Source organism: Huintestinicola sp. (assembly GCF_051882455.1).
Classification (GTDB): domain Bacteria; phylum Bacillota; class Clostridia; order Oscillospirales; family Ruminococcaceae; genus Huintestinicola.
In genome coordinates this window covers 18421-59713 of sequence record NZ_JBJERV010000007.1, presented here as the reverse complement: position 1 = coordinate 59713, position 41293 = coordinate 18421, and the positions used below count along the sequence as shown (strand labels likewise).

Genomic DNA, 41293 nt, shown 5'->3' with positions numbered 1-41293 from the left:
TGTTGTGTTCTTTTGTGCAACTTTTTTCATTTAACCGCTTTATCGACAAGCTGAGGCGTTCCCCGAAAAGGAGAACGCCCCAAAAATCTTGCTTCTTGCTTCTAAAAAACCTTGCCTCTGTCGATCAGCCTGCGTTAAGACCGAAGTTTGCGCAGAGTGCTGCAAGTCCGCCCGAGAAGCCGCTGCCTATTGCGTTGAACTTCCACTCAGCGCCGTTTCTGTAGAGCTCGCCTGCGATAACTGCCGTTTCGATGGAGAAATCCTCCGAAAGGTCATAGCGGATAAGCTCGGTGCCCGATGCGTTGTCAACGATACGGATATATGCGTTGGAGACCTGTCCGAAATTCTGGTTTCTCTTGTCTGCATCATAGATGGTAACGGTGAAGTCGATCTTGTCCACGTTTGCGGGGACCTTGGAAAGGTCAACAAGTATCTGCTCGTCGTCGCCTTCGCCTGCGCCTGTGGTGTTGTCGCCCTTGGACTCAACGGAGCCGCTGGGGTGCTTCTGATTGCCGTAGAATACAAAGTCTGCATCGCTTTCTGCCTTGCCCGATGCACCCAGCAGGAATGCGGACGCGTCAAGGTCAAACTCGCTGCCGCCGTCATATTTGTTTACGTCCCAGCCGAGACCTACCATTATCTGAGTAAGACCGGGGTTTGTTTTTGTCAGGTCGATCTTCTGACCCTTCTGTAAGCTGATTGCCATTTTTTATTCCTCCTGAATTTAGATTTTGTATATCGTTTTTGATAAACTGCACAAAGGTTACTGCCCTTTTGTTAAATACATTATAGCATACGGCAAAATATGTGTCAAGACTTTTTCTAAATAATAACTCCATTTTAATGAGATTTTAATGGAGGGGCATTTTGTATGATTTAATATCATTTCTCTTGACATTAGTGACGTTTTATAGTAAAATAATTTATATATTGGCTGTAACAGCCCATAGGGCTGCAAGATATAAATGACCTGAGTTAAGTTTAATTTTAGCCGATATCTGCCGAATTATATTGGAAATATGTGCAATATCAACAGATGGACAGCTTTATTTTTGCTGCCGGTTGTGAGTTTATACAAACTCAAAATTTTTATGCAACAGTTTATGCGTTTATCTGCACTATTTATATGACAGGGCTCAGAAAGAGCGGAACATATAAATATAACTCGGTACGATGTCATATCAATCTGCCTTGCTGCAAAGGCGGGTGCGAGGTGATTCACTACTATGAGCTTGGATTTTACCGCCTCTGTAAGACGTGCACAGGCGGGAGACCCCAAAGCGTTTGCCGAACTTTATTCCCTTGTTTACAAGGACTTGTACCGCATCGCTCTTCTGAACCTGAACAATCAACACGACGCTTCCGACGTGGTTAGCGACACGGTGCTGGAAGCTTATTCCTCCATAGCAAAGCTGAGGGACGAAAAAGCCTTTAAAGCCTGGATAACGAAGATCCTTACGGTAAAGATAAAAAACAAGCGCAGGGAGTATTCACAGATAAATAATTTCAGGGAAGAGCTTGAGGACCTTGATGATGAAGTGAAAGACAATGCCGCAGAAATAGATATTGACGGCTTGAATGTTATGGAAGGCTTTAAGCAGCTCAGTGCTGAGGAGCGTATGGTGTTGTCACTAAGCGTGGTTTCAGGCTACAAAAGCGAAGAGATCGCCAAAATGTTCGGTACTAATGCGAATACCGTGCGTTCAAAGGTGGCACGAGCTAAATCAAAGCTGAAACAGCTTATAACTTAGATAATTTCTCAGAGAAAGGAGGTCGGAAGTATGAGCTTTGACAACGAGCTGAAAAAGGCTCTCGATAATATCGAAGTCCCCGAGGAGCTGCTGCCTCAGAATATTGAGGCGATGCTCAGAAAGGCAGGAAGGCAGGAGATAAAGACTGCAAACACAGCCTCTGCCGATGAGGAACGTTCCGTTAAGATAACCGCAAGCCGTACAAACCGTGCGGTCATTATGAGAACGCTGGCGGCAGCTGCTGCGTGCGTTGCTCTGGCAGCAGGTTTTACTGCTTTCCGTGAGGAAAACTCCAAGCCTGCGGAGATAGAAAGCGAGATAGAATACGAGGCTGTACAGGTACAGTCCTATGACGAGCTTTACAACATCTATACGGGCATTTACCTTAACGGTTCGGGTGACGCCGCAAGAGGTGCTGAGAACGGCGACGGCGTTGAGATCATTACCGACGAGGATACTGCAAGTCCTCAGACGGAAAGTCCTGCCGTGACCGAGACCACTCCCGCCATCACAGAAGCCGCTCCTGTTACAGAAACAGAAATAAAACAGGAAACCATAGAAGCTGTGAGATCGGATTTCTCCGATGCGGATATTGTCAAGAGCAGCGACAAGTGCATTTACTACATCTGCGGAGGCACCCTTTATGCGGTCTCCAAGGAGGATATGGCAGTTGTGGCTGAGATAACAGAGGAAGACCCTCCCTTTGAAATGTATGTGAGAGGAAATTCTCTGGTGCTCATAAGCGAGCATATTGCTTCCGATCCCGAGGACGGCTCCGAGCATTCAAGCGTATGCGTGGATATTTTTGATATATCCGAAGGGGCGCCTGTCCGCTTGAGATCATATAAGCAAAACGGCGTTTACACGTCCGCCCGTATCGATGATTCGGGTATCCTCTATCTTGTAACGGGCTATTCCGATTACCGCGCTGTTCCTCTTGATGAGAATGCGGACCTGGAAAGCTACGTTCCCGCCTATTATGTGGACGGGGAGAAGAGCTTCGTTGCCGCTGAGGATATTATCGTTCCTCCCGGTGCGAACAACACAGATTATACCGTTATTTCCGCTGTTAAGTGCAGCGACCCCGTTAATGTTACAGTGAAGGCTGTTCTGGGCAGCAGCGCTGATGCTTACTGCTCCGAAAGCTCCCTTTACGTGGCTTCTTCGGGTGTGAAGGACAATGTGACTTACACATCGGTCACTTCCTTCGACATCTCCGAAAACGGGCTTGTCTACAAGGCAAGCGGTTCTGTGGACGGCGAGCTTATCAGCCGCTACAGTATGTGCGAGTCTGAGGGCGTATTCAGGATAGCCTGCAGGGCTTACAATGAAAACGGTATGATTACCACCAACATCTACACTCTCGACAGTGCTCTTGCTGCGGTTTCCGAGACAAAGGGTCTGCTTCCGGGTGTTATTGCGGGCTCCGTTAAGTTTGACGGAACTCATGCAAGTATATTTGAAAACGGCGGCACCGAGCCTGCTCTTGTGGTTGATCTGAACCAGAGCAGTCCTATGGGCGAGGAAGCGGCGGCAGGCTTTATGGCTGCTTACGTTAACAGCTTCGGTGATGACCTTATGGTAGGTATCAGCGCTGTTCCCGAGGGAGGCTTCAGACTTGAGCTGTACAGCTCCGATGAGGGCGTCAAGCTCAGCGAGATATGCTTCGCTCAGACAGAAGGCGCTCAGTCTCCTGCTCTTACCGATAAAAAGGCTATGCTCACGGACGTTGAAAACGGGATCATCGGTATCCCTGTTTCAAGCGTGACCGAGTTCGGCGTTAAAAATCAGTATTTCGTCTTTGGCTGCAATCGGGACGGATTTACTGAGAAGGGCGTTTTCGAGTACAACGATCTTGATGACAGCTACCGCTTTGACAGGGCTGTTGTTACCGACGGCGTGCTTTACATAATCGGAAGCGGACGTATGGTTTCCGTTTCTCTTGCCGATATGACCGTTATCGAAGCCTTTGATTTTTAAATAACACTTCTGGACTGCCGCAAAGCTGCGGCAGTCTTTTTGTTGAATATGTGATTATATAAAGAAAATTATATAAAAATTTTTATAACCTATTGCACTATTGGCTGAAAAAGAGTATAATGAGGGAAGGGTCATATGATAATTGCCAGAATTATGAGAATTATGCCGCCTGCGGGAATGCGGGCAAGGCTTTTTATACGGGCGGACAGCCCTTTCCCTGCTGCTGTTCCCAGGATGATGGCTCCCATGCCGAAAATAAGGGAGCTTAAAAATATCAGTCCGGGGCTGCAGCCTGCTATGCCTGCGCTTATCCCCATGAAAACCGAGTCCGCAGACAGTGCTATACCCATTGCCGCGCCCTCGGCAGGCGATATGCTTTTGGAGTTATCACAGTCGGATATTTTCGGGTCATTCATAACTTCGGCGTAATGAAACAGGCGGCAGCCACTTCGCTTCTTCCTCGGAGGGAACCTTTTTCTGAGGCGGTCTCCGAAAATAGAATATAGACCCATTATTAACAAAATGGCTTTTGATATGTAGACTGCTATGTCCAGCGGCAGTATCCTGTCCGCCGCCGAGGACAGGAGCGCCGACAGCCACAGCACTGCGGCTCCCGAAAATGCAGACGCAAGGGCAGATCTGAGAGGAAATTTTATACCCCCTGCGCCTATCCCCAGCGCTGCCGCAAAAATATCCGCTGAGGTGGCAGCTCCTATCAGCAACGATCTCATTACATTTCTCCTTACTTAAATCAGGTCACACTTCAGGTCACACTATTCCCGGGTATCTGTATTATAGTATGAATTTACGGTGTGTCCCGTTACTTTCGCGGGGGAAATTCTCACCTATTAAAGGGAATAAATTCAACATTTTCAAAGGTAATTCATAAAGAAAACATTATAAATCCTTGACATTCTGAGGTAAATATGGTAATATCTTATTATGGGCAACTAATTTATGATAAATATAGATAAAATGTAAATGCCTGCCATGAGGAAAGGATGAGAATTATGGCATTAAAGGATAAAGTTCTTGAAATTCTTGAAGAAAACCGAGGAAGAAGCGTTTCGGGAAATAAGATCGCCGCTTCGCTGGGTATGACCAGAAGTGCGGTCTGGAAGGCTGTGAAGCAGCTCAGAGAAGAAGGCTACACTATCTCTGCCGTTACCAACAGGGGCTATTGCCTTACCTCCGATAATGACATACTGAACGAACCCTCCATAATCTCTTTCCTGGAGACTGAGGCTCTGGGCAGGAAAATGGACATCTTCAAAACGGTGGACTCTACCAACAGCTTTGCTAAAAGTCTTGCTCAGCTTGGCGCAGTTCACGGTCACTGCGTTATTGCCGAAACTCAGACTGACGGCAGAGGCAGACAGGGAAAGAAATTCCATTCTCCCAACAATCAGGGCGTTTATGTAAGCGTTATCGTTCGTCCCAGACTTTCGGTGGAATACGCTCTTACCATTACCTCCTGTGCTGCGGTGGCTGTTGCAGAGGCTATCGAAAAGGTCAGCGGGCTTGAATGCGGCATTAAGTGGGTAAACGATATCTATGCGGGCGGCAAAAAGCTCTGCGGCATTCTTACAGAGGCGGCTATCGATGTTGAGCAGGGCGGTCTTGAGTACGCTGTTATCGGCATCGGCATCAATGTTTCAAACACCATCTTCCCTAAGGAGATCGAGAATATCGCCACAAGTATCCGCGCAGAGACAGGCTCAAGCGTTAACCGAAGCCAGCTTATCGCAGAAGTGTTAAACTGTCTTGAGAGAAGGCTTAACAACATCACCTCCCAGGATTTCATTGACGAGTACCGCAGACGCTCTATCCTTATCGGCAGGACCATTGAGGTAACTCAGGGCGATGTTACCAGAACGGTCGTATGCACGGGAATTGACAGCTTCGGCAAGCTTCTTATCAAGAATGAAAAGGGCGAGGAAGAGGCTCTTTCCGGCGGAACTGTCCGCTTCCCCGGTGAAGAATAACAGCTGTACATATACATAAAAACTCAAACCTCCGCATAAAATTATCCGTAGATGATTTTATGCGGAGGTTTCTTTATGGGTACAGATATTATCGTTGCCGACAGCTCGCCCTATCCCGAGGTCAGGGTGTCGGGGGAGAACAGGCAGTTCGGTGAGCAGCTCTGCGCTGCCATAGGCGGCAGCAGCGGCGAATTCGGCACTATTTCGGAATATGTTTATCAGAGCGTTATCTTTGAGGAGAGCCACCCCGAGATATCACGTATTTTCGGGAGTCTCGCAAAGGTGGAAATGCACCACCTGCGTATGATAAGCGAGCTGGTTCACAAGCTTGGTGCTGACCCCGTTTACGGCTGGTACTCGGGTAATGAGCCTGTTTTCTGGAGCGGTTCATCGGTGAACTATGCAAAGGAGATACAGACTGCTCTTATCCACGACTTAAACGGCGAGCAGAAGGCTTATTCCGCCTATGTTTCCCTGGCAAGGCAATCCGGGGACAGGTATGTTTTTGCCGTTCTCACGAGAATTGCGCTGGACGAGATGATACATACCAGTCTGCTCAAATCCCTTATCACCCACAAGACGATGATAAACGGCGGCAAAAAATAATAATAATACTAATAACCAATTAACCTATGGACAAAATACGGCGGCTATAATACGCCAACTCTGCGTCAAACTCCCTTGCCGGGCGACAGCCCGCCTGCGGTCGTTTTCCTTGATTTGTCGTATTCTATCCACCGTCTTTATCCATAGAACAATTGGTTATTAGTATAAAAACGGTCAGCCCCGAGCGGAGCTGACCGTCTGAATATGCAGAATATATGTTATCTCTTGTTGATCATGTTGAAAAATTCGCTGTAGTCCTCGTCGATAGAAGCCTTCTTAGCGGCAGGAGCAGCATTTGATGCGGAGGGGACCTTTTCCACATTGGAAACTGCTACAGGCTCAGCGACAGGTGCGTTTAAGGACACATCGTCATTGAATGCGGAGGCGATAACGGTGATGTTGATCTCGTCCTTCATATTCTCGTCGAAGGAGGTACCGAAGATCATATTTACATCGGGGTCGGCAGCCTCGGAAATAAGTCTTGTGGCGGTGTTGATATCGCTTGCAAGAGCGTCCTCGCTCATTACGATGTTAACGAGAAGTCTTGTTGCGCCGGAAATGGATGTCTCGAGAAGAGGACTGGAAATTACCTGCTTTGCAGCCTCGGCAGCCTTATCCTTGCCCGAGCCGTGACCGATAGCCATGTGAGCATAGCCTGCGTCCTTCATGGTGGTCTTTACGTCCGCAAAGTCAAGGTTGATGTCGCCCTCGACTGTGATAAGCTCTGCGATGGACTTTACGCCTACCTTGAGGATATTATCTGCAAGAGCAAAGGACTCTCTCATGGTAAGCTCCTTTTCGGAACTCTGGAGGAGGCGCTCGTTGGGGATAACGATAAGGGAGTCAACGTGCTTTTTAAGCTCGGCGATGCCTGCCTCAGCCTGACGCATTTTCGCCTTCTGCTCAAATTCAAAGGGCTTTGTTACTACGGCAACGGTGAGTATGCCAAGCTCCTGTGCTATCTCGGCAACGATGGGAGCTGCGCCTGTACCTGTGCCGCCGCCCATACCTGCTGCGATGAATACCATATCAGAGCCGTTAAGAGCCGCCTTTATCTCGTCTCTGTTCTCCTCAGCGCTGCTTGCGCCCACCTCGGGCTTTGCGCCTGCGCCCTTGCCGTTTGTGAGCTTAACGCCTATCTGGACCTTGGTGGCAGCCTTGGACGAATTGAGGGCTCTTGCATCGGTATTGACAGTAATATACTCAACGCCCTTTATTCCCTCGTCAACCATTCGGTTAACGGCGTTTCCGCCGCCGCCGCCTACGCCGACAACCTTTATAACTTCGTCATAGGTGTTTTTTTCGGTATCAACCATGATCGCCATTTTTCTTCCTCCTGTAACATATATGTAAATGCAGATTTTTCAAACTATTATACAAATTATATTGTAGCACAAAAGCAAAATTATTTCAAGTGCTTTTCTCAAAAAAATCGTTCTTGCACAAAAAAATGATGATAAGCTCCCCATTTTGTTCACATTTCACAATTTATTTGGGAATTATTCCATAGACTGAACAGGTGCGGAGGATTCCGAAACGGTCTCGGAGGAGCTTTCGTCCGTTCCGTTTTCGGCAGCATTCCGCTCTGCCATATTCTCGTTGTATATCCTTGCGTTGTTTTCAAGGCTTTCCTTATCGAGGAAGGAGGCACCTGTGGAGTCGGAGAGAATTGTGAGGATACCCTCGGTCTTTTCGCCGATCTTAGTCCTGATTATCTCCTCGGAGAAACTCATCTTGTAGTCAATGTCGTTTATGGAGCCTAATCTGACCGTTATTCGTCCGTCATAGGTGTAGCTGAGCTCGGAGCGGTCGGTAACGTCAACGAGAGTGACGTGCTCGGAGTCATTTTCCGCAAAATATTCCATCAGCTTCTTTACCGCATTGTCCTTGTGCTCATCCTCCGACTGAAACTGGGCTCCCGGGATAAGGTCGGGCATGGGGTCTGTTCCCACGAAATTCAGAAGTCCCGCTTTCTGCTCCTGGAGCTTGTCGAGGACCTTTCCGCCGCCGCTTATGAGCAGGGTGTAGCCCTCGCAGATGAAATTCGCCGCAGGTACGCTGGCTTCCACGTTTATCACCATTGTATTGGGGAAGGCTCTTGTGACCTTTGCGTTTTCTATGTAAACAAGGCGGCTCTCTATCTGCTCGGCGCATTTGTCGGTGGAGGTGCGGACAAGATTGTCTCCCGCCTTGATGCCGCTTGCCTCGATTATCTCGTCGGCGGTGTAGTTTGACGCGCCCTCAACGGTGATATGCTCCACGTTGAAAAAAACGGTGGTGGACAGCAGCAGGAATATTGCCGCCGCAAAAATAAAGACTATTATGCCCATTGCATTGCTGCTTTTTTTCTTTTTGCGTGTATAGCTCAAGTCTTTTAACTTCCTTTCGGTCATATGGCTGTTTCTGACAGCACGGATATTACTGCTTTTCCTCTGTTATGCGGGATATTTTCGCGCCTGCGGCGGCGAGCACCCGTTCTATTTCCTCATAGCCTCTGTCGATATAGCTTACTCCCGATATCTCGGTAGTGCCCGCTGCGCCCAGTGCCGCGCATACGAGAGCCGCTCCGCCTCTCAGGTCGGGAGCTGCTGTAGCTGTGCCGTACAGACGGGGAACGCCCGTTACAACGGCGACCTTGCCCTCCGCTCTTATATCCGCGCCCATTCGGCACATTGCGTCGGCATGGCGGTATCTGTTTTCAAAAATGTTTTCCACAAAAACGGTGGTTCCCTCGGCGGTGCACAGGGGAGCCATAAGGATAGCCTGTGCATCGGTGGGAAAGCCCGGATAGACCATTGTGCGTATAGTGTCGGCGGCTTTGAGCCTGCCTTTTTTGTATATGTAGATATTGCTGCCGAATACTCTCAGCCTGCACCCCATCTGCTCGAAAACGGGTATCACCGCTTCAAGATGGGCGGGAGCGCAGTCTCTGATAAGCAGCTCTCCCCCTGCGCAGGCGGCGCAGGAAAGATATGTGGCGGCAGCTATCCTGTCGGGGATTATCTCAAAGGGCTCGGGGGGCGGGGTGAGCTTTTTCACGCCCTCAATGGCAATTCGTCCGCCTCCGTCTCCGCTTATCTTTGCTCCGCAGGCTCTGAGAAAATCGCCGAGGCAGCATATCTCAGGCTCCCTGGCGGCGTTGGAGATGACAGTTTCTCCCTCGGCGGTGACTGCGGCAAGCATTATATTCTCCGTTGCGCCCACAGACGGGAACGACAGGGAATGTCTGCACCCTTTCAGCCCCTCGGGGGCGGTGCAGCTTATAACGCCGTATTCATCGGATATGACAGCTCCCATTTTCCTCATTGCGGAGATATGCATATCAATGGGTCGGGGACCCAGGTCGCAGCCTCCGGGATAGCAGAGCGTGCATTTTCCCGTTCTGCCCAGAAGGGCGCCCATAAAGATTATGGAGGAGCGCATTGTTTTCATAAGGCTGCTGCATATATCGTCCGAGGAAAGGACGGAGCAGTCCGCAGACAGGTGTGTTCCGTCGGCAGTGACCTTTGCGCCCAGGGCGGAAAGTATCCGCGCCGAGGCGTATCTGTCGGAAATGCAGGGGCAGTTTCTGAGCGTTACCTTTCCCTCGCACAGCACGCAGGCGGCAAGGACGGGCAGCACTGCATTTTTCGCTCCCTGGGTAATTATCTCCCCGAAAAGGGGCGTTCCACCCTCGATGACCAGCTTCTGCATATCCGACGCTCCTTTACAGCTTTATAGTAGTTCTATAAAGCTATAATATGCGGATATTTTCGGTTGGTGATGATTATTTGCCTGTAAGCTCGGAAATTACGCTCCATATCCTGTCGGGGGTATCGGTTATACACTGCTCGTGAGCCTTTCTTGACAGGTCACAGAGCGCCTTGGGGTCGGAGGTAAGCTCGCTTACCTTGTTTATGATAAGCTCGTCTGTCAGGTCCTTCTGCTCAATGACCACAGCCGCACCTGCTTTTCCCAGGACCATGGCATTATGGTACTGGTGATTTCCCGCAACAACGGGTGAGGGGATAAGTATGGAGGCTCTGCCCATAGCTTCAAGCTCGCTTATTGCCGAGGCTCCGCTGCGGCAGATGATAAGATCGGCTGCGGCGGTGCATACGTCCATATTGTGTATGTACTCCCTGACGATAAGGGCAGGGTCCGGGTCGGGGAAAATGCCCATATCGGCAAGTCTTTTTTCAAAGGTATCGTGACCCATTTTTCCGTAGCTGTGGATATGGGTTATCTTTGCGCCCGACTCCTTTTCCCATTTCATAAGTGCAATGGCGGAGTCGTTTATTGCGCCTGCGCCCAGGCTTCCGCCCCAGGAGAAGATGCAGATGCTGTTTTCGTCAAGTCCCAGCTGCTTTTTGGCTTCGGCTCTGCTTATGGCATTATTGAAGCCCTTTCTGACGGGGAGACCTGTTTTGACATATTTCACGTCCTTGTCAAAATATTCCGCAGCCTCCTCCATAGTGAGCATGACCTTATTTACCTTTTTGGAGAGTATCCTTGTGGTGACTCCGGGGTAGGCATTCTGCTCGTGAATGGCGGTGGGGATACCCATTCTTGCCGCTTCAAGGACAATGGGGCCGCTTACATATCCGCCCGTGCCGATAACGATATCGGGTTCAAAGCCCTTGATTATCTTTTTGGCGGTATGACCTGCGGTGGTGAGATATGCGGCTGCTTTTATATTTCTTGCGATATTTTTGGGGGTAAGCTTTCTCTGAAATCCGCTTACCTTAATGGGGGCAAAGGGAATGTTCTCCATGGGAACGAGCTTTGACTCCATGCCGTTGGGAGTTCCCGCATAGAGAAACTCCGCGTCGGGGCAGCGGTCCTTGATTATTGAGATTATGGCGAGGGCGGGGTTTATATGACCTGCCGTTCCTCCGCCTGCAAGCAAGACTTTCATTTGGGATAAACAGTCCTTTCGTTATGGGCTTTTTTAGCGTCCGCCCTTGTTTACGCGGCGCACCTTTGCGCTTGCGCCAAGCTGTTTTTTTGCTTCTGCTATCTGTCTTTTTTCAAGCTCTGCCGCAGCGTCGTCCGAGTCGGGCTTTTCCTTTGACGGCATGGACTGCCTTGAGATGTTCAGCACCACGCCCATCTGGGCAAGCTGCATTATAAGAGCGGAGCCGCCGTAGCTGAAAAAGGGCAGGGAAATTCCCGTATTGGGAATGGTATTTGTAACAACGGCGATATTGAGAAACGCCTGTAAGCCTATCTGGATAACAAGACCCGAGGTAAGGAGCATACCGAACTTGTCGGGGGCGTTGCCTGCAATGGAAAATCCTCTGAAAACCAGCATAAGGAACAGGAGAATGACCACTGCTGCGCCTAAAAATCCCAGCTCCTCGCATACGATGGAGAAAACGAAGTCGTTTTTGGACTCGGGCAGATATAAGAACTTCTGACGGGAATTTCCCAGACCCAGCCCGAAGATATTTCCCGAGCCGATGGCGATGAGGGAGTTTCTCGTCTGCCAGGCGATCTGCTTGTTTTCGGGCTCAAAGGTGTAGAGCCAGCTGGCAATTCGCTCGTTGATATAATCAAATTTGCCCGTCTGGTAGAGTATGAGCACCAGCACTGCCATACCTGCCATACCCGCGATACACATGGGCACAAAGTATCTGAGATTTGTACCGCCCACGAAAAGCATTGCAAGGGCGATAAGACAGATGATGATGGTTGCGGAAAGATGTCTTTGCGCAATGGTCAGAGCTGCCACCAGTATCATTATGAGAAGATAGGGGAAAATACCGTATTTCAGGCTGTTCATACGCTGATGATTTGACGCCATCATATTGGCAAAGAGCATTATGAGGGCAAGCTTCATAAACTCAGAGGGCTGAAAGCTGAAAAATTTCAGATCTATCCAGCGGTTTGCTTCGGCGGTGGAAAGTCCCACTCCCGGGATATGCACTATGAGCATAAGCACCACGCAGAGGAGGAAAAATCCGATATTGATATAGGGGTTTTTGAGGATATGATAGTCAAACAGCCTGCTGGAGATGAACATCATAATGACAAGCCCTATTCCCGCCATTACAAGCTGGTGCTTGAAGTAATAATCGGGGGCAACGTTGTCCTTTATTGCCCAGGCATAGCTGGCGGAGTACATCATAATGACGCCGAAGACCAGCAGCACCAGCACCAATATCAGAAAGGGGATATCGATCTCCCCGATACGTATCCTGCCGAGGTAATCCGACTTGGGCATAAGCCCTTTGAAGAGGGTCTTGTTGTTGGGAAGAAAAGGCTTCTTTTCGGAACGTCTTTTTTTCTTCCTGCTTTTTTCGGGCATTTCGGTACTCCTTTCTGTGCAGATTTGCAGTATTGTTATTTCAGATAGATATTATAAAGCACGTTTCCCAGAATTCCGCAGATAAGACCTACTGCGGAGAAGGTGATAACTATCTTGTATTCGGAGAAGCCGCACATCTCAAAGTGGTGGTGAATGGGGGACATTTTGAAAATGCGCTTGCCTGTGGTCTTGAAGCTTATTACCTGGAGCACTACGGAAAGGGCTTCGCAGATATACACTATCGCCATAAGGGCAAGGAGCAGGTGCTGGTGGGTTATAAAGCCCATTGCGCAGACGCAGCCGCCTAAGAACATGGAGCCTGTGTCGCCCATAAACACCTTTGCGGGATTGAGGTTCCATACGAGAAAGCCCATGCAGCCTCCTGCAAGAGCGGCGGCAAATATGGAATATTCGTGCATTCCCATAGATGAATAAATAGCCAGCCAGCATATTGCAAATACCGCCGTCACCGTTCCGCAGAGACCGTCCACGCCGTCGGTGAGGTTTACCGCATTGGTGAGGAAGATAAGGTATAATACCATTATGGGATAATAGAAAATGCCAAAGTTCACAGCTCCCACAAAGGGGAAGATTATTTCTGTGGACTTGTCTCCCAGGAGCCATAATACAGCGAGGAATGCCGATGTTACCACAAGCTGCATTGCCATTTTCTGCTTTGCTTTAAGACCTAAATTCTGCTTCTTTATCGCCTTGATGTAGTCGTCAATGAAACCGATAACGCAGTTTAAAAGTGCGAATACCAGTCCTGCCACAAGCTTCAGCAGACCTGTGCTGTCAGGTGAAAGGACTATCTCCGGGCTTGTGAAGCGCCATATGATATAGCATACCGCACAGGCGAGAATTGTTCCGAAAATGAACATAAAGCCGCCCATAATGGGAGTACCGTTCTTGCTCTTGTGCCAGGCGGGACCCTTTTCGTAAATGGTCTGACCGAAGTGTATCTTTTTAAGCAGCGGGATAAGGTAAAGCCCCGAAAGAGAGGCGGCGGCAAAGGCTATGACTGCCGCAAGAATATTTATCCAGAAAGGCATTTTATATTTCTCCTAATAATTATTATAGCATTTTTATCTGTCGGAAAATGGGGAAATCACTTGCCGTAATACCCCTCGATTATCTCCTCCATATGGATACCTCTGCTTGCCTTGAAGAGGACAACATCTCCCTCTTTAAGCTTGAAATTCAGGAAATTGAGTACAGTTTCCTTGTCGGCGGAGCAGCAGCAGGGAATACCCAGAGCCTCGGCGCTCTTTGCCATATATGCGGCGTAGCTGCCGTAGCAGACAAGCATATCTATGCCCTTTTCTGCGGCGTATTCGCCAACCCTTTTGTGAAGCTCGGGGGACATTGAGCCAAGCTCGAGCATATCGCCCAGAACGGCAACTCTTTTTCCTCCCGAAGCGGGCTTTGTGTCGCAGAGAACGTCTATTGCCGCCATCATTGAGTTGGGAGCGGCATTGTAGCAGTCGATTATAAGGGTCTGACCCTTTCGGTGCTCGATGTGCTGCCTCAGACCGTCAAGGCGGAAGCCTTCAAGCTTTTTGCAGACATCGGCTCCCTTGCAGCCTGCCTTTACCGCAGCCGCATATGCGATAAGCGCGTCTATAACGTGGTGAACGCCGGGGCAGGGGAGAGTTATCTCGTCAAGCTTTTCCCCGTCCTTTGCGATATCAAAGCGCACAAAATCGGTCTCGGAAACGATATTTTCTGCGGTATAGGTGCAGTCCTTGTTTTTTGCGCCGCAGGAAATTACCTCCCTGTCGGTTATCTTCCTTGTAAGAGGGTAAAGGAGCGGGTCATCGCCGTTTATGATAAGGGGAGCGGAAGGCTCTGCGCCCGATAGTATCTCAAGCTTTGCCTTTAAGATACCCTCCTGTGAGCCTAAATTCTCAGCGTGGGACCAGCCGATGTTGGTTATTACCGCAATGGTGGGGCGGCAGGTCTTTGAAAGTCTTTCTATCTCGCCGAAATGGGACATTCCCATTTCAATGACCGCTGCCTTGTGTTCGGGGGAGAGCTTTAACAGGGTAAAGGGCATACCTATCTCGTTATTGTGGTTGCCCTCGGTCTTTAGAGTCTCATACTTTGAGGAAAGGGCAAGGGCGGTCATTTCCTTTGTGGTGGTCTTGCCCACGCTGCCCGTGATACCCACAAGCTTGGGGGTGAATTTCCTTCTGTAGTGAGCGGCTATATCGAGTATTGCCCGATGGGTGCTTTCCACCACGATACATGGCTCATCTCCTACGGGATATTCGGTTATGGCGGCAACAGCGCCTTTTACCACAGCGTCATGTACGAATTTGTGACCGTCAAAGCGGTCGCCCTTGAAGGCGATGAATATGCAGCCGGGGGTGATGGTCCTGGTGTCGCTGCTGATGCGGTCTGCGTTTATAAACCTTGCGCTTGTGGGGATATGGGACTTTTGTCCTCCGCAGGCGGCGCATATCTCGTCAATGCTCATGCCGCTGCACAGCTCGGTGCTTTTCGATGTATCAGCCTTTGAAAGGCTTGCCAGAGCCTCGGCGCATATCTCCCGCTCGTCAAAATGAATGTGAACATTGTCCTTTAGTATCTGATAATCCTCGTGACCCTTGCCTGCAAGCACGATGACATCGCCCTTTTTCGCCATCTTTACAGCATGGAAGATAGCGGCTCTGCGGTCGGTTATCCGCTCATAGGGGGTATTTGTGTCATCAAGACCCGTGATTATCTCGTCGATTATAGCGTCAGGCTCCTCGTTTCGGGGATTATCCGAGGTCACGATAAGGTAATCCGCAAATTTAGCCGCCGCCTTTGCCATAAGAGGACGCTTTGTCCTGTCGCGGTCGCCGCCGCAGCCGAAAAGGCAGATGAGCCGTCCCTCGGTATTTTCCTTGATGGAGGGGAGCATATTTTCCAGCGCGTCGGGGGAATGGGCATAGTCGCAGACGATGTAGAAACCCCTGCCTGTGGGGATATTTTCGCATCTTCCCCTTACGCCGTTGAAGCTGTTCACCGCTTCGGTTATCTTGCCGATGGGGACATTGAGCTTGGAGCATACGGCAATTGCCGCAGTAGCGTTTGCCACGTTGTATGCGCCCATCATTTTAAGGCTGAAGGGAAAGCTCTTCCCGGGGATACAGAACCAGAAATGGGCTGCCCCGTCGCTGTATTTTATGTGGCTCGCAAAGACCGATGTGCCGCCCTTTATGCCGTAGGAATACTTTGCGCAGGGCGTTTCCTTGTAAAGTCTTGCGCCGTATTCGTCCTCTGTGTTGATAATGGCTATCTTACAATGGTCGGTGAAAAGTATTTTCTTGGCATTGTAGTAATTTTCCATGGTCTTATGGTAATCGAGGTGATCCTCGGTGAGGTTTGTGAAAACGCCGCAGGTGTACACCGCAGGACCTATCCTGTTCTGCTCGAGGGCAAAGGAGGAGACCTCCATAACGCAGTATTTGCAGCCCTTATCGACCATCGTGCGGAATATCTCATAAAGCTCAAAGACCTTGGGGGTGGTGGGGGTGGAGTCATCTCTCTTCATGGGCTCTTTTCCGCAGAGAGTGCCTGCGGTGCCGATAAGACCCGCTTTTCCGCCTGCATAGGTGATGATGTGGTGTATCATGGTCGCCATGGTGGTCTTGCCGTTGGTGCCCGTTATACCCACTAAGATAAGCTCCTTTTCGGGGTGGTCAAACCATTCTGCCACCAGCAGACCGTAGAATTTCCTTGTATCCGAAACAATTATCTGCCTTCCGCCAAGACCTAAGTCTCTGTCGCAGACAACTGCAGCCGCGCCTTTTTCAAGCATATCCGCCGCCGCCGTATGACCGTCAAAGCTGCCGCCCTTTACGCAGATGAAGATATTTCCCTCGCTCACCTTTCTCGTGTCATCGGTGATACCCGTAATAAGGCAATCCTTGCCCTTGTATCTGTATTCTGCGCTTTGACCTGCGCCCCGTAACAGTTCTGAGAGCTGTTTTAAAATCTTGCTCATATAATATACCTTTCCTTCCGATGGCGGTTATCCCTCGTTCTTGACTCTGAACGATACCTCGACCACTGTTCCCACAGGGACTATAGTGCCCTCCAGATAATTCTGCTGATATGCCACAGCGCCTGCGTGCTCGGTGGCGCCGTCTCCTGCCTTGAAGTTAATATTGGCAGATGTGAGGAGTTCATTCACCTCGGATACCGTATGACCCAGGACATTGGGAACGGTAGTGTATTCGGTCTCGAAGTTCTCCTCGGTGTATATGACCACCTTGCCGTTTCTGGGTATGGAGGACGAACGGGAGGGCACCTGGGACACTACAGTATCGCCCTCGCCCACCACGTAATAGCGAAGCTCAAGGTTTTCGAGGGTGGTTTTCGCAGCTTCCACCGTCTGACCCTCAATGCTGGGAACGGTAACGTCCAGAGCCGCAAGCTCAGCGTCGGTGTACTCGGGATAATAGCCCAGATGGGGGAGAGCCTCCTTGAATACCGCCGATACAACAGGAGCGGCAACAAGGCTTCCGTAATAGACCTGAGAGCCGTTGTGGTCCCTGCCCTGAGGCTCATCTACCATGCAGAGCATGATTATCTCGGGGTCGTCTGCGGGAGCAAAGCCCACATAGGAGCCGACATAGAGGTTGTCAACGCCCAGCTCCTTGTTTTTCTGGAGCTTCTGAGATGTACCCGATTTTCCGCCGATACGGTAGCCCTTTATGTATGCGTTGGAGCCGCCGTTGTTGTTAACAACGCTTTCAAGCACCTGTCTCATCTGAGCGGAGGTCTCCTCGGAGATGACCTGTCTGCGGACAGTTCTTTCTCTTGTCTCGATAATGTTGCCGTTGTTGTCAACTATCTTGCTGACAACGTGGGGCTGGAGCAGATATCCGCCGTTTATTACAGCGGCATATGCGGTTATCATCTGAATGGGTGTAACGGTGTTTGACTGACCGAAGGAGCTTGAAGCAAGCTCAACGATTCCCATATTTTCCTCAGCCACATAAAGACCTGCGGACTCTCCGGGAAGGTCTATGCCCGTAGGCTCTGTAAAGCCGTAGGCTCTGAAATACTGACAGAATTTTTCTATTCCCAGCCGCTGACCTATCTGGATGAATGCAGGGTTGCAGGAATTGGTCATAGCGGTGGTGAAGTCCTGAGTGCCGTGAGCGCCTCTTGTCCAGCAGTGAATTGGCCAGTCCGCCACCTGCATAACGCCGTTGCAGGTAAAGGTGGAGTTAAGGTCTATGACCTTTTCCTCAAGAGCGGAGGAGCCTGTTACTACCTTGAATACCGAACCGGGCTCGTACAGCTCGGTTATCGCCTTGTTTTTCCACTGCTTCTCACGCAGCTCGGCGTATTTTTCGTTGTATGCCTCCTCGTCCTCTTCCTCCTGGAGTGCGGAAAGGACAGCTCTGTCCTTGGCGGAGTATATCTCTCCGCGGTCATTGAGGTCAAAGCCGGGAGAGGTCGCCATGGCAAGTATCTCGCCCGTTTTGGCGTTCATCATAATGGCGCAGGCGCGGTTATCCACATCATTCTGCTCCACGCACTTCGCAAGCTCTCTTTCGCAGAGATACTGGAGAGATGTGTCGATGGTGAGGTAGATGGAATTTCCGTCCTTTGCGGAATATATCTTGTCATTTTTGTAGGGCATCTCATTTCCCTGGGCGTCGTTTGCGGAGATTATCTTGCCGTCAACGCCTGCCAGGTAATCATTGTAATATGCTTCAACGCCGTAAATGCCGTCACCCTCGTAATTGGTGAAGCCGATGACTGCGGCAGCCATATCCCCCTGAGGATAGTACCTTTTTGTATCCTCCTCGGTGCTGAGGAGGTTAGTGGGCAGCTCCGCTTCATAGGCGCGTGTGTTTATGGCGCTTACCTTGTCCTTTTCCACCTTGGAGGCGACCTTGCTGTACTGCTTGTCTCTTGTTGCCTCATCGGTGAAAATGTTTATGACCTTGCTGTAGTCCACCCCCAGCTCCTCGCTGAGTATCTGAGCGGTGTCCTTCACCATTTTGTCCTTTTCCTCGGGAGCGTATTTTTCATCGCTGAGCCCCGTGATGGCGGAAGGATTTACTATAACATTGTAAACTGTTGCGGACTGAGCCAGTATCTTTCCGTTTGCGTCGTAAATGCTGCCTCGGTTTGCTTCAACAGTGGTGCTTTTGAACTGGCTGTCATTTGCCATTGCGGCATACTTGTCATGCTGGGTGACGGACGTGTTGAACAAATTTACAAACAGAACGCCCGAGCCTGCCAGAGTAATAAGGGAAACCACGGCAAGCCTCTCGCGCATGGATTTTGTGGGCTGATATGACGGTTTAACAGGTTTTTTTGTGGGCAAAGCAAGTTCCTCCTCAGACCCCTGTGACATTTGTTCTTATAAGTGCAAGAACGCATGATCCGTTTGTATAAGCGGTCATGCGTCAGAGCTATTATATCATATTTGATTAACCCCTGAGGTATTCCACAAAGCTGTCAAAAGCATTCTTGATTTTTCTTAAAACGCTTGTATCCTGCTCGGGTATCTCCACCTTGTTTCCGCTTTCAAGGCTTATGTATTCCACCTGGGCATTGTCGAGCTTCTGCATACCCAGAACGTTTTCGGCGTAGTCCTCGACCACCTTCTGGGAGCTTTTCTGCTCAAGTCTTGTTATCATGCTTACATTTTCCTGCTCGAGAGCGCGGACTGTGGCTTCCTCGTCCACGATAGCAGCGTGTACAGCGGCAATGTTAGCCTTTGAGGTAATGCAGAGGGAGAGCATTGCTCCCGCCATTATTATGAGCAGCACCAGCATAGGAGCGGCAATGATAGGCTTGGGCTTGGCAGCGGGACGGGACTTGATGTTGTTCTGACGGCGCTGGCTTGCCCTCTCCTCGTAATTTTCATATCTTGAAAGGTCATAGGCGAGATTTGAGTTTCTGTCTGCCATAATTATCCCTTCCTTTCTTCATTTAAACGGTCATTCTCTTTAAACATTTATATTATATAGCTTACAGCTTTTCGATTATCCTTAGCTTTGCGCTGCGGCTTCTGGGATTTGCTTCAAGCTCCTGCTCCGAGGCTTCTGCGGGCTTTCTGCTTAATAGCCTTGCCTTGGGCTTGTTTCCGCATACGCATACGGGGAAATCGGGGGGGCAGGTGCAGCCCTTGCACCAGCCTGCGAATCTCTGCTTCACTATCCTGTCCTCGAGAGAATGGAATGTGATGATACAGAAGCGGCCGCCGGGCTTTAAAAGCTCAAAGCCCTCGTCAAGAGCCTTGTCCAGATGCTCAAATTCGCAGTTTACGGCAATTCTTATAGCCTGAAAGGTTTTTTTGCAGGGGTTTTTCTCCCGCCTGAACTTTGCGGGAACGCCCTCTCTGACGATATCCGCAAGCTCTGCGGTGGTCTCGATGGGAGCGGTTTCCCTGTGCTTTATGATAGCGTCGGCAATTCTGGGAGCGAATTTCTCCTCGCCGTATTCGTAAAGTATCTTGGTAAGCCGGCTGTGGGAGTATTCGTTCACGATATCCCTTGCGGAAATGCCCTCCTTGGACATTCTCATGTCAAGGGGCGCGTCGGCATGGTAGGAAAAGCCTCTTTCGGCGGTGTCCAGCTGATATGACGAAACTCCCAGATCAAGGAGTATGCCGTCGGCCTTGTCGATCTGAAGCTCAGCCGCCGCAGATCTCATATCCGAATAATTTCCCTTTACCACCGTGGCTCTGAGACCCTCAAGCCTTTTTGAAGCGGTCTCCACAGCGTCGGGGTCGCGGTCAATGCCGATGAGCATTCCTGTATCAAGCCGCTTTGCGATCTCCTTTGAATGTCCCGCGCCTCCGCAGGTGCCGTCGATGTAAATGCCGTCGGGCTTGATGTCAAGCCCCTCAAGGCATTCATTCAGCATAACGGGTATATGATTAAATTCCATATTTTGTAAAATTGTCCTTTATATATCAGAATGCAAGAGAATCGATAGCCTCGGCAAGCTCCTCGTCGGAGAACTTGGAGTTCATTTCCTCGTATCTTGCGCTGTCCCATATCTCGGCTCTGTTCAGATTGCCGATAACGGTCACATCGTGGTCGAGACCTGCGTGCTCTCTCAGGTTCTGGGGGATAAGTATCCTTCCCTGCTTGTCGGTCTCGGCAATGACAGCGTTTGCGGCGTATTTTCTGATAGCCGCCTTTGCAACGGGACCCGAGAGCGTCCTGAGCTGTTCGGTGAATTTCTCCCACTCCTCGTTTGAATAAACGTAAAGGCAGCCCTCAAGACCTATCGTGATGACGAAATTCACGCCGAGCTGCTCTCTGAGCCTGCCGGGGAAAGCCATTCTGCCCTTGGTGTCCATGGTATGGTTATAGGTACCCATAAGCGGAGCGTGCATTGTCATCAGTCCTTTCGTTCAGAATTCGCGGGAGGGTCATTTCAACACGGCTTTCAACAGCTTGTTGAAACTCACCACTTTTCACCACAAAATGGGGTCAATTCACCACTGTAGTAATTATACACCATTTGTAACCGAATTGCAACCTTTTCGGAGCAACTTAAAGGACAAATAAATCAAGAAATTTACCCTTGATATTTGAGCATTTTGACGAATTTTTCATAGCAAAACGTATAATTTATGCGATTTTTGCAATGCGTATAATATTTTGGGAACGCTTGTTTGTGGTGAAAAGTGGTGAAGGCTGTGGGAACGGGGCTGTAACCGAAATGTAATTCTTGTGACCGATTTGAAACCTATTCTGTGACAATAATAGGAAATTATTCCGAATTTCCGAAAAATCATTTAATAATGCCCAACAATTCTCATTAAAAATGTGCATAATAGCTATTGCAAAATCGTACAAGTGCTGTTATAATAAATTTAGCTTGTTAAAAAAGCTGAATAAAAAGGACTTCAAAGCGATATAAATAAATCAAAGGAAGGGATATTACCCGATGTTGAATGCTATCGGCTCAAAGATCGACCTGTCGGTACCCGACAGCGAGTGCGGCTACTATGACCTTGTTTCCGACCTTCTGGACAGCGACGTGGTAATGCAGATGCAGCAGTATATGCACCATGGTCATACTACCTGTTTCCAGCATTGTCTGAACGTTTCCTATTATAATTATCTTATCTGCAAGCTCCTCTCCCTGGACGCAAGAGCGGGAGCGAGAGCAGGGCTTCTCCACGACCTTTTCTTATATGACTGGCACGACTACGTCCGTGAAAAGGGTCAGAAGCTCCACGGCTGGACCCATGCCTCCACTGCACTTGAAAACGTTAACAAGTATTTTGAGATAACCCCCGTTGAAGCGGATATAATCAAGAAGCATATGTTCCCTATGAACATCGCACTGCCCAAGTACAAGGAAACTGTTGTCATCATTTTCGTTGACAAGGTATGCGGTGCCTGGGAGGTGGTGGCGCACTGGGGATATCTTATCTCCAGGCTTGTGACCTTCCCCGTAAGGAAGCTGAGAGAGCGCAAGTCAGCCTGAATAAAACAGAAAGTCCCGGAAGAGCGTATCTTCCGGGACTTTTTTTTGGTGCGGGTAACAGGACTTGAACCTGCACGCCTGAGCAATAGATCCTAAGTCTATCGTGTCTGCCAGTTCCACCATACCCGCACAGCTTTTTTATTATACCATAGCCAAAGCCCGCAAGTCAATAGCAAAAGGCAAAAAAATTCTCGCCGTTTCTTAGGGATATAGCAATAATGTTGTATTATTCCACAAATCGGGTCGTATGTAATTTGTGATAATGCTAATTGACAATTGCTTGCTTTAATGTTATAATTTTCTCTGTAAAAATATTTATGGTCGTTCTATGCCCTCTTGGCTGAAAACGATTTAAATTAAGGAGGAGATAAAAAATGAAGCTGAAAAAGATTTTAGCGTCTTTGACAGCGGCGGCGCTGGCGGTCACTACCATGGCGTTTGCGCCTGTTAGTGCGGCGAAGCCTGTTGATTTCGGCTCAAGTGATGGATTAGCCTGGGCTCAGGCAGATTTAGTTAGCGAGGAATCATCGGAAATGGCAGGAGTTGATCTTTCTGCGGCTACATCTGTAAAGATCAATGCAGTTGCCTATGATCTGAACTATGGTTGGAATAACGGTCAGTTCTATGCTGATGGAAGCAGTTGGGAACAGAAATCCTTCGGTGGAAATCAGGGAACTTTTGATGTTGCTCTTGATAAGGTCGGAGCGTTCTCCGTGACAATGGATTTTGGAGTTAAGGATGATAACACATGGGCAGTTGGCTGGGGCACTCAGACCGCAACCGGTGCTTTTGCAGTTGCTTCTATTGATTTTCTGGCAGGTGCGTCTAAAATTGGTACTTGGGCTGATAACGAATGGTATGGTGTAACAGATAGTGTTTTCATCATGACTGATTTTGGTTCAAGTAATGGATCAGTCTGGGCTCAGGCAGATTTAGTTAGTGAGGAATCATCGGAAATGGCAGGAGTTGATCTCTCTGCGGCTACATCTGTAACAATCAATGCAGTTGCCTATGATCTGAACTATGGTTGGAATAACGGTCAGTTCTATGCTGATGGAAGCAGTTGGGAACAGAAATCCTTCGGTGGAAATCAGGGAACTTTTGATGTTGCTCTTGATAAGGTCGGAGCGTTTTCCGTGACAATGGATTTCGGCATTAAGGATGATAACACATGGGCAGTTGGCTGGGGTACTCAGACCGCAACCGGTGCTTTTGCTGTATATTCCATCGACTTCTTTGCCGGTTCCGAAAAAGTGGGTACCTGGACAAATAATGTGTGGATCGGTGTTGACGTCTCCGCAAAAGACTTGACCTTCGACCCCGATGAGGTTACCTTAACGCTTGGACAAGAGCCTGTGGCAGTTACCTTGAGCGTAGAACCCGAAAATACAACAGACGTTGTTGAATGGTCCGTAGAGGACGAAGATGTTGCTACTGTTGAATTATCCGATGACGGATATACCTTCTTAGTTACTCCCGTTGCAGTTGGCGAAACAAATCTTGTTGCTATAGCAAACGAGAATGTTACCGCAACCTGCACCATCACGGTTGAGGCGCAAACCTATCCGATAATCGTAGGTGTAAACGACGAAGCCTACGGCACAGCTTCCGCAGACAAGACCGAAGCAGCCGAGGGCGAAACAGTAAAGCTCAAGGCAACACCCAATACAGGTTATAAGTTCGTTGAGTGGCAGTCCGATGAAGTGACCGTTGCCAACAACGCATTCACAATGCCTGCAGAGGCAGTTACCGTTACAGCCGTATTTGCCGAGAAGGAAGCAGACGAGTTTGATATCGTTATTATCGAAAATGATGGCGGCAGCGTTGTCGTAGAGGGCGGACTTACCGCAGCTAAGGCAGGCGATGAGATCAATCTTATCGTAACTCCCGATGAGGGCTTTGAGCTTGATTCAATTTCCGTAAACGGAGAAATTATTGACGGCACAAGCTTTGTAATGCCTGCAGAAGATGTAACTATCTCTGCTACCTTTAAGGCATCAACCTACAATGTTGATATTATAGTATCCGAAGGCGGCGACGCAGACGTAGACAAGACCACCGCTCAGATGGGCGATACCGTAAATATCATCAACATTAAACCCGATGATGGCTTTGTACTCGATACCATTGCAATTGGAACCGAGAACAATGTTGCGATTCGCATCAACGAAATAGACAGCACAAAGTACAGCTTTATTATGCCTGCCTGCGACGTTGTAGTAAGCGTATCCTTCAAGGAGGAAGGCTCTGCCGGTATAAATGTTGAAGCTCCCGATGGAATTGAGATCGGCTTCACAGACGACATCGAGGACATTCTTGCAGCTATCTTCGGTGAGGACTATGAAGACCTTATCGAGCAGGGCTGCAAGCTCGACGTAATAATGACCGTAAAGGGCGAGGACGAGGTTTCCGACGATGACAAGGCACTTATCAAAGCAGCTCTTGCCGATGGTCAGCAGGTTGGACTTATCCTTGACATTACACTTATCAAGACCATGAACGGCGTTTCCGAAGTAGTTACCGAGGCAAATAGCCCCATATCCTTCTCTATCAGCGTTCCCGACAGCATTATCGCTGACGGCAGGACCTATTCCGTAATAAGAGTTCACAACGACGGTGCACAGAACATCGGCGGTACATTCAACAGCGAGACCAAAGCTATCACAGTAAGCTCCGCTCTCTTCTCCACATATGCAATTGTATATGAAGATGAAGAGATAGAAGAACCCGTTGATCCCGAGCCTCAGCCCGAGCCTGTGAAGTACTACTCCATCACCTCCGACAGCCACGCAGTAGCAAGTGCAGGCACCGCAAAGGCAGGCACAGTTATCAGCGTAAGAGTAGATTTCGGCTATGACGCATACGCATACTGCGGCTCCAAGCTCATCATGAAGCTTGGCGACAAGGACACCTTCGTAATGCCCGCAGGCAATGTAAGAATTGTCTCCCAGTCGAACGGCTATCTCGCAATGATAAGAAATGCAGCTCCCAACTCCTACATCTTTGTTTACGACTCCGATATGAACCATATCAAGACCAACGGTTCCGTTAAGGGCATCGTAGGCGAAGGCAAGGTAACTGTAAAGCTCGGCGAGGAATACGCTGGCAGAACAATTACCCTCTACAAGGGCAGAAAGAGCACAAAGGTAAAGATCGCAGAAATGGTCCTCGATGAAAACGGCAATGCAACATTTACCGTTGAGGGCGGCAAGAATTACACAGCAGTAGTTGAGTAATTCACCTCTTCTGTACTGAATACAAAATATGGCTTCGGCAGTAAAAGGCTGCCGAAGCCTTTTTGTTATGTAAATAGATGATAAGCCCCGTTTATTATCCCGCAGAGCAGAAGTCCCGTGACCGTAGGCAGAGCCATAGCAAGCCCCGTCTGCTTCCAGGACCCCGTTTCCTTTCTGATGGTAAGGCAGGTGGTGGAGCAGGGGAAATGGCAGAGCATGAAAATGATAACGCATACCGCCGTAAGCCCCGTCCAGCCGTTAGCGGCGAATATCTCCGCCATAGCACCGCCTCCCGCCTCTGTAAGAGTGTTCTGACCCGTGTATATCATCATCATAATTGGCAGAACTATCTCATTTGCGGGAAAGCCCAGAATAAACGCAAGTATAATGACCCCGTCCATACCGAATAACCTGCCGAAGGGGTCAAGAAATTCTGCGCAAACCGTCAGCAGACTGCTGCCTCCCACCGTAATATTCGCCAGCAGCCATATAACAAGCCCCGCAGGAGCCGCCACCGTCACCGCCCTTCCCAGCACAAAAACCGTCCTGTCCAGCAGGGAGCGGACAAGTACCTTTCCTATCTGGGGTCTGCGGTATGGGGGCAGCTCCAGGGCAAAGGAAGCTGTCACACCCCGCAGCACCGTCTTAGAAAGCAGCTTTGAAGTCCCGAAGGTGATAACAGCCCCCAGCGCGATCACCCCCGTCAGCATAAGAGCGCTTATGGGGCTGCCCCCCGACCCTGCCGCCGTCAGCAGACCGATAAGCGCAATAAGCGCGGGAAACCGCCCGTTGCAGGGCATAAACACATTGGTGAGTATGGCAATGAGCCGTTCTCTCGGAGAGTCGATTATCCTGCACCCCGTGACCCCCGCCGCATTGCACCCAAGCCCCATAGCCATAGTAAGAGCCTGTTTTCCGCAGGCGTTTGCCCTGCTGAAATACCTGTCAAGATTAAAAGCCGCCCTGGGCAGATACCCCACATCTTCAAGCAATGTGAACAGCGGAAAAAAGATCGCCATAGGGGGCAGCATGACCGAAGTTACCCAGCTTAGCACCCGATAAACCCCGTCAATGAGCATACTTTCCGCCCGATCGGGGCAGCCCGCACCCCTTAGCCACCCCCTGAAGACCTCACCCAGTGAACCAAAAGCCGCCGACAGCCATTCGGACGGATAATTCGCCCCCGCAATGGTGATATAAAATATCACCGCCAGCATAAGGAGCATAACGGGCAGCCCCCATATCCTGTGAGTAAGTATCCTGTCAATGCGCCTGTCGCGCTCGTAATAATCGGGCAGCTCCTGCCTGACAGCCATGCCCGCGATCTCCTCCGCACGTCTGACAATGGCAGTCACCGTCATATCTCTGAGCGCCGCAGCGTCCGTGCCGTTTTCCCCTAAAATTTCGGCAGCGCGGTTATACGCCGAGCCCAGCTCCCCGTCCTCATCGGAAAGCGCATTTTTCAGCTCGCCGCAGGTGAAGCTGTCAAGGGTGGAAATAAACTCCTCGCTCCGTTCAAGGATACGCAGTGCCGCAAACCGTTCGCATATCCTGCCCCGAAGAAGCTTTTCCAGGGGCGGCATAAGCTCAGCTATAGCCTTTTCGACCGTCTCGGAATAGATAACAGGCGGCTGGGAGAGCGTGTTGCCGCACATCTCCCCGACTCTCGCCACCATCTCGTCAAGCCCCGTGTCATTTCTTGCCACCACGCCGCAAACAGGCACTCCAAGTATCTCCTCCAGCCGATTTAGATCAACGCTTATCTTCTTTTTCGCCGCCTCGTCCAGAAGATTGACGCATACCAGAACATGAGGAGTTATCTCCATCACCTGCAAAACAAGGTTAAGGTTTCGTTCCAGGCATGACGCGTCGCACACCACAATGACCCCCTCGCTGCCGCCGTAAGCGATGAAGTCTCTCGCCACCTGCTCCTCTGCGGAATGCGCCATCAGGGAATATGTCCCGGGAAGGTCGGTAAGAACGATATTGCCGCCGCCTCTCAGGCATTTGCCCCGTGCGGTGGAGACTGTCTTTCCCGTCCAGTTTCCCGTGTGCTGTTTCATACCCGTCAGAGCGTTGAAAACGGTGGATTTTCCCACATTGGGATTGCCTGCCAGAGCAATGCTCACCTCGCAGCTCCTTTCCTCGGGGCGGATATTTCTGCTCAAAGTATCAAGTCCTTTCCTGCTATGGTTTATCATAACATTATATTGCAGTAGAGACTTGTACTATGACGGCGGGTGACGACCCGCGGCGAGGTCGCGCTGTGAGTTTGTGTGGAACGATTAGCTTTGTCTCCGCGCCGACAGAATTTGTATCGGCTTGCAAAATTGTAATATGCGGGTGACGCCCCGCGGCGAGGTCGCGCTGTGAGTTTGTGTGGAACGATTAGCTTTGTCTCCGCGGCGGGGGTCGCCCCGCAGCGAGGTCGCGCTGTGTGTCTGTGCGGAACTGCTGCTTTGTCTCCGCGGCTGCGGGGGTCGCCCCGCAGCGAGGTCGCGCTGTGAGTTTGTGCGGAACTGCTGCTTTGTCTCCGCGGCGGCGGGTGACGCCCCGCGGCGAGGTCGCGCTGTGTGTTTGTGCGGAACTGCTGCTTTGTCTCCGCGGCGGCGGGGGTCGCCCCGCGGCGAGGTCGCGCTGTGAGTTTGTGTGGAACGATTAGCTTTGTCTCCGCGCCGACAGAATTTGTATCGGCTTGCAAAATTGTAATATGCGGGTGACGCCCCGCAGCGAGGTCGCGCTGTGTGTCTGTGCGGAACGATTAGCTTTGTCTCCGCGCCGAAAGATACGACAGCAGCTTGACAAATTGTAATATATTCGGCAGTATATTTGTATCGTAACCGAGCCGACAGTCTGATGTCCGAATAAATTACAGAACATTTCGCCGCGGGGGCGTCCCCCGCTTCCAATTTTCAGATTATATTATTCACATTTCCAAAATCAATTATAGCACAAACATTCCAAAATGTCAAGCATTTTCAGAATATTTGTTTCATTATACAAAAACATAAGTTCTATATTGTGCATAATAATAACAATTGACTAACATAGCATACAAAAAAGTTCTGCCGCTGTTTCGGGCGGCAGAACGGGTAATAAAAATTATTCGGGAATTATTTCGGTATCGTCCCGGCGTTCACAGCTTACAAACGCTGATTCGGCGTTTTCCCTGACATAGCTGTCAAATGCGGCGCATTTATCCTTTCCAACGAAGAAAAATTTCTGACCGATACGGACATATCCGCCCTCATACACATAAAATACGGCTTTGTCTCCGCTCTGAACGACATAAAGAATCGCTCCCGAATTTGCAGGGGGATTGGTTTCCGCCTTAACGCTTTTATCCGAAAGGAGTATGCTGTCTGTCACGGCTATCAGGTCGGGCAGAGAGTATTCGTAATAGTCGAGACCGTCGCATTTTTCACCCGAGTAGAGCACGGTAAACGGATTACGTGTAAAGAAGTCTGTAGATTTGATGAAATCGCCCATATCCCTGCCGCAGAAATCGTGATTTACATATCCCGTATAATACCCGTCCGAGGTGGGAACGGCTATAATATATTCGGGGGAAATGCCGTTTATTCTGTAAAACCCGCAGGGAACAGTCTTTTTTGCACCTTCCTCCCAATCCTCAACCGAGAGTTCATCAAATAACCCGTAAATTTCTCCGTTGCCGAGAAAGCTAAGCTCGCTTTCATCAAAATGCTCGGTCGTTATGGAATAATCGGAGCCGTTATAGCTTAGATAAATATACCGCTCAAGGTCGGTCATATCCTCCCATTTGGGAACTATCGCCGTTTCGGGAGTGTCGCTGTCCGTGAATGACGTTTCGGTCTGAGAAGGAGCGGTTTCCGTCTCCAAGACCTGCTCGGTCATTGTCGGCGGATTTTGCATTGCAATGGAAGACGCCATTTCCGAAGGGGCAGTTTCATTTTCCGTAATATCCTCAGAAGTGGGAACTTCTGTTTCTGCTTCGGAAGGGGTCATAGCTTCGCTTTCGGAGAAAAACGTTTCGTAAGAAGTCTCCTGTTCGCTTACCTCCGGAATAGTCTCAGACTGCTCTCTTTGCATTATGGAGACCGCCGCAATGCAGAGGATAAGGCAGGCTGCTGCCGTAACGGCAGGTCTAAGCCATACGTTTTTTGCGGGGACAGCACGTTCTGTTTCCGCAAGAGTCTTCTCGCTCACGCCGCCTATGGCTGTAAAAAGGTCAAACGCCGTCATAGAAAAATCCCTCCTTTGTAAGACTGTCCTTTAGCCTTCCACGGGTGCGGTGCAGGGTCACAGAAACGAGATTTTCGCTTACCTTGTATCTCTTTGCGATATCCTTGACCGTTTCCGCAAAGAAATATCTTCGCAGGAAATAATTTCGCTCCCTTTGGGGCAGCTCCGACAGGAAACGGTTTACACATTGGCACAAAAGCTTCCTGTCAAGCTCGCTTTCCACCGTTTCCCTGCCCGAAATACATTCCTCCAGCTCCCCAAGCACCTCGCACAGCTGTCCCGCCCCCCGCTTAACGGCTTTTTTCCGCCTTATCACGTCAATAGCAAGGCTTCGTGTTATCTTTGCAAAGAACATTTTCAGTACCTCGGGACATTTCGGGGGAATGATGCGCCAGCTTCTGAGCCACGTATCGCTGACGCATTCCTCTGAGTCCTCCCTGCTTGACAGTATATTGTCTGCCACTGCAAAGCAGTAGAAGCCGTATTTTTTGTCCGACTCTTCAATGGCTTTTTCGTCCCGGCTTTGGTATAGCCTGATTATCTGAGTATCATTCAAGACTCAAACTCCCTTTCGTTATGTCTTTATAATATAAAACGACAAACGACGACTTATCTTACAGCCTAATAAAAATATTTTTCAAACAGCGCAAAACACCCCGAAGCAAGCAGAAATGCCTCGGGGCGATGTGAGATTCGCTTATTTTATCAGTTGGGAGCCTTAACAGTAAATGTCACAGCAATAGTCTTGACCCTCTTGCCCTCGGTAAGGGGCATGATCTGAGCGGAGCAGTCGGAGAGATCGCCGTCGGCAGTCCTTGCCTCGCCGGGAACAGCGTTTACCCAGCCGTTGTAGAGATTGACTCTTGTGCATTTTCCGTCATCGGAGCAGGTGTAGCCCTTGCCTGCCATCTCGAAGACCTCGCCGTTAATGAGTATCTCGTCGATCGTGTATGTGTAGCCGGGGAAAAGCTCCTCGCCGTTTGAAATTCCCAGAGCGGAGAATGCCACGCCCTTGGCAAGACCGCATTCTGAGAAATCAAGGCTTACCGTGTAGGTGCCCTCGCCTGTTATCTGAACGTTCTCGGCTTTAAGACCCGTAGTGGAGTTGGTGGGGTCATACTGGTCGCCCACGCTGTATGCAACGCCGTAGTCGCTTGAAGCATACATTATCCATGCAATAGCCATATCGTCCGCAGGGGGCAGGTCGATGGAAGCCATCTGCTCCTCGGAAGCCTTTGCGGCAGCCTCCTCTATCCTTGCCTTTGCCTCGGACTTGATATTATCGGTGTCCTTGTCCTTTTCATTTTCGTATCTTCTTGAGGAGAATATCTCCGCAATTGTCTCATCTGCAAGGGTGTTTGAAACTCTCTTGTAGAAATTGCTGCAGTCCCAGAGAACGGGGCAGTAATCGTAAAGGTCGCAGTTATCCAGGAGATTGGAGTAAAACTTGTCTGTGTCGGGCTTAACGCCGCTCTTGGTCATTACCGCATATTCGCCGATAACCACGCCGTAGCCCTGCTCGGGGAATTTGGACAGCTTCTCGAAAAGACCGTTCTGCTCCTCGAAATCTCCGGGAGAGCCCCAGTGGTCAACGCTCTCTGTGCCGCAGTAGTCCCAGGGGGTGTAGTAATGCACCGAAAGAAGGAGCTTGCTGTCAGCCGAGTCCTCGGGCATCTTAAAGCGTTCATCGCAGGTGAGGGCAATGTCCGTATTGTACCCTGCGATAAGCAGGAAACGGTCAGCGTTGTTTCCGCCCTGAGAGCGGATAAGCTTAACGAACTCGCTGTTTATCATATTGGTCGTCTCGTAGCATTCGCTCTTTTTGAGAACGCCCTCGGAGCCCGTGATATCCTTGTCGTTGAGACGGTCGCCCAGCTCCTCGTTAGCGGACTCAAAAATGAGCTTGTAGGAATAGTCCTTGAAATGCTCGCCTATCTGACCCCACATTGACTTGTACATTTCCAGCGCCTTGTCTCTTGTCGCCTGCTCCTCCGAGCCGAACATACCCCACCAGCCGCCGTCCCAGTGGTCGTTGACGATAACGTACATATCCGCGTCAAGAGCATAGTTCACAACGGTCTCCACGCGGTTCATAAGCCTCTCGTCAATGGTGTAGTCACCCGTCTCGAAGTTCATGCCGTTTGTCCAGGCAACGGGTATCCTGATGGTGTCAAAGCCCGCGTCCTTCATGCCCTGTATCATCTCGGCGGTGGTGTAGGGCTGACCCCAGCCTGTCTCGAAGCCGTCGGGGTTCTGACCGCCCGTATAGCCCTTGTGATTGTAGGCTTCAAGGGTGTTGCCGAGATTTATGCCGTTGCCCATTGCCCTTATCATCTCGAGGGAGGTCATTGACTTTATTTTGTCCTCCTCCTCGGGTGACGCGGACACCTGTGCAGCTGTTTCGGCAGCTGTTTCCTCCGACACTGCCTGTTCATTTCCGTCAGTCTTGCCGCAGCCTGCAAGCATAGCCAGCGCAAGCCCTATGGCAGCCGCAGATGATAACGTTTTCATTTTCATAGCTTTTCCTCCAAAAAATAATTTGCAAATAAAACCGGGTTGTCTATCTGCAACAATAATACCACATTTCCGCCGAAAAAACAAGGCTTTTTTTACAAAAATTTTTCCCCTAAAGGAAATATTTTCCGAATACGCTTGCTGTTATGGTTAATATAAATAAAAAAGGACATATAAATTTAAAGTTTCTGTACAAAATTATAGTAAACTATTGCAAAGCTTATACAAATGATATATAATATATATTGTAACAGTAAGGCTGATTGTGTAATTTGACAAGAAAGACCATTATCCGCCGATAAAAAAACTTAAAGTAAGGAGCGAACACATTATGAACGACTACCATGCAGAGAACATCAGAAATATTGCAATTGCAGGACACAGCGGCTCGGGAAAGACCACCCTTGCCGAAGCCCTTATCTATAAGGCAGGAGCATCCGACCGTCTGGGAAAGACCTCCGACGGAAATACCGTATGCGATTATGACCCCGAGGAAATAAAGCGCAAGGCGTCGCTGGGCGCGTCTGTAGCTTCCTTTGAATATAACGGCTTAAAGCTTAATCTCCTTGACGCACCCGGACTTTTCGACTTTGAAGCGGATATGCTTGAGGCAGTAAGAGCCGCCGACACCGTTATGATAACCGTTTCGGGCAAATCGGGCGTAAAGGTCGGTACAGAGAAGGCTTACAAGGCTGCCCGCAAGGCAGGCAAGGCGACTATGTTCGTCATCACCAAGGTAGACGACCCCGACGCAAACTTCTACAACGTCCTTACCGACCTGAAAACCGTTTTCGGACCCACAGTCTGCCCCGTTATCGTTCCCGTTATCAAGGACAGACAGGTAGTTTCCTACGTAAATCTCATCGAGATGAAGTGCTATAAATACGACGAAAAGGGCAACGTCAGCGAGACCGAGATGCCCACAGCCGAGATATCCGAGAAGATGGATTACCGTATGGACGGTCTTGTAGCCGCATTCTCCGAGGCTGTTGCCGAGACCGACGACGAGCTTATGGAAAAATTCTTCGAGGGCGAGGCATTCACACAGAAGGAGCTTGTCAAGGGTCTCCACGACGGTATGAACAAGGGACTTATCACCCCCGTTATCTGCTGCTCCGATATCACAATGGGCGGTATCGATATGCTGCTCAAGGAAGTATGCCTCCTCATGCCCTCTCCCGCAGACTGTCCTCCCGCTGTGGCATATTCGGGCGACGATATCGAGGAGATCAGCTGCACCGATGACGCTCCTCTCAGAGCATTCGTATTCAAGACCGTTGCAGACCAGTTTGTGGGCAAAATGTCCTGCATAAGAGTAATGAGCGGCGTGCTGAAGGCTAATACCGAGTACATAAATGCCACCACAGGCGAGACCGAAAAGATAGGCAAGCTCTATACCCTCTGCGGCAAGAAGCAGACAGAGGTGACCTCCGTAGGCGCAGGCGATATCTGTGCCGCCGTTAAGATAGGCGCAGCCACCAACGACACCATCTGCGAGGGCAAGGCAGTTTCCCTCGACAAGATAGTATTCCCCAAGCCCTGCTACAAAATGGCAGTCAAGGCAAAGTCCCAGGGCGATGAGAGCAAGATAAGCGCAGCATTTGCAAGACTCTGCGAGGAGGACCCTGCCCTGTCCTTTACTCAGGACGCTTCCACAGGCGAGTTTGTTATCGCAGGTCTGGGCGAGCAGCATATTGAAGTAGCCGCAGCCAAGCTCAAGAACAAATTCGGCGTTGACGCAGCACTTGCCCCCGTCCGCATCGCATACAGAGAGACTATCCGCAAGAAGGTCAAGGCAGAAGGCAAGCACAAGAAGCAGTCCGGCGGTCACGGTCAGTACGGTCATGTATGGATAGAGTTTGAGCCTTGTCTCTCCGACGAGCTTGTATTTGAAGAAAAGGTATTTGGCGGAGCAGTTCCCAAGAATTTCTTCCCCGCAGTAGAAAAGGGACTCAGAGACTGTATGAACAAGGGCGTGCTGGCAGGCTGCCCCGTAACAGGCGTAAAGGCTATCCTTGTTGACGGCTCCTATCACCCCGTAGACAGCTCGGAAATGGCGTTCAAGACCGCCGCTTCCATCGCATTCAAGGAAGGCATAAAGCAGGCAGACCCCACTATCCTGGAGCCTGTGGGCACACTCAAGGCGCTTATCCCCAACGATAACACAGGCGATGTTATGGGCGACCTCAACAAGCGCCGCGGCAGAGTTCTGGGAATGAACCCTGCTGAGGAAAAGGGAATGACCGAGATAATCGCGGAAGTTCCCGAGAGAGAGATGCAGACCTTTACAATGCAGCTTCGCCAGATAACAAGAGGCAGAGGCAGCTTTGAGTTTGAATTTGTCCGCTATGAGCAGCTTCCCGCAAATCTTGTTTCAGACGTAATACTTTCGCTCAGCAGCGCAGAATAACAGCATTTCGGCGGGGAGCGTTTCGTTCCCCGCCTTTTTTAGAAGTGTTAGTGAAAAGTATTAAATTCTGTGATAAAAAATTGACAAAATAAAGAAGTCTATTTCTATTGACAAATCGGGGGATTTGTAATAAAATTAAAATGTGTGATTATAGTATCGGAGCTTGATCACCTATGAGAGAAAAGAAAAAACAGAGAGAAAGATGGGTCGCTAATGAAAAAATTATTATCTGTCCTGCTGGCGGCAGCCGCAGCCTTTACAATGAGCACCGCAGTATATGCGGAACCGCAAAAAACCGACAATCCCGGAGAAACTACCATAACCTTTGACACAGAAAAGTCTCTGGAGTATATACATAGCTTCGGAAATGCGGCCGATGCAGGTCTTACAATGGAGCTTACCGATAAAGGCGCGCTCTCGGGCAAGGCATTAAAGCTCAGCGAAAGCTTCAAGGGCAGTCTCAGCAACCGTTACGGCGGATTTTATCTTGATGCCGCAGACTTCGGGCTTGAAAACTTCGGCGGCTATACCTTCAACATTTACATCAACGTTTCCGACAAGGCAGCAAAGGCGACGGGACAGTTTGAGATATTTTCCGACGGCGCAGGCTGGCAGTCGGCGAACTTCCTTACAAACAGCGCAGGCAGCTACAGAGTCGCTTCCATATCCATTCCCGCAGATTCGGAGAATACCAAGGTGGGCGTTTCCTTCCCCATAATCCAGGATTTTGACGGGGAGCTGGGAATGTTCGATGATATCACCATTGTGGACAACTACGGCAAGACCATTGCCAACGTCGGCGATATCGACAATTCCCTTTATCAGGGTCCCAGCGGATTTGTTTCGGTCATCACCACCATTCTGTTCATTCTCGTTATCCTTGCAGTTATCGGCGGCGTGGCATACTTCATTGTGAAGACCATGAGAAAGTACAGATAAAAAAGCTTATAAAATGATAAAAGCGGCTGTCAGAGTGCAGCCGCTTTTTGTATATGTTCAGAAAAATACAATAAAAAAACAGCCGATATAAATCGACTGTTCTTTGGTTGGGGTGCAGGGATTCGAACCCCGGAGATGCTTGAGTCAGAGTCAAGTGCCTTACCGCTTGGCTACACCCCAGTATTTGGTTGGGATAGCGGGATTTGAACCCACGAAATGACGGAGTCAAAGTCCGTTGCCTTACCGCTTGGCTATATCCCAATATCGGCATAAGGGCTTCAAGCTAACCGGTAATATCTTTAACGACTTTAATATCATACCATATTCCGAATGAAAAATCAATAGGAAAATGCTGTTTTTGTATATATGCACAAAAAATATCTTAATATTAGTCTATATCTGCTAAATTTCGCTGCGATTTTCCAAAGCTTTGAATAAAGTGACCTCGTCTGCAAACTCTAAAGTGCCGCCGATGGGAAGACCGAATGCCAGACGTGTTACCTTGACGCCCAGGGGCTTTAAGAGCTTTGAGATGTACATAGCAGTGGCCTCGCCCTCAACAGTGGGATTAGTCGCCATAATGACTTCGTTCACGCCGCCCTTTTTTATCCTTTCAAGAAGCTCCTTGACCCTTATCTGCTCGGGAGTGACCCCGTCAAGGGGGGATATAAGCCCGTGGAGCACGTGGTAAACGCCTTTGTACTCGTTTGTCCGCTCGAAAGCAGTGATATCCTTGGGGGTCTCCACCACGCATATGACCGAAGTGTCACGCAGGTCGTCGGCGCAAATGGGGCACACGCCGCTGTCGGTAAGGTTGCAGCAGACGCTGCACTCCTTTACCGTAGAATGGGCGTTGATGATAGCGTCGGCAAACTCCCTTGCTTCCTCGTCGCTCATTCCCATAACAAAATATGCCAGCCTCTGAGCAGTCTTCATACCAATGCCGGGGAGCTTTGCGAATTGCTCCGCGAGTAAGACCAGGGGGAGAGCAGTGCTGTTTGCCACGAATATCATACCTTTCAAGTGAAAAATCAGGGCGGCATATTTGCCGCCGTCAGCGTGTCGCTGAAGCCACCTCGTTGGTGAAATAGCAATGATTTCCCTGTTCTGTGGCTCGGTAATTTACGTATTGAAGCCGAATTATGCAGATGAACCTTTTGTTCGGTGCAAGATCGCGGCTTTTTCGACAGACTGTCGGCGGCATATTTGCCGCCGTTTAGTTTAATGTGATCTTATCAGAAAAGACCGGGGAAGGAAACTCCGCCTGTTACAGCGCCCATTCTGGACTCGGAGGTCTCTTCGATCTGCTTTACGCACTCGTTCACAGCGCTGATGATAAGATCCTGAAGGGTCTCAACATCGTCCTTGTCAACGACCTCGGGGTTGATGGTAAGGCTCTGTACCTGCTTTCTGCCGTTCATGGTTATCTCAACAACACCGCCGCCTGTGGTAGCGGTAAAGGTCTCGTTCTCGATCTCCTCCTGAACGTTTGTGATCTGCTCCTGCATTTTCTGAGCCTGACGTATCATGCTCTGCATATTCTGAGCGCCGCCTGCCATGCCCTGTGGTAATCTTGCCTTCATAATAAAATACTCCTTTGAATTTTTATTTTAAAATTTATTAAACGGAAAATGCCGCATTTTCCTGCAGCCTCCGTTAAAAGCTTAAACCGTGTCAACGGGAATGCCGCCGTCCTCCGCCTTTTTCAGAAGGGTGTCAAGCTTCTCTGCGGGGTCGGCATCGGGCTTTTCATCAGCCGCAGGCTTGTCTCCCGACCTGTCAAGGCTTGCTCTGTAGCCTGTGAGGACGGTGGAGAGAGAAATTCCCGTGATGTCCCTTACAGCCTCGAGTATCTTTGCCTTGTTCTCGGAGGATTTAAGAAGCACCCTGATAAGGTTCTCTTTGCTGTTGATGACCAGCTTGCCGCCCATATTGTAGCCGTAGGAATTAACAAGGGGGGGAGCCAGCGCAGGACAAAGAGTCTTCATACGCTCGATAACGTCAAACCACTTGTCGATGTAAATAAACTCCGAACCCTCGGGAGCCGAGGAAATATCCTTGACGGGCTCTCTCTTCGGAGGGACAGCATTTCTCTGCGCCGCATTTGCCGCAGGAACGCCGTTTGCCAGCCTTCTTTCAAGCTCGGCTATCTTTGCATTCAGAGCAGCTATCTCACCGCTGTCAGGCGCCGCCTTGCTCTGAGACGTGCCGCTGCACATTCTGATAACGCACATTTCCATATCTATGCGCTTTGCAAGGGACCTGCCCATTCGCTCGGCGCAGGCGGAAAGAGCGTCCAGAAAGCCCAGGACCTGTTCTAAAGTAAGCTTTGAAGCTATCCTTTTTATAGTCTCAAGCTCCGACGGAAGGCAAACGATAATGCCTGTGCGGTCGGGAGCGGAAATTGCTATCATAACATTGCGAAACTGCGCCGCCAGCTCCTCGCATAGCCTCTGCATATCCTTGGAGCTGTCATACAGCGCGGAAATGATGTCAAGAGCCTTGGCAGGGTCCCTGTCGGCAATAGCTTCCGCAAGGGCAAAAAGCTGTTCTCTGCCCGCAATGCCTGCCGCTTCGGACACCACCTCAGCGGTGACGTTCTCGGAAAATGCGATACATCTGTCCAGTATGGAAAGAGCGTCTCGCATACCGCCGTCCGCAGCCTTTGCAATAAGCTCGGCGCCATCGTCGGTCAGCGTAATATTCTCGCTCTGCGCCACGAATTTGAGCCTTGCGGCGATATCCTCCGTCTTTATCCGCATAAAGTCAAAGCGCTGACAGCGGGAAAGAATGGTGGGCAGCACCTTGTGGAGCTCGGTGGTCGCCATAATGAATTTTATATGGGGGGGAGGCTCCTCGATAAGCTTTAAAAGGGCGTTGAATGCGTCCTTCGAGAGCATATGGACCTCGTCGATGATGTATACCTTGTATCTGCACCGCTCGGGTGTGTACTCGGCAGCCTCGCGAAGCTCACGGGCGTCGTTTACCGAGCCGTTGGAGGCGGCGTCTATCTCAATGATATCGGAAAGAGCAAAATTATCAGCGTCGCGGCATATATCGCATTTTCCGCAGGGACTGCCGTTAACAGGGCTTTCGCAGTTAAGAGCCTTTGCGAAAATCCTTGCGCAGGTGGTCTTGCCCGTACCTCTTGAGCCTGTGAACAGATAGGCGTGAGCGGTCTTGCCGTTTATTATCTGATTTTTCAGGGTAGTGGTGATATGGGGCTGGGAAATAACGTCGTCAAAGGTGGTGGGACGGTATTTGCGGTAAAGCGCCTGATACATATTGCTCCTCCTTTCTGCGGAAATTATGGGGATATGGGCTTATGCCCTGTGGTACTTTGCTTTAAGATGCTCCTCGAAGAAATTCTCGGGGTAGCCGTTGGCAGTGCATATCTGAGCACAGTAATCCTTGTAGCCCTCGGTATCGTTTATCCTTGCAATAAGCGCAAGGCGGTATCTTTCGCAAGCCTCGTCCTCTTTGCCCTCAAGGAGACTTACAAGAGCAAGTCCTCCGTGAGCCGTGACGGGGTCAAGACCGTATTCTACAGCCTTTTCGAAGGCTTCTCTGCTGTGAACGGGGTCGTTGGCGGAGAGGTACATTTTGCCCATCTCATTGTATAAAAAGGGAAAAATGCCCCGCTCCTCGGCAATGGGCAGCAGCCTCTCATAGATCTCCGCCGCCGAAGAATAGCTTGCGGACATATTAAAGCTCCTTGCCGCCATAAGCAGGGACTCGGCAGTCTGAACGTCCTTGTCCGCCGCAATGACCGCCTGATGAGCGGCATTGGTGGAAAAGCCCAGACGGTTATAGCATATCGCCGTATAAAACGCCAGCACGCCCGTCTCCCTGTCGGTAAGGCTTTTATTGCAAAGCTCTCTGAAATACTCTAAAGCGTCCTCGTTACGGTCATTGCGGAAAAGCTCGAAGCCTTCGTAAAAAAGACGCTTTTTCTCTCCCGAGGCAAATGCCTTGCCGATGACCTCCCTGTCATAATCGGAAACGAAATCAGATCCCGAGCCGGGAATGAACAGCGATAATACTTCAGGTATCATAGCAGCTGCGGAAAGGCAGATCATCACGATGCCGATGATAATAAATTCGGCACTGTCTTCGGAAATACCCGCAGCGATAAGCAGTACAGCGAGCAGGAGCAGAAGCAGATGTGCTTTAGGTGCGGATTTTTTAAAAACGTCCCAAAATCGGGACAGAAAAGATTTTTTCACTTGATCTCTACAACTCCTAAAAAGCAAAAATCCGATACATAGGTGTGCAGGCTTGCTGCGGCACACGAAACGTACCGCTTAATGCTGCTCGGTTCCCCGCCTGACATGGTTCACGGTGTTTTGTTGCACAGGGCCCGCACACCTATATATCGGATTGCGACCATCTGAAATACATTATAGCATATTACAATTTAAATTGCAAGGGTTTTTTTGAAAAAAGTTTGGCAGAGGAATAACATCAACTTGTAACCCAATTGTAATTGCAAATCGCTTTTGTATCTGCTATAATAAAAGCAGAAAGGATGTTTATTATGACAAAGCGCATGGTAAAAGCATTTATAGCCCTTGTGACCGCCGCCCTGCTCCTCTGCGGCTGCGGGGGGGAGAATAAAGAACAGGAGACTGCCGGCACATCTCTTCCCTCAAACGGCACAGCTCTCCCGACAGAAGAGACATCATCTGAGGCGCCTCCGGAGCCCTTTTCGGGCTATTCCTTTGAGGTCCGCGGAGCCGCCGAAAACTATCTCATTACCGTGAAGCCCGGGGAATATCCCGATGAGATAGCGGTAACGGTGGAAAATAACCTCTATGAAACGAGAGATTTCGTTATAACCGCCCCCACAGGCTATGAGCCCTCTTTCCCTTATGAACAAAGCTATGCATCGTCGGCTGTGAAGATAATAAAGAACGATATTGACGATACCTATATCCCCGACATCATGCAGTTTACCTTTGACATTACTCAGGAGGAGCTGGACAAGCACGGGGATAATGCCATATACTGCGTTAGCCGTATGTACACCGTTGACAGGGACGGGGAGCTTCGTGAGATAAACGTGGTAAGCTCCGAGGACACCGACGGCGACGGAGAGGCGGAAGAAACGGTCCACGACTACATCGACCGCACACAGCTATACCACAGCGAGCCCGACAAATTCATCTACGAGATAACCGTTGACGACAGCGACCTTTACGATGAGGACGGCGACCCCCGTCCCATTGAGAGCAGGGTGAAGATAAAAACGCTTAAATTCGAGTACAGCGTTCCCCGAATGGTGGCAGGGTATGAAGAGATAACCGAGGAAAACACCCTTTATTTCGGATATGCCTGCTGGGCAGCCGCAAATTCCGCCGCCCAGTATTTCACAATGACCGCATTCAACATCTCCGACTGGGAGAATTATGTGGAAATGCCCCGCCCCGAGGACGGCGAGCTTTCGGATTATTATTTCAGGATAGACGACAGCCGCTTTGACTCGGTAAAGGATCTGAAAAAATATTTAAAGAGCATTTTCACTCCCAAGACCGCCGAAAGGATATTTGCCGCCGCACCCCAGCGGTATACGGATATAAACGGCGAGCTGTACGGCATTGCGGGAGACGGGGGATATGACTTTACTCTGGGCACTCTCACATTTTCCGATGTAAGCGTTACGGAGGACAGAATGGTTTTCCGCTCAAGACAGGAGAAATTTGACGAAACGGGCAATTTCACAGGCTACACCGACGGCGGCAATTTCGTTATCGAGCGCTGCGAGGATGGCTTGTGGAGGGTGAGCGAGTACAGATATCCTTATTCGCTGAACTGAGTTAAAACAGAAAGGAATATTATCCCTATGAAGCTTCTTATCATCCGTCACGGAGACCCCGATTACGAGCACGACTCTC

Annotated in this window: 30 protein-coding genes, 3 tRNA genes and 1 other RNA gene; 9 read left to right on the top strand and 25 right to left on the bottom strand. The window is 49.8% G+C overall.

The genetic code is table 11. The features are described from left to right. Positions 1-124: 124 nt before the first annotated feature. Positions 125-706, bottom strand: coding sequence for a TerD family protein (locus ACI4J0_RS01205; protein WP_439763990.1), 582 nt, complete (start codon positions 704-706; stop codon positions 125-127). 520 nt (positions 707-1226) lie between these two features. Here ACI4J0_RS01205 and ACI4J0_RS01200 point away from each other — a divergent pair. Both ACI4J0_RS01200 and ACI4J0_RS01195 read left to right on the top strand, forming a co-directional pair. Continuing rightward, entirely contained in the window at positions 1227-1751 is a 525-nt protein-coding gene (locus ACI4J0_RS01200) for an RNA polymerase sigma factor (RefSeq protein WP_439763989.1), read from the top strand. A gap of 30 nt (positions 1752-1781) precedes the next feature. Then, on the top strand, positions 1782-3731 hold the full coding sequence (locus tag ACI4J0_RS01195; RefSeq protein WP_439763988.1) for a beta-propeller domain-containing protein: 1950 nt from the start codon (positions 1782-1784) through the stop codon (positions 3729-3731). Between the two features lie 131 nt (positions 3732-3862). On the opposite strand, the gene ACI4J0_RS01190 is transcribed toward ACI4J0_RS01195, so the two are convergent. Next, the gene (locus ACI4J0_RS01190) at positions 3863-4462 is read right to left on the bottom strand and encodes a hypothetical protein (RefSeq protein WP_439763987.1); all 600 of its coding nucleotides are present in this window, start codon (positions 4460-4462) and stop codon (positions 3863-3865) included. Between the two features lie 279 nt (positions 4463-4741). On the opposite strand from ACI4J0_RS01190, the gene ACI4J0_RS01185 reads away from it, so the two are divergent. Both ACI4J0_RS01185 and ACI4J0_RS01180 read left to right on the top strand, forming a co-directional pair. Beyond that, entirely contained in the window at positions 4742-5716 is a 975-nt protein-coding gene (locus ACI4J0_RS01185) for a biotin--[acetyl-CoA-carboxylase] ligase (RefSeq protein ID WP_439763986.1), read from the top strand. Positions 5717-5791: 75 nt separating this feature from the next. Beyond that, a complete protein-coding gene (locus tag ACI4J0_RS01180) occupies positions 5792-6322 on the top strand; it encodes a ferritin-like domain-containing protein (protein ID WP_439763985.1) in 531 nt (176 codons plus the stop codon). A 218-nt stretch (positions 6323-6540) separates the two neighbouring features. Here the strand turns inward: ACI4J0_RS01180 and ftsZ are convergent, their stop codons facing one another. From ftsZ to mraZ, 11 genes are all read right to left on the bottom strand, one after another. Then, positions 6541-7647, bottom strand: a complete 1107-nt coding sequence (ftsZ, locus tag ACI4J0_RS01175; protein WP_439763984.1) for a cell division protein FtsZ — start codon at positions 7645-7647, stop codon at positions 6541-6543. 174 nt (positions 7648-7821) lie between these two features. Then, positions 7822-8691, bottom strand: a complete 870-nt coding sequence (locus ACI4J0_RS01170; protein ID WP_439763983.1) for a cell division protein FtsQ/DivIB — start codon at positions 8689-8691, stop codon at positions 7822-7824. Positions 8692-8740: 49 nt separating this feature from the next. Continuing rightward, positions 8741-10015: a UDP-N-acetylglucosamine 1-carboxyvinyltransferase gene (gene murA, locus ACI4J0_RS01165; protein ID WP_439763982.1), complete on the bottom strand. Its 1275-nt coding sequence runs from the start codon at positions 10013-10015 to the stop codon at positions 8741-8743. Between the two features lie 73 nt (positions 10016-10088). Continuing rightward, positions 10089-11219, bottom strand: coding sequence for a UDP-N-acetylglucosamine--N-acetylmuramyl-(pentapeptide) pyrophosphoryl-undecaprenol N-acetylglucosamine transferase (locus ACI4J0_RS01160; RefSeq protein WP_439763981.1), 1131 nt, complete (start codon positions 11217-11219; stop codon positions 10089-10091). Between the two features lie 33 nt (positions 11220-11252). Next, positions 11253-12611, bottom strand: coding sequence for an FtsW/RodA/SpoVE family cell cycle protein (locus ACI4J0_RS01155; RefSeq protein WP_439763980.1), 1359 nt, complete (start codon positions 12609-12611; stop codon positions 11253-11255). Between the two features lie 35 nt (positions 12612-12646). Continuing rightward, positions 12647-13663, bottom strand: coding sequence for a phospho-N-acetylmuramoyl-pentapeptide-transferase (mraY, locus tag ACI4J0_RS01150; RefSeq protein ID WP_439763979.1), 1017 nt, complete (start codon positions 13661-13663; stop codon positions 12647-12649). 56 nt (positions 13664-13719) lie between these two features. Continuing rightward, a complete protein-coding gene (locus tag ACI4J0_RS01145; protein WP_439763978.1) occupies positions 13720-16605 on the bottom strand; it encodes a UDP-N-acetylmuramoyl-L-alanyl-D-glutamate--2,6-diaminopimelate ligase in 2886 nt (961 codons plus the stop codon). Between the two features lie 27 nt (positions 16606-16632). After that, on the bottom strand, positions 16633-18948 hold the full coding sequence (locus tag ACI4J0_RS01140; RefSeq protein ID WP_439763977.1) for a penicillin-binding transpeptidase domain-containing protein: 2316 nt from the start codon (positions 18946-18948) through the stop codon (positions 16633-16635). 106 nt (positions 18949-19054) lie between these two features. Continuing rightward, positions 19055-19537, bottom strand: a complete 483-nt coding sequence (locus tag ACI4J0_RS01135; protein WP_439763976.1) for a hypothetical protein — start codon at positions 19535-19537, stop codon at positions 19055-19057. Between the two features lie 61 nt (positions 19538-19598). Further along, the gene (rsmH, locus tag ACI4J0_RS01130) at positions 19599-20519 is read right to left on the bottom strand and encodes a 16S rRNA (cytosine(1402)-N(4))-methyltransferase RsmH (protein WP_439763975.1); all 921 of its coding nucleotides are present in this window, start codon (positions 20517-20519) and stop codon (positions 19599-19601) included. A gap of 25 nt (positions 20520-20544) precedes the next feature. After that, positions 20545-20973, bottom strand: coding sequence for a division/cell wall cluster transcriptional repressor MraZ (mraZ, locus tag ACI4J0_RS01125; protein WP_439763974.1), 429 nt, complete (start codon positions 20971-20973; stop codon positions 20545-20547). Positions 20974-21530: 557 nt separating this feature from the next. Between mraZ and ACI4J0_RS01120 the strand changes: the two genes are divergently transcribed. Next, positions 21531-22076, top strand: coding sequence for an HD domain-containing protein (locus ACI4J0_RS01120; protein ID WP_439763973.1), 546 nt, complete (start codon positions 21531-21533; stop codon positions 22074-22076). Between the two features lie 46 nt (positions 22077-22122). On the opposite strand, the gene ACI4J0_RS01115 is transcribed toward ACI4J0_RS01120, so the two are convergent. After that, positions 22123-22205 (bottom strand) — tRNA-Leu (locus ACI4J0_RS01115). Positions 22206-22450: 245 nt separating this feature from the next. Between ACI4J0_RS01115 and ACI4J0_RS01110 the strand changes: the two genes are divergently transcribed. Continuing rightward, the gene (locus tag ACI4J0_RS01110) at positions 22451-25312 is read left to right on the top strand and encodes an InlB B-repeat-containing protein (protein WP_439763972.1); all 2862 of its coding nucleotides are present in this window, start codon (positions 22451-22453) and stop codon (positions 25310-25312) included. 65 nt (positions 25313-25377) lie between these two features. Here the strand turns inward: ACI4J0_RS01110 and feoB are convergent, their stop codons facing one another. The 4 genes from feoB to ACI4J0_RS01090 all read right to left on the bottom strand — a co-directional run bounded on the left by feoB (position 25378) and on the right by ACI4J0_RS01090 (position 32047). Then, positions 25378-27480, bottom strand: a complete 2103-nt coding sequence (feoB, locus tag ACI4J0_RS01105) for a ferrous iron transport protein B (protein ID WP_439763971.1) — start codon at positions 27478-27480, stop codon at positions 25378-25380. A gap of 934 nt (positions 27481-28414) precedes the next feature. After that, positions 28415-29536: a hypothetical protein gene (locus ACI4J0_RS01100; RefSeq protein ID WP_439763970.1), complete on the bottom strand. Its 1122-nt coding sequence runs from the start codon at positions 29534-29536 to the stop codon at positions 28415-28417. Next, positions 29523-30092: an RNA polymerase sigma factor gene (locus tag ACI4J0_RS01095; RefSeq protein WP_439763969.1), complete on the bottom strand. Its 570-nt coding sequence runs from the start codon at positions 30090-30092 to the stop codon at positions 29523-29525. Before ACI4J0_RS01095 ends, ACI4J0_RS01100 begins: the two co-directional genes overlap by 14 nt. Before the next feature lie 149 nt (positions 30093-30241). Beyond that, on the bottom strand, positions 30242-32047 hold the full coding sequence (locus tag ACI4J0_RS01090; protein ID WP_439763968.1) for a glycoside hydrolase family 5 protein: 1806 nt from the start codon (positions 32045-32047) through the stop codon (positions 30242-30244). Positions 32048-32381: 334 nt separating this feature from the next. Here ACI4J0_RS01090 and ACI4J0_RS01085 point away from each other — a divergent pair, with 334 nt between their 5' ends. Together ACI4J0_RS01085 and ACI4J0_RS01080 are read left to right on the top strand one after the other, a co-directional pair. Then, on the top strand, positions 32382-34460 hold the full coding sequence (locus ACI4J0_RS01085; RefSeq protein ID WP_439763967.1) for an elongation factor G: 2079 nt from the start codon (positions 32382-32384) through the stop codon (positions 34458-34460). A 213-nt stretch (positions 34461-34673) separates the two neighbouring features. Next, a complete protein-coding gene (locus ACI4J0_RS01080) occupies positions 34674-35399 on the top strand; it encodes a hypothetical protein (protein WP_439763966.1) in 726 nt (241 codons plus the stop codon). A 104-nt stretch (positions 35400-35503) separates the two neighbouring features. On the opposite strand, the gene ACI4J0_RS01075 is transcribed toward ACI4J0_RS01080, so the two are convergent. From ACI4J0_RS01075 to ffs, 7 genes are all read right to left on the bottom strand, one after another. Beyond that, a tRNA-Gln gene (locus ACI4J0_RS01075) sits at positions 35504-35579 on the bottom strand. A gap of 5 nt (positions 35580-35584) precedes the next feature. Beyond that, positions 35585-35660, bottom strand: a tRNA-Gln gene (locus ACI4J0_RS01070). Between the two features lie 141 nt (positions 35661-35801). Next, positions 35802-36413: a recombination mediator RecR gene (gene recR, locus ACI4J0_RS01065; RefSeq protein WP_439763965.1), complete on the bottom strand. Its 612-nt coding sequence runs from the start codon at positions 36411-36413 to the stop codon at positions 35802-35804. Positions 36414-36634: 221 nt separating this feature from the next. Beyond that, positions 36635-36982 carry a YbaB/EbfC family nucleoid-associated protein gene (locus ACI4J0_RS01060; protein WP_439763964.1) on the bottom strand — a complete coding sequence of 116 codons (348 nt, stop codon included), beginning with the start codon at positions 36980-36982 and terminating at the stop codon, positions 36635-36637. 81 nt (positions 36983-37063) lie between these two features. After that, positions 37064-38683 carry a DNA polymerase III subunit gamma/tau gene (dnaX, locus tag ACI4J0_RS01055; protein WP_439763963.1) on the bottom strand — a complete coding sequence of 540 codons (1620 nt, stop codon included), beginning with the start codon at positions 38681-38683 and terminating at the stop codon, positions 37064-37066. Positions 38684-38722: 39 nt separating this feature from the next. Then, positions 38723-39625 carry a tetratricopeptide repeat protein gene (locus tag ACI4J0_RS01050; protein ID WP_439763962.1) on the bottom strand — a complete coding sequence of 301 codons (903 nt, stop codon included), beginning with the start codon at positions 39623-39625 and terminating at the stop codon, positions 38723-38725. Positions 39626-39666: 41 nt separating this feature from the next. Then, positions 39667-39765, bottom strand: an RNA gene (gene ffs / locus ACI4J0_RS01045) — signal recognition particle sRNA small type. Positions 39766-39936: 171 nt separating this feature from the next. On the opposite strand from ffs, the gene ACI4J0_RS01040 reads away from it, so the two are divergent. After that, on the top strand, positions 39937-41214 hold the full coding sequence (locus ACI4J0_RS01040) for a hypothetical protein (protein WP_439763961.1): 1278 nt from the start codon (positions 39937-39939) through the stop codon (positions 41212-41214). Positions 41215-41293: the final 79 nt, after the last annotated feature.

Excerpts from the sequence above, each read along its gene's own strand:
- dnaX (WP_439763963.1), bottom strand. The coding sequence starts at position 38,683 with ATGTATCAGGCGCTTTACCGCAAATACCGTCCCACCACCTTTGACGAC.
- ACI4J0_RS01145 (WP_439763978.1), bottom strand. The coding sequence starts at position 16,605 with ATGAGCAAGATTTTAAAACAGCTCTCAGAACTGTTACGGGGCGCAGGT.
- ACI4J0_RS01185 (WP_439763986.1), top strand. The coding sequence starts at position 4,742 with ATGGCATTAAAGGATAAAGTTCTTGAAATTCTTGAAGAAAACCGAGGA.
- ACI4J0_RS01100 (WP_439763970.1), bottom strand. The coding sequence starts at position 29,536 with ATGACGGCGTTTGACCTTTTTACAGCCATAGGCGGCGTGAGCGAGAAG.
- ACI4J0_RS01195 (WP_439763988.1), top strand. The coding sequence starts at position 1,782 with ATGAGCTTTGACAACGAGCTGAAAAAGGCTCTCGATAATATCGAAGTC.
- ACI4J0_RS01085 (WP_439763967.1), top strand. The coding sequence starts at position 32,382 with ATGAACGACTACCATGCAGAGAACATCAGAAATATTGCAATTGCAGGA.
- ACI4J0_RS01160 (WP_439763981.1), bottom strand. The coding sequence starts at position 11,219 with ATGAAAGTCTTGCTTGCAGGCGGAGGAACGGCAGGTCATATAAACCCC.
- ACI4J0_RS01040 (WP_439763961.1), top strand. The coding sequence starts at position 39,937 with ATGACAAAGCGCATGGTAAAAGCATTTATAGCCCTTGTGACCGCCGCC.
- ACI4J0_RS01135 (WP_439763976.1), bottom strand. The coding sequence starts at position 19,537 with ATGGCAGACAGAAACTCAAATCTCGCCTATGACCTTTCAAGATATGAA.
- recR (WP_439763965.1), bottom strand. The coding sequence starts at position 36,413 with ATGATATTCGTGGCAAACAGCACTGCTCTCCCCCTGGTCTTACTCGCG.
- ACI4J0_RS01120 (WP_439763973.1), top strand. The coding sequence starts at position 21,531 with ATGTTGAATGCTATCGGCTCAAAGATCGACCTGTCGGTACCCGACAGC.
- mraZ (WP_439763974.1), bottom strand. The coding sequence starts at position 20,973 with ATGCACGCTCCGCTTATGGGTACCTATAACCATACCATGGACACCAAG.
- ACI4J0_RS01190 (WP_439763987.1), bottom strand. The coding sequence starts at position 4,462 with ATGAGATCGTTGCTGATAGGAGCTGCCACCTCAGCGGATATTTTTGCG.
- ftsZ (WP_439763984.1), bottom strand. The coding sequence starts at position 7,647 with ATGGCGATCATGGTTGATACCGAAAAAAACACCTATGACGAAGTTATA.
- ACI4J0_RS01200 (WP_439763989.1), top strand. The coding sequence starts at position 1,227 with ATGAGCTTGGATTTTACCGCCTCTGTAAGACGTGCACAGGCGGGAGAC.
- murA (WP_439763982.1), bottom strand. The coding sequence starts at position 10,015 with ATGCAGAAGCTGGTCATCGAGGGTGGAACGCCCCTTTTCGGGGAGATA.
- ACI4J0_RS01110 (WP_439763972.1), top strand. The coding sequence starts at position 22,451 with ATGAAGCTGAAAAAGATTTTAGCGTCTTTGACAGCGGCGGCGCTGGCG.
- ACI4J0_RS01080 (WP_439763966.1), top strand. The coding sequence starts at position 34,674 with ATGAAAAAATTATTATCTGTCCTGCTGGCGGCAGCCGCAGCCTTTACA.
- rsmH (WP_439763975.1), bottom strand. The coding sequence starts at position 20,519 with ATGGAATTTAATCATATACCCGTTATGCTGAATGAATGCCTTGAGGGG.
- ACI4J0_RS01205 (WP_439763990.1), bottom strand. The coding sequence starts at position 706 with ATGGCAATCAGCTTACAGAAGGGTCAGAAGATCGACCTGACAAAAACA.
- mraY (WP_439763979.1), bottom strand. The coding sequence starts at position 13,663 with ATGCCTTTCTGGATAAATATTCTTGCGGCAGTCATAGCCTTTGCCGCC.
- ACI4J0_RS01180 (WP_439763985.1), top strand. The coding sequence starts at position 5,792 with ATGGGTACAGATATTATCGTTGCCGACAGCTCGCCCTATCCCGAGGTC.
- ACI4J0_RS01155 (WP_439763980.1), bottom strand. The coding sequence starts at position 12,611 with ATGCCCGAAAAAAGCAGGAAGAAAAAAAGACGTTCCGAAAAGAAGCCT.
- ACI4J0_RS01060 (WP_439763964.1), bottom strand. The coding sequence starts at position 36,982 with ATGAAGGCAAGATTACCACAGGGCATGGCAGGCGGCGCTCAGAATATG.
- ACI4J0_RS01090 (WP_439763968.1), bottom strand. The coding sequence starts at position 32,047 with ATGAAAACGTTATCATCTGCGGCTGCCATAGGGCTTGCGCTGGCTATG.